The sequence below is a fragment of the Flavobacterium caseinilyticum genome (assembly GCF_004349085.1).
Classification (GTDB): domain Bacteria; phylum Bacteroidota; class Bacteroidia; order Flavobacteriales; family Flavobacteriaceae; genus Flavobacterium; species Flavobacterium caseinilyticum.
The window spans coordinates 287,071-343,061 of record NZ_SMFM01000002.1 but is presented as its reverse complement, the minus strand read 5'-3'; the positions used below and the strand labels follow the sequence as shown (position 1 = coordinate 343,061).

70 protein-coding genes and 1 tRNA gene (1 of these 71 running past the window's edge) are annotated in these 55,991 nt (G+C 35.2%); 38 read left to right on the top strand and 33 right to left on the bottom strand.

Going from position 1 to position 55,991, the window contains the following annotated elements; genetic code table 11:
• From E0F89_RS06085 to E0F89_RS06070, 4 genes are all read left to right on the top strand, one after another.
• Positions 1-582: the end of a recombinase family protein gene (locus E0F89_RS06085; protein WP_131908963.1), read on the top strand. The gene continues 918 nt to the left of window position 1, outside the view; only the last 582 of its 1,500 coding nucleotides appear in the window; its start codon lies off the left edge, out of view; it ends in the stop codon at positions 580-582.
• Between the two features lie 160 nt (positions 583-742).
• Positions 743-2,038, top strand: a complete 1,296-nt coding sequence (locus E0F89_RS06080; RefSeq protein WP_165929993.1) for a phage integrase SAM-like domain-containing protein — start codon at positions 743-745, stop codon at positions 2,036-2,038.
• A 1-nt stretch (position 2,039) separates the two neighbouring features.
• The gene (locus E0F89_RS06075) at positions 2,040-2,357 is read left to right on the top strand and encodes a hypothetical protein (RefSeq protein WP_131908961.1); all 318 of its coding nucleotides are present in this window, start codon (positions 2,040-2,042) and stop codon (positions 2,355-2,357) included.
• Between the two features lie 39 nt (positions 2,358-2,396).
• Complete coding sequence (locus E0F89_RS06070) at positions 2,397-2,795, top strand: hypothetical protein (RefSeq protein ID WP_131908960.1); 399 nt, start codon at positions 2,397-2,399, stop codon at positions 2,793-2,795.
• 32 nt (positions 2,796-2,827) lie between these two features.
• Here E0F89_RS06070 and E0F89_RS06065 read toward each other — a convergent pair whose 3' ends face one another.
• From E0F89_RS06065 to E0F89_RS06030, 11 genes are all read right to left on the bottom strand, one after another.
• Complete coding sequence (locus E0F89_RS06065) at positions 2,828-3,121, bottom strand: hypothetical protein (protein WP_131908959.1); 294 nt, start codon at positions 3,119-3,121, stop codon at positions 2,828-2,830.
• Between the two features lie 28 nt (positions 3,122-3,149).
• Positions 3,150-3,362 (bottom strand): helix-turn-helix domain-containing protein, encoded by a 213-nt coding sequence (locus tag E0F89_RS06060; RefSeq protein WP_131908958.1) that lies wholly within the window; start codon positions 3,360-3,362, stop codon positions 3,150-3,152.
• Positions 3,363-3,380: 18 nt separating this feature from the next.
• Positions 3,381-3,563, bottom strand: a complete 183-nt coding sequence (locus tag E0F89_RS06055; protein WP_131908957.1) for a hypothetical protein — start codon at positions 3,561-3,563, stop codon at positions 3,381-3,383.
• Positions 3,564-3,655: 92 nt separating this feature from the next.
• Positions 3,656-3,817, bottom strand: a complete 162-nt coding sequence (locus tag E0F89_RS17105) for a hypothetical protein (RefSeq protein ID WP_165929992.1) — start codon at positions 3,815-3,817, stop codon at positions 3,656-3,658.
• A gap of 320 nt (positions 3,818-4,137) precedes the next feature.
• Positions 4,138-4,368, bottom strand: a complete 231-nt coding sequence (locus E0F89_RS06050; protein WP_131908956.1) for a hypothetical protein — start codon at positions 4,366-4,368, stop codon at positions 4,138-4,140.
• A gap of 12 nt (positions 4,369-4,380) precedes the next feature.
• Complete coding sequence (locus tag E0F89_RS06045; RefSeq protein ID WP_131908955.1) at positions 4,381-4,560, bottom strand: hypothetical protein; 180 nt, start codon at positions 4,558-4,560, stop codon at positions 4,381-4,383.
• Complete coding sequence (locus E0F89_RS17100) at positions 4,557-4,721, bottom strand: hypothetical protein (protein ID WP_165929991.1); 165 nt, start codon at positions 4,719-4,721, stop codon at positions 4,557-4,559. The genes E0F89_RS06045 and E0F89_RS17100 overlap by 4 nt, the downstream gene beginning before the upstream one ends.
• Positions 4,722-4,824: 103 nt before the next feature.
• Positions 4,825-5,379 (bottom strand): DUF1281 family ferredoxin-like fold protein, encoded by a 555-nt coding sequence (locus E0F89_RS06040; RefSeq protein WP_131908954.1) that lies wholly within the window; start codon positions 5,377-5,379, stop codon positions 4,825-4,827.
• Positions 5,380-5,473: 94 nt separating this feature from the next.
• Positions 5,474-6,019, bottom strand: coding sequence for an antirestriction protein ArdA (locus E0F89_RS06035; RefSeq protein WP_131908953.1), 546 nt, complete (start codon positions 6,017-6,019; stop codon positions 5,474-5,476).
• Between the two features lie 51 nt (positions 6,020-6,070).
• Positions 6,071-6,199: a hypothetical protein gene (locus tag E0F89_RS17445; protein WP_262709519.1), complete on the bottom strand. Its 129-nt coding sequence runs from the start codon at positions 6,197-6,199 to the stop codon at positions 6,071-6,073.
• 47 nt (positions 6,200-6,246) lie between these two features.
• Positions 6,247-6,465: a hypothetical protein gene (locus E0F89_RS06030; protein ID WP_131908952.1), complete on the bottom strand. Its 219-nt coding sequence runs from the start codon at positions 6,463-6,465 to the stop codon at positions 6,247-6,249.
• 1,262 nt (positions 6,466-7,727) lie between these two features.
• Between E0F89_RS06030 and E0F89_RS06025 the strand changes: the two genes are divergently transcribed.
• The 11 genes from E0F89_RS06025 to E0F89_RS17090 all read left to right on the top strand — a co-directional run bounded on the left by E0F89_RS06025 (position 7,728) and on the right by E0F89_RS17090 (position 11,924).
• The gene (locus tag E0F89_RS06025) at positions 7,728-8,030 is read left to right on the top strand and encodes a hypothetical protein (protein ID WP_131908951.1); all 303 of its coding nucleotides are present in this window, start codon (positions 7,728-7,730) and stop codon (positions 8,028-8,030) included.
• 210 nt (positions 8,031-8,240) lie between these two features.
• Positions 8,241-8,909 (top strand): hypothetical protein, encoded by a 669-nt coding sequence (locus E0F89_RS06020; RefSeq protein WP_131908950.1) that lies wholly within the window; start codon positions 8,241-8,243, stop codon positions 8,907-8,909.
• A 15-nt stretch (positions 8,910-8,924) separates the two neighbouring features.
• Positions 8,925-9,071 (top strand): hypothetical protein, encoded by a 147-nt coding sequence (locus E0F89_RS17095; RefSeq protein WP_165929990.1) that lies wholly within the window; start codon positions 8,925-8,927, stop codon positions 9,069-9,071.
• A gap of 3 nt (positions 9,072-9,074) precedes the next feature.
• On the top strand, positions 9,075-9,527 hold the full coding sequence (locus tag E0F89_RS06015; RefSeq protein ID WP_131908949.1) for a hypothetical protein: 453 nt from the start codon (positions 9,075-9,077) through the stop codon (positions 9,525-9,527).
• 3 nt (positions 9,528-9,530) lie between these two features.
• The gene (locus tag E0F89_RS17440) at positions 9,531-9,665 is read left to right on the top strand and encodes a hypothetical protein (RefSeq protein WP_262709518.1); all 135 of its coding nucleotides are present in this window, start codon (positions 9,531-9,533) and stop codon (positions 9,663-9,665) included.
• Positions 9,662-9,877: a hypothetical protein gene (locus E0F89_RS06010; RefSeq protein WP_131908948.1), complete on the top strand. Its 216-nt coding sequence runs from the start codon at positions 9,662-9,664 to the stop codon at positions 9,875-9,877. The genes E0F89_RS17440 and E0F89_RS06010 overlap by 4 nt, the downstream gene beginning before the upstream one ends.
• 3 nt (positions 9,878-9,880) lie before the next feature.
• On the top strand, positions 9,881-10,600 hold the full coding sequence (locus tag E0F89_RS06005; protein WP_131908947.1) for a ParB N-terminal domain-containing protein: 720 nt from the start codon (positions 9,881-9,883) through the stop codon (positions 10,598-10,600).
• A gap of 3 nt (positions 10,601-10,603) precedes the next feature.
• A complete protein-coding gene (locus E0F89_RS06000) occupies positions 10,604-10,867 on the top strand; it encodes a co-chaperone GroES (RefSeq protein WP_131908946.1) in 264 nt (87 codons plus the stop codon).
• Positions 10,864-11,115 (top strand): hypothetical protein, encoded by a 252-nt coding sequence (locus E0F89_RS05995; RefSeq protein ID WP_131908945.1) that lies wholly within the window; start codon positions 10,864-10,866, stop codon positions 11,113-11,115. Before E0F89_RS06000 ends, E0F89_RS05995 begins: the two co-directional genes overlap by 4 nt.
• A 10-nt stretch (positions 11,116-11,125) precedes the next feature.
• A complete protein-coding gene (locus E0F89_RS05990) occupies positions 11,126-11,401 on the top strand; it encodes a hypothetical protein (RefSeq protein WP_131908944.1) in 276 nt (91 codons plus the stop codon).
• A complete protein-coding gene (locus E0F89_RS17090) occupies positions 11,334-11,924 on the top strand; it encodes a hypothetical protein (RefSeq protein WP_165929989.1) in 591 nt (196 codons plus the stop codon). Before E0F89_RS05990 ends, E0F89_RS17090 begins: the two co-directional genes overlap by 68 nt.
• On the opposite strand, the gene E0F89_RS05980 is transcribed toward E0F89_RS17090, so the two are convergent.
• On the bottom strand, positions 11,878-12,453 hold the full coding sequence (locus E0F89_RS05980) for a hypothetical protein (RefSeq protein ID WP_131908942.1): 576 nt from the start codon (positions 12,451-12,453) through the stop codon (positions 11,878-11,880). The two genes, E0F89_RS17090 and E0F89_RS05980, sit on opposite strands and share 47 nt — an antisense overlap.
• A 111-nt stretch (positions 12,454-12,564) precedes the next feature.
• Between E0F89_RS05980 and E0F89_RS05975 the strand changes: the two genes are divergently transcribed.
• The 12 genes from E0F89_RS05975 (at position 12,565) to E0F89_RS05920 (ending at position 24,823) form a co-directional block, all read left to right on the top strand.
• On the top strand, positions 12,565-16,422 hold the full coding sequence (locus E0F89_RS05975; protein ID WP_131908941.1) for a collagen-like domain-containing protein: 3,858 nt from the start codon (positions 12,565-12,567) through the stop codon (positions 16,420-16,422).
• Positions 16,423-16,433: 11 nt separating this feature from the next.
• Complete coding sequence (locus E0F89_RS05970) at positions 16,434-16,796, top strand: hypothetical protein (protein WP_131908940.1); 363 nt, start codon at positions 16,434-16,436, stop codon at positions 16,794-16,796.
• Positions 16,797-16,835: 39 nt separating this feature from the next.
• Positions 16,836-17,075, top strand: coding sequence for a hypothetical protein (locus E0F89_RS05965; RefSeq protein ID WP_131908939.1), 240 nt, complete (start codon positions 16,836-16,838; stop codon positions 17,073-17,075).
• 44 nt (positions 17,076-17,119) lie between these two features.
• Positions 17,120-17,488: a hypothetical protein gene (locus tag E0F89_RS05960; protein ID WP_131908938.1), complete on the top strand. Its 369-nt coding sequence runs from the start codon at positions 17,120-17,122 to the stop codon at positions 17,486-17,488.
• The gene (locus tag E0F89_RS05955) at positions 17,485-17,721 is read left to right on the top strand and encodes a hypothetical protein (protein WP_165929988.1); all 237 of its coding nucleotides are present in this window, start codon (positions 17,485-17,487) and stop codon (positions 17,719-17,721) included. The genes E0F89_RS05960 and E0F89_RS05955 overlap by 4 nt, the downstream gene beginning before the upstream one ends.
• Before the next feature lie 10 nt (positions 17,722-17,731).
• The gene (locus E0F89_RS05950; RefSeq protein ID WP_131908936.1) at positions 17,732-18,232 is read left to right on the top strand and encodes a glycoside hydrolase family 108 protein; all 501 of its coding nucleotides are present in this window, start codon (positions 17,732-17,734) and stop codon (positions 18,230-18,232) included.
• A 34-nt stretch (positions 18,233-18,266) separates the two neighbouring features.
• On the top strand, positions 18,267-18,875 hold the full coding sequence (locus tag E0F89_RS05945; protein WP_131908935.1) for a hypothetical protein: 609 nt from the start codon (positions 18,267-18,269) through the stop codon (positions 18,873-18,875).
• A gap of 57 nt (positions 18,876-18,932) precedes the next feature.
• Entirely contained in the window at positions 18,933-19,517 is a 585-nt protein-coding gene (locus tag E0F89_RS05940) for a hypothetical protein (RefSeq protein ID WP_131908934.1), read from the top strand.
• Complete coding sequence (locus E0F89_RS05935; RefSeq protein ID WP_131908933.1) at positions 19,514-19,813, top strand: hypothetical protein; 300 nt, start codon at positions 19,514-19,516, stop codon at positions 19,811-19,813. Before E0F89_RS05940 ends, E0F89_RS05935 begins: the two co-directional genes overlap by 4 nt.
• Positions 19,810-22,014, top strand: coding sequence for a hypothetical protein (locus E0F89_RS05930; protein ID WP_243699484.1), 2,205 nt, complete (start codon positions 19,810-19,812; stop codon positions 22,012-22,014). Before E0F89_RS05935 ends, E0F89_RS05930 begins: the two co-directional genes overlap by 4 nt.
• Before the next feature lie 6 nt (positions 22,015-22,020).
• Positions 22,021-24,429 carry a hypothetical protein gene (locus E0F89_RS05925; RefSeq protein ID WP_131908932.1) on the top strand — a complete coding sequence of 803 codons (2,409 nt, stop codon included), beginning with the start codon at positions 22,021-22,023 and terminating at the stop codon, positions 24,427-24,429.
• A 76-nt stretch (positions 24,430-24,505) separates the two neighbouring features.
• Positions 24,506-24,823 (top strand): hypothetical protein, encoded by a 318-nt coding sequence (locus E0F89_RS05920; RefSeq protein ID WP_131908931.1) that lies wholly within the window; start codon positions 24,506-24,508, stop codon positions 24,821-24,823.
• Between the two features lie 62 nt (positions 24,824-24,885).
• Here the strand turns inward: E0F89_RS05920 and E0F89_RS05915 are convergent, their stop codons facing one another.
• Complete coding sequence (locus E0F89_RS05915; protein ID WP_131908930.1) at positions 24,886-25,629, bottom strand: site-specific DNA-methyltransferase; 744 nt, start codon at positions 25,627-25,629, stop codon at positions 24,886-24,888.
• A 165-nt stretch (positions 25,630-25,794) separates the two neighbouring features.
• On the opposite strand from E0F89_RS05915, the gene E0F89_RS05910 reads away from it, so the two are divergent.
• The 3 genes from E0F89_RS05910 (at position 25,795) to E0F89_RS05900 (ending at position 29,389) form a co-directional block, all read left to right on the top strand.
• Positions 25,795-26,937 carry a hypothetical protein gene (locus E0F89_RS05910; protein ID WP_131908929.1) on the top strand — a complete coding sequence of 381 codons (1,143 nt, stop codon included), beginning with the start codon at positions 25,795-25,797 and terminating at the stop codon, positions 26,935-26,937.
• A 22-nt stretch (positions 26,938-26,959) separates the two neighbouring features.
• Positions 26,960-28,309, top strand: coding sequence for a hypothetical protein (locus tag E0F89_RS05905; RefSeq protein ID WP_131908928.1), 1,350 nt, complete (start codon positions 26,960-26,962; stop codon positions 28,307-28,309).
• Positions 28,310-28,372: 63 nt separating this feature from the next.
• Positions 28,373-29,389, top strand: a complete 1,017-nt coding sequence (locus E0F89_RS05900; RefSeq protein WP_131908927.1) for a hypothetical protein — start codon at positions 28,373-28,375, stop codon at positions 29,387-29,389.
• A 66-nt stretch (positions 29,390-29,455) separates the two neighbouring features.
• On the opposite strand, the gene E0F89_RS05895 is transcribed toward E0F89_RS05900, so the two are convergent.
• The 16 genes from E0F89_RS05895 to E0F89_RS05825 all read right to left on the bottom strand — a co-directional run bounded on the left by E0F89_RS05895 (position 29,456) and on the right by E0F89_RS05825 (position 35,953).
• Positions 29,456-29,827 (bottom strand): hypothetical protein, encoded by a 372-nt coding sequence (locus E0F89_RS05895; RefSeq protein ID WP_131908926.1) that lies wholly within the window; start codon positions 29,825-29,827, stop codon positions 29,456-29,458.
• Entirely contained in the window at positions 29,809-29,991 is a 183-nt protein-coding gene (locus tag E0F89_RS05890) for a hypothetical protein (protein WP_131908925.1), read from the bottom strand. The genes E0F89_RS05895 and E0F89_RS05890 overlap by 19 nt, the downstream gene beginning before the upstream one ends.
• Positions 29,992-30,519, bottom strand: a complete 528-nt coding sequence (locus E0F89_RS05885) for a hypothetical protein (RefSeq protein ID WP_131908924.1) — start codon at positions 30,517-30,519, stop codon at positions 29,992-29,994. It lies immediately after the preceding gene.
• A 9-nt stretch (positions 30,520-30,528) separates the two neighbouring features.
• Positions 30,529-30,753: a hypothetical protein gene (locus E0F89_RS05880; protein ID WP_131908923.1), complete on the bottom strand. Its 225-nt coding sequence runs from the start codon at positions 30,751-30,753 to the stop codon at positions 30,529-30,531.
• 120 nt (positions 30,754-30,873) lie between these two features.
• Complete coding sequence (locus E0F89_RS05875) at positions 30,874-31,122, bottom strand: hypothetical protein (protein ID WP_131908922.1); 249 nt, start codon at positions 31,120-31,122, stop codon at positions 30,874-30,876.
• Between the two features lie 160 nt (positions 31,123-31,282).
• Positions 31,283-31,807 (bottom strand): YopX family protein, encoded by a 525-nt coding sequence (locus E0F89_RS05870; protein ID WP_131908921.1) that lies wholly within the window; start codon positions 31,805-31,807, stop codon positions 31,283-31,285.
• A gap of 62 nt (positions 31,808-31,869) precedes the next feature.
• Positions 31,870-32,310 carry a YopX family protein gene (locus E0F89_RS05865; RefSeq protein WP_131908920.1) on the bottom strand — a complete coding sequence of 147 codons (441 nt, stop codon included), beginning with the start codon at positions 32,308-32,310 and terminating at the stop codon, positions 31,870-31,872.
• Positions 32,307-32,600: a hypothetical protein gene (locus E0F89_RS05860; RefSeq protein ID WP_131908919.1), complete on the bottom strand. Its 294-nt coding sequence runs from the start codon at positions 32,598-32,600 to the stop codon at positions 32,307-32,309. The genes E0F89_RS05865 and E0F89_RS05860 overlap by 4 nt, the downstream gene beginning before the upstream one ends.
• A gap of 166 nt (positions 32,601-32,766) precedes the next feature.
• Positions 32,767-33,171, bottom strand: coding sequence for a hypothetical protein (locus E0F89_RS05855; RefSeq protein WP_131908918.1), 405 nt, complete (start codon positions 33,169-33,171; stop codon positions 32,767-32,769).
• A 184-nt stretch (positions 33,172-33,355) separates the two neighbouring features.
• Positions 33,356-33,574, bottom strand: a complete 219-nt coding sequence (locus tag E0F89_RS05850) for a hypothetical protein (RefSeq protein ID WP_131908917.1) — start codon at positions 33,572-33,574, stop codon at positions 33,356-33,358.
• Between the two features lie 180 nt (positions 33,575-33,754).
• Entirely contained in the window at positions 33,755-33,889 is a 135-nt protein-coding gene (locus E0F89_RS17435; RefSeq protein WP_262709517.1) for a hypothetical protein, read from the bottom strand.
• Positions 33,890-34,091: 202 nt separating this feature from the next.
• The gene (locus E0F89_RS05845) at positions 34,092-34,400 is read right to left on the bottom strand and encodes a hypothetical protein (RefSeq protein WP_131908916.1); all 309 of its coding nucleotides are present in this window, start codon (positions 34,398-34,400) and stop codon (positions 34,092-34,094) included.
• 133 nt (positions 34,401-34,533) lie between these two features.
• On the bottom strand, positions 34,534-34,761 hold the full coding sequence (locus E0F89_RS05840) for a hypothetical protein (RefSeq protein ID WP_131908915.1): 228 nt from the start codon (positions 34,759-34,761) through the stop codon (positions 34,534-34,536).
• Between the two features lie 203 nt (positions 34,762-34,964).
• Complete coding sequence (locus tag E0F89_RS05835; RefSeq protein WP_131908914.1) at positions 34,965-35,366, bottom strand: hypothetical protein; 402 nt, start codon at positions 35,364-35,366, stop codon at positions 34,965-34,967.
• Positions 35,367-35,510: 144 nt separating this feature from the next.
• Complete coding sequence (locus E0F89_RS05830) at positions 35,511-35,750, bottom strand: hypothetical protein (RefSeq protein WP_131908913.1); 240 nt, start codon at positions 35,748-35,750, stop codon at positions 35,511-35,513.
• Positions 35,747-35,953: a hypothetical protein gene (locus E0F89_RS05825; RefSeq protein ID WP_131908912.1), complete on the bottom strand. Its 207-nt coding sequence runs from the start codon at positions 35,951-35,953 to the stop codon at positions 35,747-35,749. The genes E0F89_RS05830 and E0F89_RS05825 overlap by 4 nt, the downstream gene beginning before the upstream one ends.
• Before the next feature lie 228 nt (positions 35,954-36,181).
• Here E0F89_RS05825 and E0F89_RS05820 point away from each other — a divergent pair, with 228 nt between their 5' ends.
• Genes E0F89_RS05820 through E0F89_RS05800 form a run of 5 tightly spaced genes read left to right on the top strand, consistent with a single transcriptional unit; the run spans position 36,182 to position 43,411 of the window.
• Positions 36,182-36,880 (top strand): hypothetical protein, encoded by a 699-nt coding sequence (locus E0F89_RS05820; RefSeq protein ID WP_131908911.1) that lies wholly within the window; start codon positions 36,182-36,184, stop codon positions 36,878-36,880.
• Complete coding sequence (locus E0F89_RS05815; protein WP_131908910.1) at positions 36,880-37,725, top strand: hypothetical protein; 846 nt, start codon at positions 36,880-36,882, stop codon at positions 37,723-37,725. Before E0F89_RS05820 ends, E0F89_RS05815 begins: the two co-directional genes overlap by 1 nt.
• Positions 37,725-42,254: an Ig-like domain-containing protein gene (locus E0F89_RS05810; RefSeq protein ID WP_131908909.1), complete on the top strand. Its 4,530-nt coding sequence runs from the start codon at positions 37,725-37,727 to the stop codon at positions 42,252-42,254. Before E0F89_RS05815 ends, E0F89_RS05810 begins: the two co-directional genes overlap by 1 nt.
• Before the next feature lie 10 nt (positions 42,255-42,264).
• Positions 42,265-43,005: a hypothetical protein gene (locus E0F89_RS05805; RefSeq protein WP_131908908.1), complete on the top strand. Its 741-nt coding sequence runs from the start codon at positions 42,265-42,267 to the stop codon at positions 43,003-43,005.
• Position 43,006: 1 nt separating this feature from the next.
• Entirely contained in the window at positions 43,007-43,411 is a 405-nt protein-coding gene (locus tag E0F89_RS05800) for a hypothetical protein (RefSeq protein ID WP_131908907.1), read from the top strand.
• Positions 43,412-44,477: 1,066 nt separating this feature from the next.
• Here E0F89_RS05800 and E0F89_RS17085 read toward each other — a convergent pair.
• Positions 44,478-44,588 (bottom strand) — tRNA-OTHER (locus E0F89_RS17085).
• A gap of 204 nt (positions 44,589-44,792) precedes the next feature.
• Between E0F89_RS17085 and E0F89_RS05795 the strand changes: the two genes are divergently transcribed.
• Genes E0F89_RS05795 through E0F89_RS05785 form a run of 3 tightly spaced genes read left to right on the top strand, consistent with a single transcriptional unit; the run spans position 44,793 to position 55,144 of the window.
• Positions 44,793-45,428, top strand: coding sequence for a hypothetical protein (locus E0F89_RS05795; RefSeq protein ID WP_131908906.1), 636 nt, complete (start codon positions 44,793-44,795; stop codon positions 45,426-45,428).
• Positions 45,429-45,430: 2 nt separating this feature from the next.
• Entirely contained in the window at positions 45,431-46,615 is a 1,185-nt protein-coding gene (locus tag E0F89_RS05790) for a hypothetical protein (RefSeq protein ID WP_131908905.1), read from the top strand.
• 6 nt (positions 46,616-46,621) lie between these two features.
• The gene (locus E0F89_RS05785) at positions 46,622-55,144 is read left to right on the top strand and encodes a synaptonemal complex protein 1 (protein WP_131908904.1); all 8,523 of its coding nucleotides are present in this window, start codon (positions 46,622-46,624) and stop codon (positions 55,142-55,144) included.
• A gap of 10 nt (positions 55,145-55,154) precedes the next feature.
• Here the strand turns inward: E0F89_RS05785 and E0F89_RS05780 are convergent, their stop codons facing one another.
• From E0F89_RS05780 to E0F89_RS05770, 3 genes are all read right to left on the bottom strand, one after another.
• Positions 55,155-55,370 (bottom strand): hypothetical protein, encoded by a 216-nt coding sequence (locus E0F89_RS05780; protein ID WP_131908903.1) that lies wholly within the window; start codon positions 55,368-55,370, stop codon positions 55,155-55,157.
• Between the two features lie 46 nt (positions 55,371-55,416).
• On the bottom strand, positions 55,417-55,647 hold the full coding sequence (locus E0F89_RS05775; protein ID WP_131908902.1) for a hypothetical protein: 231 nt from the start codon (positions 55,645-55,647) through the stop codon (positions 55,417-55,419).
• Between the two features lie 67 nt (positions 55,648-55,714).
• Positions 55,715-55,966: an HU family DNA-binding protein gene (locus E0F89_RS05770; protein ID WP_131908901.1), complete on the bottom strand. Its 252-nt coding sequence runs from the start codon at positions 55,964-55,966 to the stop codon at positions 55,715-55,717.
• Positions 55,967-55,991: the final 25 nt, after the last annotated feature.

Here is a 55,991-nt window from a genome sequence, read left to right as displayed (position 1 = left end):
TACTATTACTATCATTGTGATAAGCTCTGTAAATGGAGAGTCAACTCCGAAATAGCAAACAAGATATTTATTGAACAGTTAAATAAATTCAAACCTTTAGAACCAGTTAAGAAACTATATACTGCTGTGCTACTTGAAGCTTATAGAGAGCATACAGGGATTATAGCTAATGAAAAGAGAAAGTCGCTGGAACAGATTTCGGAATATGAAAAGAAATTATCAGTTGCAAGGAACTTATTGGTAACTGAAAAAATCGAGGTTGAAGATTACAATCTTATGAAAAAAGAATATAATGGCATCATAAGTAATTTAGAAAAACAGATTGGGAATGCAGATGATGATAAGGGTAATATTGAGCAATTAATGAATACAGGATTGGAAAACCTTTTAAAGCTCGGAGAAGCCTGTGAAAACAGTAGTTTAGCTGATACTAGAGAACTAATTGGTTTAATTTATCCCGAAAATTTCACGTTTCGGGAAAACCAATTCCAAACCACCCGACTCAACGAAATTATTAACTGTATCTATTTGGTAAACAATAGATTAAGTGACCTTGACTGGAAGACGGATTTATACTATTAATACACGTATTAGAATAAAAGTACATATATTTTGTATTTATAGTAAAAATAATTTTATATTTGTAGTATAATATGTTTGTATTGGTTCAAACTGGTCGGGATATTGTCGGGATGGAATGCTTTGGGAAGAGTGTTCTTTTGATCAAATTAAAACGAAAATTATGGCAACACTAAAGTACTACATTGTAGGTAAAAAATCTCCTTCAGAAATCCGTATCCGTTTCATTAGCGGAAGAAGTACTGATACTGGCGCTGGTATTAATGTATTTATTGATCCTAAGTATTGGGACCAGGATAACCAGAAAATACGAAACGTTATAGCGGTCCCGAATAGAGACAAGTTAAATTCTAAATTATCAGAATTAAAGATCCATCTTTTTAATGCAGTCAATGAGGATTTTATGGAAGGTGAAATTTTGAATAAAATTTGGCTTGAAAAAAGCGTAGCCAAATTTTTCAATCGTCCGTCTAATGAACTGAAAAAAGCGCCAGAACTTCATAAACTTTATTTGACTGATTTTGCTACCTGGTGGCTAAAAGAGAAAGCACCAAAATTTAAAGTTTCGGCTGATAAATACATGGAAGAAAGAACACAAAGCCATTATACTATTTTGAATAAATTGATCCAGAAATTTGAAGGAAAAGACAAAATAAAATTTAGTTCAATTGATGATACTTTGCTGGATAATTTTTCTGAATTTCTAACGGCTGAATCTTACGCTGAAAAAACAGCTCGCAGGATGATTGGAAGATTTAAATTCTTTTGCGGTAGAGCAGAAGCAGAAAACATTTTGATTAATCAGAGTTATAAAAATAGAGTTTTTGTTACTAAAGAAAACCACGATTACAAAGAACCTTATTTTGATGAATTGGAAATAAATAAAATTTATAACCATGATTTTTCTGAAAATCCTACGCTAGATAATGTGAGAGACAATTTAATTATTGGATTGTGGACCGGTTTACGTATTTCAGATTTTTTATCGAAACTTAAATTAGATAATTTTCATGATGATTTTATTGAAATTCAAACTGAGAAAACAAAAACTTGGGTTTCTATTCCTGTTCACTGGATGATACACGATATTTTGAAGAAAAGAAACGGAGCGCTGCCAGAAAAAATTTGTGATCCTAAATTCAATAAACATATTAAAACAATAGCGGGAATTTTGAAATTTGATACTCAAATGATGGGCGGGGTTGCAAAAGTTGATCCTAAAACTAAAGTTAAAAGAAAAGTAGTAAGTTTATACCCAAAACACGAACTGATAACAAGCCACATTTGCAGGAGAAGTTTTGCGACTAACATTTACGGAACGGTAAGTAATAGTACTTTGATGGCTATATGTGGATGGAAGAGCGAGGAACAGATGCTAGACTATATTAAGAAAACGAATAGAGAACACGCTGAGAGCTTGAAAAAAGTTTGGGATATAAATTATAAGAAAGTAAATTAAGATGGAAATTAAAGCAAAATTTACAGGAACGAATTCATTAGGATATGAAAACGGAAAGGAATATGAATTAAAATTGTCTGATATAAAATCGCTATCGATAAATAGACTGGACGGTACGGGGAAATGTCCGTATGAATCTTTATCTTCTTTTTTGAAAAACTGGAATATAATTAGTAGTGCAAAATTGTCTGTTATTGAGCAAAATAAAGTGTTACTTTCCTTCTTGGAGTATGTCGATACTATTGACTTGAATGAATACGACGCAATGTCACATGAAGATTTAGTAGATGGATTTCAGAGAATAAATAATACAATTTAATCAAGTAAAAAAATATTAACAACATAAAAATAAACGAAAATGGCAAATAATGAAAACAACAAAAATTTACCTGATTCTGAAATAATGAAAAGGGTTTTAGCAGAATTAAGGTATTCTGCATTAGGATTTTCTAAGGAATTAGGGTACGCTAGTCACTCTTCAATTGATCATATTTTGCATGATCGAAATAAAATTAGTGATAATTTGATTGATAAAATAATTAAGCGCTTCCCGGAGATTAATTACTGGTTCTTGAAAAAAGGCCAGGATCCAATTGCTTTAAACGATAAATTAAAACGAAACCAAGCTAATTTGTTCGGTAAAACTATTGCAATTGAGTCGCCAGATTACAGCGTAGAATCTTTTACTGTTTTGAAAAATATAGAAAGTATTCTGCTTAGAATAGAAAAATCATTAAACAAAAAAAGCGACCACTAAGGGTCGCTTTTTTTATATTTTTTTATACGCTATTACTCACTTTTAAATAAAATTTTATTTTTTATACTAGTGAATATTTCCGTCCAAGTTTTACTTTTTCTTAGATTTAATAATTCAATATTTTGATTTTGTAGAGCTCCTTTTTCTGCTATAAGTTCCATAGTTAAACTGTTGGATATTACTAAAACATCTGTAAGCTGCTTTAATTCTTTATCACTATCCATGGTCATTTTCTCTTTAATTAACAATTCGTCATACCTTTTCAAAGGAATTTCTACTGTTCTCTCTCCATCTGCAGTGTTTTTGATTTCTTTTTCTTTTTCCATTTTTATTTTTATTTTAGTTTAAATAATTTTACAGTTCTTTATAACTAATTTCTGTGTTTAGTGCAGCCAGTATCTTACCCATTACATCAATAGTAATTCCTTTTCTTCTTCCGTTCTCCAGGTCACTAATGTATCTATTTTTTCTATCGTTGAAAACTTCTTCAGATAAATCAGCAATTGATTTTCCTAACGCTGTCCTTTTGTCCTTTACAAATTTTGCAAAGATTTCTATTTCTGTCATTTTTATTTTTGTTTTGAATTAAATTCTAGAGTTAAACCTAGCAAAAGTATCACTTGTTACTTCAATAATTTGCTTGTTTTTATAAACATTTCTTACTGTTACCGTATTAGTAGGTAGTTTAGTAATTTCGATTCGTTGTGTCATTCTAAAAAATCTGTTTAGTCCAGATCTAAGGCTGCTTTTTTTAACTAATTTTTCCATGGCTTTTTTTTTAGTATATACCTGCAGCAGTAATGATGGCAAGTAAAATGATGATTAAAATAATAGATTGCTTCTTGTTCATGAGTTTTTATTTATTCGTGGTATAGTATGATTGCTTTAAAAAATTCGTCAATGTGATCGTAAAAAGTAGAGCTGTGAATTATTACAAAATCAGTATTTAGTTTCTGCAGTTCAGTAATTAATTCCTTTCCTAGCATTTCCGGATCTTTGTGCGTCAAAATAGTTTGTTTCATTTTATAAAGGTTTTTGATTAAAATTTTCTTAGTGCCGTTTCTGTTATCGCTACAAATAAATCTCCATTTTAAAGATTTTAACGGCTTTTTTTTAGTGTTAATATGATGCTAAGTACATGCCGGACGCTGCTAATAAAAAAAGTAGTCCGGCGCCTATATTGTATTTTATTCGTTCTGATAATTCCATAAATTTTTCTTATTAGTAAAAATTATTTGTATTAAAATAGTTAATTTTTTTATACTTGTGAGAATAACATTTTTGTTAATCTGATTATAAAATTCTCGATTTGATCTCTAAAGTTTTTCATTAGATATGATTTTTAGTTTATTTTTAAAGTATTGTTTTTTACTGCGTTTACTCCAAATAAAAAGCATTCCATTTCTTTGAATTTCATAAAATTACTTTTGATGTTTACTTCTCCCGGTTCTCCGAATTCTGCAACTGCAAAACGTTTGCCTGTTATTTGATCCGTAGTAATAAAATACTTTTGATTTTTGTCTGAAACTCTTAAAAATTTAGTAAGAGATTCTTTTTTTTGCGCTTGATTCATGGTTTTATTTTTTTACTCTTGACTTTCGCCAAATATTATAAATTCAATTAGATCTTTGTTTTCTTCTGTCAGTTTTTGATAGGCCCGTTTTTCAATATCAATTATTTTGTTTTGTATGTAATAGCCGTAAATTCCGAGTATTAATAAAACAATTGTTAGGAATGTCCAAATAATAATAATTGCTTTTTTCATGGCTTTTTATTTTTATTCTTTAAATAGTCTTTCAGCTCTTGTTCTGAGAGAATCACGTCGCATAATTCGTGATCTTCAAAAAAATTATCATCACACATTTTTTTTCTGGCTTTTTCTTCGGTCTTTGCTTTCATTACTCGGATGCTATAATATATATTCATAATCGTATTTTTTAAAGTTGAATAATAATTGAAGTAATCAGGAGAAAGAAAACCGATAAAATTATCTTACATCGGTTTTCTGTTGTGTTGGGTTGCTTCTTCATTAGTTTTGCTCGATTAATTTATTTCTAAATTCCTCTAAAAGTTCCGCTTGTTCTTTTGGTTCAAATGCTTTATACATAGAACTATATATAAAATCTTCTTCGCTATCTTCTTCGTAGTAATATTCTATATCTTCAAAAGCAGTTTGAAAAGCGTATTCATAGTCATTTTTTGCTTTTCCTTCCCAATATCCAAAACAATTATCATCGCAATTACCTTCGTTTATTTCTGCAAAACCTGCAAAATCACATCCGCTTTCTTCGTATTCATAATGAATTTCTAATGATGTATATTTGCCGCTTATTTTTGTAAATAATTCAAGACAAGGACACCAGGCACTATCTCCAGATATAACAATAGTATTTTTGTCTTGTTCTACTAATTGAATATCAAACCATCTTCCGTCATTTTCAGATTTCCCAAACTCATTACATAAGTTTTCGTAAATGTCATAACCGTTTGGTTGTTGTTCGTCTATTTTTAAAAGTTGTGAAAACTCTTTAATATCATTATCATTTCCGTTGATAGTGATGTAATTCATACAATTGTTAGCCATGATATAAGTTTTTAGATTAAATAATTAGTTTTAAATTTGTGCCTTCGTCGGTATCGAACCGAAAACCATTTCTTTGCGAAGGCGTTGTAATAGATTATAAATTTTCAATTAACCACTCAATTAGTGCGTTTTCGTCAATTGCGTGAATAGGATTTGACAAGCTTTTTAAGTTCCCGTAACCGTCAAAACTTATATAATCATCTGACCAATTAACATCGCCAAAACTCGCTGCCTTTGCTGCTTCCATTGGTTTACCTTCAAAAAAAATATCAAAAAAATCATCGTCGAAATTATGTATTTCGTCTTCATTCCTTTGCTCCGAACAATACTCATTCCATAAAGAAACTTTTTCGCTGTCGTCTTTATTTTCGTAATCCAGTTCTATATATTTAAATATTTTTTCAAGTTCTGATTCACTCATAGACTCACTATATAATGAATCAGGAAACCCCTCGAAATCGGTGTACATTGGCTCAAAGTCTTGTAATCCTACAACATTATTAAAATGTGTTGTTATGTATGTATTGAATTCTTCAGCATCGTTAAAATCGTTTAACTCAACCCAATAACCAAACTCAAATTGTTTTCCTTCGTTATAACTAGCGTAATCTGTTACGAATAATTTTGCAGTGTTTTCCATGATATAAATTTTTATAAGTTTTTAAATGTTTTATTTGTTGGTTTTATGATTTTATCTGTAACGTAGCGGAGTACTTGAATAAATAAATACTATTATAATTGTTACTACTGTCCAAAAAATTACTTTTCCTAAAATTTCTTTTGTTTTGTCTTCTACTGGCGGAGTGTTGCTTGTGTTCATGGCTTTGTTTTTTTTATGATTTTTAAATATTTGTTTTGTTATTGTTTTTAGTCTTCAATATATGCGGTGTATTCTTCGTCAATTGGCAGGATCTTAAACTCTACCTTTGCAATGTGTTCCGCTGCTTCAATACTCCAACCTTCGCTTTGTAAATCGTTGGCGTATGCTTTCCAGTCGTTCGCTGGCGTTCTATTAATACAACCGTTAAACATGAAGTAAGAAGCTATAAGTATTAATATTATGTAATGTGTTGTTAACTTTTTCATTGGATTAGTTTTTATAATTAGTTAGCGGCTGCCGTTTCGCTCGACCTAGTACAATCATATTGTAAACCGTTATTTTTTATTCGATATTTCAATGAGCTTTTTTGTACTTCTTTAGTACCCTACAAATATAGGACTTTATATCATTAGTATAACAAATTGATACTATTAATTTGATACGAAATATTTATACTAATAAGAAAAACTATTGCTTTTATTTATAGTTGGTTTTAAAGCCTTGTTTTTGCTGCTATCGTATTATATTACTAGATTATTTTATCGTCGCTTATTCCTTTATATTAATATCAATATGTTATACTTATATAATGTTTTACCAGGTGTTAAGTTTTATATTTATTCCTTCATTAGATATTAATGTGATCTATTAATTTATACTTATATCATATTTAATTAGATTGTTTTAATACTGTTTATTTGATTGCTTTTTTGATTGCTTAATTGATTTAATTGTTGAATTTATTATTTAGATGCTATTTTGTTTTATAGGGTGATATTGTAATGGTACTGGATTCGCTTGTAAGTCAGTAGAATCAGCGCTTTTACTGATGTTATGGTTTAATTATACCGTACCAATGCCAATTAATTTTGAAATATCGAAAGCTCAGAGGGTTGAGATTATAATTTATTGATTAATTACATAGATTTTTGTAGTTGTCGTGTCGATTGTCGGGATAATTACAGTATAATATTGCTAGTTCCTTAATTGATAGGTGTTAACGAAGTATTAATGTGACCTAACTAGGATTAAGTATGTAGTAGTACGCAAAAAACCAGTCGTAACAGCAGGAATAAAAAAGTCGAAAAATTGTAGCGATCCGGGGAAAAAACGCACCCCATACCCGAAATAAATCCGGTTTCCTTTTTTTTCGCAACGCCTCCGTACCCCTATACCCTCCCTACAAATCAATCATATATAAAATATAAGAATAATACTAAAATATTAATATTTATAATATACTAACAATCAACACATTAACAATAAACTATTAATTAATAAATGTTAAAATTGATTATTTATTTGTTTATTACAATAATACTAAGTTACTCAAAGTAATTACTATGGAGTTTATTTGGTTGTTTTGACATGTATATTATTATTATTCAATAAGTTATAATTTAATTTGTCATTTGATATTACCACTGGGTGGTAACTATATTACCACTGGTTGGTAATTTGGTAACAAATTATTACACTATTAGTATAAAATAATTATATTTGTAAAAGCTTAAAACGAAAAAAACAAATGGTAGGAATTACAATAGATAGTTTTATTCTATTAATAGAGGCTATTAGGTTACAAATACTTAAAGACAGGAATAACGCTGTCACTTTAGCTGAAATATTTAATTCCGATGGAATGAACCCTTATGATAATAGCATTCTGATAAAAGCTATTATTAGTTTTCTACAAACTCATTTTCCTAAACAAGACGGTTTCTGTATGATAGAACACTATTGTTTTGAAATGAACTTTGGTAAGATCGGAGAGGAATTAATAATCACTGTAGAGGCTTTATGGCACGATTTAAATAAGAATCAAAATTAAGAACAATGGCATGTACTAATAGCTTTATGAAAGGTTGCGCCGGAAAGACGCAGCACAAAACAAAGTTATCAGCAAACTATTTTTTACAGAATGAGCATTCAGATGGAGCTTCTGAAATTTACAAATGTAAAATATGTGGCCGGTTTCACATCGGTAAAAGTAAAAGGAATACAAGGGAAAGTAAAACAGTTAAACCAAAAAAACGAGTAAATGAAGAACAACACAAGCGCAAGCACAAAAGATTTAAGTACTAAAGACGTACTTTCTTTTGTTCCAGAAAAACCAGTGTACACTATTGAAGAAATGTACCAGGGAGTAGTAGGCCACCCAAACGGCAACTATTACAAAATAGCCAAAAAAGATTTAACCTCCGTGTATCTTTCATTGATTGAAGGAAACCAATTAACCACTTGTCCGGCTGCTATGCTTTCTTTTGAAGTAGCTAACGGGACCTGGAAATTCTATGCTGCTGGCGACGATTCCTGGAAAGAAAAAGTATATACAGAAGAAGTGATGGCGTATAAAAACAACGTCTTAAAATCACTTATCTACAACCAACTTGCTGTAGAAGCTAATGACAATCTTATTGAAACGGTAGAGCATGATCCGTACTTAAACAACCTGCTTAAAAAAGCGAACAAAGGTTTAGAGCGTAAAGCCAATAAACATTTGAGTCAGGTTTATGGTGCTGATCCACAAATGTTGACTAATATATTCAATGCAATTGACGGTTTTGTTTCCAGAATGGCTAAATCATTACCGCACGAATTTTTCTACCTCAACTCCATTTATGACGAGTATAATGCGGATCCTACAAAATACATTGGCAGACAAATTATGCTCGATGATGTGAATATCAGAAACGAAGAAGGAAACTAAAAAAAATAACTCATTATGAAAAAATTAGCAATGATTACTAAGACAGTAGTTTTAACACCAGATTATAACGATGGTACAGGCTGTACGAACTTCTCAAAAAAAGAAATTACAATACGATTTCTAGGGATTTCAATTTATAAAGAAACCACAACAGTAAAATAACCCATGAACAGCCTACAAAATTTAGTGATAGGAATTGATCCTGATGTTAGTAAATCAGGAGTCGCCTGCATCGATAAGAAAACGAAAACTTTCGAATTGAAAACATTAACTTTTTTTGAACTATTCGACTACTTAGAACTCCATAAGGAATTCATAAAGGAAGTTCGAATAGAGGCTTCCTGGTTGATCAAAAAAACCAATTGGCATAGCAATAATATGGGAACTGGTGTTGCTTCCAGAATTGGCTCTAAAACCGGAGCCAATCACGAAGTAGGCCGAAAGATTGTAGAAATGTGTATTCATAAAGACATTCCTTTTGTTCAGGTTAAGCCACTAAAAAAACACTGGAAAGGAGCAAACGGCAAAATTACCCACAAGGAAATTGAAATGATCGCTCCCGGTTTCCCTAAAAAATCCAATCAGGAACAGCGCGACGCTTTTCTGTTAATTCTATAAACTATGAAAATATTGTTAGTCGCTATTATCGTAATAGCTTTTTTAGTAGAAACGTGGTTGAAGCCAAGGATTGATAAAGCCGATGGATCTTATGTGATTTGGTACGGTATTAAAAACAGAAACTATATAATCCTATGAAAAGACCAACGCGAAAAGCAGTAAGACAACATTTTGCTACAGCTAAAACCGTAGAATGTATCACAAACAAAATGAATATCGACGTTACCGGAATCACTTCTTTTGAATATGATAAAGAAGCTAGGATCTGGACTTCTGTAGGCGGTGCTATTACGTTCTGGAAAAAAGGAGTGTTTGCCACAATTGTAAATTCAGTTAATAATAAAAGTTAAAAAATGGAAATCCAGCAAACAACAAATTACGAATTATTTGAAAATATAACAGGGAATAGATTGTTGAGTAAATCTAAGATTGAAAAAATCATAAACGATGTTACCCAAGGATTTAATATGCTTCCTTTTTGTCCAATAATTGTTTCAGAAAAGGACGGATTGTATTGTATCATAGACGGCCAGCACCGATATGAAATAAGTAAACAAACAGGAAACCCAGTATATTTTGTTGTTTGCAATACGTTAACGCTAAAACAAATCGCTCAATTGAATAGCCGTGGCGAAAAATGGAAACCGAATGACTTCTTAAATTGCTATATAAAATTAGGCATTACGGATTACGAGAAAATCATTGAGATAATGAATAAGCATAAAATCGCAATTAAATTATCAATTGATTTATTAATGTATAATAATCCAAAGGTAAAATCAACTGAAACGTTTCAAAGTGGTGGATTCGAATGTAAGTATTTTGAAGAGACGGACGCTTTACTAACATTATCAGATGAATTATTTGGACAGTATCGTTTTTCTAAAGATAGAAACCTTATTGGCGCGGTCCAGGAACTGCAAAAGAAAGGACTTTGCAGTTTTGAAAAATTAAAAAGTAAAATTTCCCAGGCACCCATGTTGATGGATCGTCAAGCTAGCGTCAAATTGTATATGTATAACATTGAGAAAGTGTATAATCATAAAAATCAAACTAGGGAAGTAATAATGTAAGCAATGAAAATAAAACAATTAATCCGCAGCAAAGTTTTGGTAGAAATTTCGGAAGCTGTCACACAAACTGCTTCCGGAATATTTTTGCCGGGCGAAGCGATCAAGAAACCGCTGGAAGGGAAAGTAATCATGGTAGGTCCAGATGTGCAATCTGTACAAGTTGGCGATACCGTTCGCTACTATGATCATTGCGGAATTACAATAGAATACGAAGGTAAAAACTGCATTTTTCTTAAAGAAAAAACTGAACTAGAACTGATATTATGATAGAATTAGATTTAGAAGTTCTTTGGCTTCCAGAGGAATTAATACCGCAGCAGGAAGCAGGAATGGAAGTGCCAATTAAAGATTGTACCACTAGGATACATACATTTTATTTAATAGCCGCTATACGACCTCATGACGAAAAAGGATATTGTGACGTATTTTCTAATGGAGAAACTTATACAGTAAAAGAATCCTACGAATCGGTAAAGCAAAAAATAAGAAATCAAATGAATTTCAAATGGAATTAATTATGTAATTATGAATAAAGAAATTTTTCTATGTGAAGTAAAAAAAGATTTAGAAAACAAATTAGGTAAAGAACTACCTGAAGACATTGTTTTTGAATTAGTAAAACATAATTCATCAATGCGTTTAAGTTTTTTTAATAAAGAAACTCCAAGTAAAAACTCAGTAACTTTAATTCCAACTTTTTTAAAAGAAGACGAAGAATATAGTGAATGGTTAAATGATATTATCAGAGTACTTAAATATCATCATTTTAATAAACCAACAGATAAATGGAATTTTAAATAACAATGAAAAAAAAAAAGTAATATCTTATCTTGCCAAAGACGTTTCCCGAAGCTACAATGAACAATTGGAGTTGCTTCGTTTTGCGTCCGTGGCGGTAGAATCTGCTTTTACAAAACGCTATTTCAATTCATTATTGCTATTAATGAAGTTGTCCAAATCAGAACGGATCTTCCTGGATTTTATCACGGAGGAAATGGACGACAATAATTTTATCGCCAATAGCGCTCAGGTGCGTGACAAATTCAATTCGTTACTTACAAAAATAGGACAGGATATTTATTCAGATACTACGATACACCGCTGTTTTGCTAATCTGGCGAAGTCGCATTTAATTTCGAAAACCAAAGGAAGAGGATTATACCAGGTCAGTCCGGTTTTCTTTTTTCGCGGTTCCGAAGAGCAGCGCGCCAAAGTATTGCGTAACATTCTCGAAGCAATCAACAAAGAACCCATTAATAAACTACGACGAAAACTACTTACCGGTATAAAGCCTTCTTCTTTTCAGGTGCCGGAGCCTGATTGATTTTCAAAATCAGATCCATTTTCTTTTTGTCAAATGCCGTTCTGGTTTTCTTACGCGCCAATGGATTGTTGTAGTCTTCCAGAAATTTCTTTTCGCCAGACAACACTTCGTAAAATTCTTTTATAATTATGGTGCCTGGAGTATTGAGTCGGTACACATGTTTTGCCAGATTTTCGCCGTTTTGCACAATCCCCACATATCCCGTATTGAGCAGGTTTTTTATCGAACGGTACTTGAATTGTTTTGGCATTTCGGCATAATCTTTTTGGTTAAAGAATTTCTTCCCATGCAGGAACAACAAAATCTCGAACAATCCCAAATCTATTTTGTATTTCTTCTGGATATAAGGCCGCGCGACAATAAAATTTTCGAGCAAGTCATATCCTTCAAATAATTTTAAGTGCAGCCGCTTTGAATATTTGTTCTTTTTTGCTTCGGCATTATAGTCATATACTAGCTTTACATTACCTTCTTTTAGTGTTTTGTACACTTGTTCAGATACCATTTCTTTTACCGGTTTCTTCTTCATCTTTTAAGTATAAATAAATTACACTACAAATATAATTAGATTGCACTATAATAAATAAAAACTATTATCTTTGTTTTTTTAATAGTTTTTAATTATCAAATTTCAACAGTAATGCCAAAAGCAAATGACACTGACATTTACAATTACGACGAGTATCCTAGCTTAAAGGATTACTTGTTCGGGACTGAATTTGATAACCAAAAAAAAAATAAAAGTTATCGATTGAATTCCATTATTGGACTTATAAATGAAGTCAACGGAATCAATAATTTACAATTTATATTTTCAGACGGCTCTAATCCGCAAATTGATTATTACAGTAGAGGCTATTTCTTTACTGATACCAACGAAACAAATCCTGCAAATTTTACGAAACTGATATTAAACAAACAGTCGTTGCTGCCAAAGGATTTGAATATGCTGTTCAATAGACTAGCGGAAATCGATCATATAGTGATCAAAATTGAAAATCCGGCCAACGCAAATAACTTTTTTAGCTTCAGAATAGTATCCATTACCAACGAAACCGATTTTTATGTTTTTAACATAGAAGTTTTTCAAGACTTTTTCTCTGGGGAATTAGTGGACAATACCATTTACAGTTTTCGTTTTGACATTAAAAAAGACGGAGTTGTAGGCGAGGACGGAGCGCAAGGAATCCAAGGAGAAACCGGACCGCAAGGTATTCAGGGAATAAAAGGAGATCAGGGACTGAAAGGAATAAAAGGCGATACTGGAATTCAAGGTTTACAGGGAATTCAGGGCATACCGGGAGTAAAAGGAGATCAAGGATTACAAGGTATATCTGGTCCGAGAGGTATTCAGGGATTGCAAGGTATTCAGGGAATCCAGGGAGATCAGGGCGCCAAAGGATCAAAAGGAGATACCGGACTTCAAGGTATTCAAGGAATCCAAGGCGAGCAAGGAATCCAGGGAGAAACAGGACTTCAAGGGGAAACCGGTAATCAGGGAGAAACCGGAGCGCAAGGTATTCAAGGTTTTAATGGAACTGATGGTGGGCAAGGGTTACAAGGAGAGCAAGGGATACAAGGAATTCAAGGGGTGCCTGGAGCAGATGGAGAATCTGTTGATTTAGCTTTGATCACTGAAATACAAACTGACATTGAAGTACTTCAAGGCCTGCAAAACCTACGAACAAATTTTACAGGCAAAGCGTATGCAATATGGAGTGGTGTAGGTTTAGTGTATGATGTTTTTTACCCAGATTATTATATTGATTATATTTTATATCCGGGCAATCAAGAACAAATAACACTTGATGATTCTGATTTAGTTAATCCAAGAATAGATGCTATTGCGGTTGATGCTACGGGAGCCATAAAAATTACGGGTGATGCTACCGCAGATCCGGTTGCGGCTACTGTAAATACCGATACTCAAATATTAATCACTACAGTTTATCTAAATACGGGTGCTGTAACGCCAACTAATGTAAGTGAGCTTGCTGTCTATAAAGAGAACGTAGAATTTACAGGAGTCTCCAATAACGGAACCGTTAACTTTAATGCCGGAGCAGGTTCGTTTCAAGGAGCAAAACATATTGATTGCGGTGCTTTTAGCAATGGACAATACTTAAAGTTTACTGATATAACAACCAGACAAGTTGCTGACTTCGCGCTAATAAAATTTTATGTAAATCTAAAAGCTGCTTTTGCAAGTACAGCAAAATTCTCTATTCGCTTTTACAATAACAATACGCTGATCAGTTCTGCAGTCAATGTGGATTCGGGTAAATATAATTTTGTTAGAACTACCATTAATGCATATCAAACTATTGTTATTCCATTAAGCGACTTTACGTTTAGCGGTTCAGCATTCAATAGAATCGATATTGTTCTTGCCGGAGCAAATGCTTCTGGATTTAAAATGGATAACATTGTTTTATCTGTAGGAGCAGGAATAAGTTCGCCCGAACAAATAGCTTTAAAAACCATTATCACTGATAACGGAAATGTTAATGCTACAGTCAAAGACGATACGTTTCAGTTTAGAGGTTTAGGTGGATTGATTGTTAGTGCTGTTGGTAAAATGATAACGTTCACCCAAGCAGTACAAGACTTAGCAAACTACTACACTAAATCTGAAATAGATTCTAAAATTTCAAGTGTCTATGTATGGAAAGGAAGCGTAGCTAATTTTGGTGCTTTACCGCCAGCAGAAACAGTAGGACTTGAAATAGGCCATGTGTATAATTTGAATGACACAGGAGCTAATTATGGATGGACTGGAACAGTTTGGGATAAACTTGGAGACACTGTTGATATATCAGGAAAAGAAGATACCTCTAATAAATCACAAGATATTGAAACTGACAAAGCATCGATAACTAAATACGGAAGTGTCAAAGCAATTTATGATTGGTGTGTAGGTAGATTTCAACCTAAGTTCACACAAGGGGCAGGGATCACTATTGACAATACAAATCCACTCGCTCCTGTAATTAGTTCTACAGCTACCGGTGGTGGCGATATGGTTCTTGCTGATGTTCAAACAGTTTCAGGACTAAAAATATTTCTACATGATAAATTAGGATTAAGAAATGCTGCAAATACATTCACATCATTTTTTAGAAATGCAAATACTGCTGCAAGGTATTATACTTTACAAAATAGGGATGGAACACTCTTAGATAATACGGATTTAAGCACAATCAATACTGCATTGGCAACTAAACAGTCTGTATTTACAGGAACAACTAACTACATTACAAAGTCATTAAATGCAACTAATTTAATAATAAGTAGGCTTTTTGATGATGGGGTATTTTTTGGAATTGGTACATTTTATGCACCTACTAAGGATTTTACTTTAGGAAACCAAGCTAATAGAGAAATAGGTGTTGAACAAAGTCCTAATATCAACAAGGGTAGGGATTTAGTTATATCAGCAGGAAGAACAATTAATTTTCAACCTAATACTAATTTTAACGTTTTAGATGAAACAGCTAGAGTATGGCATGGAATGGCTTCTGCAAATGGTAATGTGTATGCTTGTGTTAATTCTGGAGATATTTATATGCAAACTGGTGGTATCGGAACTTTTGTTGCACTTGGGCAAGCACAAAGACCGTGGAATGGTATGTGTTCTTTAGGTTCTGATGTTTATGCTTGTGTTGGAAGCCAGTTTGGTACTGTTGGAGACATTTACAAACAAACAGGAGGTGTGGGTAACTTTGTAGCTTTAGGTCAAACTCAAAGAAATTATAGAGGTATGACTAGCGCAAATGGAAACATATATGTTTCAGCAGTATTAGGTGATATATATATGCAAACAGGGGGTGTAGGAAACTTTGTAGGACTTGGGCAATCTGTATTAGGATGGAATGCTATGACCTCTTTAGGTTCAGATGTTTATGCGGCTGTAGGTAATCAAAATTTTGGAACACTTACAGGTGATATATACAAACAAACAGGAGGTGTAGGGAATTTTGTAGCACTAGGACAAACACTTAGAGGATGGGGTGCTATGACTACTGCGAATGGTAACGTATATGCTTGCGCAGGATCTCAAAGTAACGCAGGAGATATTTATATTCAGATAGGAGGCTTAGGTAACTTTTTAGCTTTAGGTCAAGTAGCTAGAACTTGGTATGCAATGACCTCTTTAGGAACAGATGTTTATGCTGCTTTAAAAGCAGGTGGTATTTACAAACAATCAAATGATGCTTTAGGTACATATAATTTAGATGGAGGTACTATAGTACATAAAGCTGGAACGGGAAAAGGAACAGGAAAATCTCGTTGGCAAGTTTGGACAGGACAAAAAACTACATCAGGAACAGATATGCAGATTGAAACTTTAAGAGAATATATTGATGAAAATGGTTATCATGTATATATCTCAATACCTTCTTATGCTAATGATGCTGCAGCAGATGCAGACATTGATTTACCATCAGGAGCAGCATATAAACTAACAGGAAATAGAACAATTTTCCACAAACCTTAAAACTCAAAAATATGATACGCACTACTGAAGAAGTTTATTACGAGGACAGAGGCCCTAAAAAATCAATTATAGAAACAGAAATTTTTTCGTATTCAGTAACTCACGAGGGAATCAATTTACTGATTCATGACTACGTTTTTGTTGATGGAGTAAAAACTATTCACAAAGCTACTGAAGATTTCTACTCTACATTAGAAATGGACACACTGGATGCTTATTTGTTTTCTGATCATGACTTCTCAGGAATGACCAAATCAGAAATTGATTGGAAGAAACTCAAAGAAGCATTGATGTTTGACACGCAGTATGTCTTGTTCCCTGATGGTTTAACTCTTTACAGAACAAATCCTAATATTTGGGAATTTACAGAATAAAAATAAATCAATAATTATTAACAATTAAATTAAATTAAAATGAAAAAATGGTATCAGAGTAAAACAATTTGGGTAAACCTTATCGCAATCATCTTAGGAATATTGCCATTGGTAGATGAAACATTACTAACTGCAGTAGGCGTTGTGAACACTCAGGCTTATCTGTATGTAATCGGTTTTGTTACCGGAATCCTGAATCTAATCCTTAGAATGACAGGAGGTGAACAGACTAAAGAAATTGAAGGTTTTGAGAGTAAAGAGCCTGAAAGTTTGGAATAGAAATCAGCGCCTACGGAATACTTTACCTTTTAAAACAAAAATTAATGGACATTTCTCTTTTTTTAACAAAGCTCGCCAAGCCATTTATTTCTTTTATCAAAGAACTTGGTGTAATATTTCTAAAATGCGAGAAATGGTGGATCTCCAAAAGCGAAAGTACTAAACAAAACGGCAGATGGACTTTAATACTACTTGTAGTGATAGGAGTTTTCAGTCTGAAAATAATGGAATACGAAAATGATGAAACTGCTTATATTCTTAGAAGTGATCGGAATGTTATTATGGCTGAAAAAAAAGTCAACTTTTGGCAGTTCAGGTACCTTCTCATGGTCGAAAAACAAATCAAGGACCTTCAGGCAGTGGAACAGGTTACGGATAAAAATAAGGAACAAATTAAAGAGATAAACGAATGAAAAATTTTGGAGTACTTCTGATATGCACCATGATTATTACAGTCGGTGATTACTTTAGGAAAACACCTGAAGCACAACCGTACACTGAACCAAAAATCATGAATCTTCACATCATAAAACGAGAGCATGTTCGCGACAGCATTTTTGAGATTGTCAAGGCAAACGCTGAAGAAAATTCAATTGAAATAGAAGAGATCAAAAAAAGATTAGCCACGCAAAAAAGTAAAGAATAAAAAAAACAAAATGGAAAAATTTAATAAAGCATTTGAAATAATAATAGGAATTGAAGGCGGTTTAGCGGACCACAAAAATGATCGCGGCGGCTTAACCAACTATGGCATTTCTCAAAAATCATTTCCTGATCTCGACATTAGAAACTTGACAATTGACGCTGCCAAAAAAATATACTATTCCAATTATTGGAAAACAGCCCAAATGAATTTGGATTTAATTGACGAAAAAAACGCTATTGAATTATTTGATATAGCCGTGAATATGGGAGTTGGTACAGCGTCCAGAATGTTTCAAAACGGGTTGAATTTAATGAATCGCAACCAAAAAGATTTTCCGGATTTAAAGGTTGATGGTTTAGCAGGAAAAGACACAATTGGTGCGTACAACAAAGTAAACAAAGATATTTTGTTTAAGGTACTGAACGGTCTTCAGTTTTCACGTTACGTATCTATTTGCGAAAAAGATAAGACTCAGGAAATCTTCTTTAACGGCTGGATGCATCGAGTTTAATTAAAAAGTAATTCATTTCTAAAAACGAAAAATAATGACAAATCTAAAATCTATTGCCGCAATTGTAATTTTTGCCCTGATCGTGATATGTGCCGGAGGATGGTATGTTTCGAATAATGTCAACAAACGTCTTGACAAAATGAATCAGGACCAGATAGCGAACCAAAAACAATCCATTGAAGAAGCGAAATTTTTTAAATTCACTTTTGACCAAATGAAACAGTACATAGCTGAGAGCGAAGACTTGGCCGAAATTATTAGAAACAATAAAATCAAAGTGGACCGTATTCAGAACATACAGCAACAGCGATTGACGTACACTGATACTATTCCGTTCCGAGCTGATTTACAACCGGTGCTTGCCGCTATCAATGCCAACAATGATATTACAATGCCGTTCAGGGATTCGTCAGCATGTAATCCGGTAGAGGGAACAATAAAGTATATCAATAAGCAATTGTCTTTTGACATTACCAAAAAAGAATTCAAAGATACCACGACAGCAATCGCTTATCTCGAAAGAAAAAAATGGAAGTTCCTTTGGTTTCAAACCAGATTATTTGGCAAACTGGAAGGCAAGGCGTATTTATCGAGTACATGCGGAGTCAGTGAAACAATAAATATAACAAGAGTAGAAGATTAAACATAGGTTTATTTTGTCTATTTTAGTACAAATAAAGTATACTAATAATACAAAAAAATGAAGGGAATAAGTCATTTTATTATTGAAGTAAAAAATCCTTTTAAGGATACTATTTCAGTTGGAGCAGTTGAACTATTTGTAGATAAAAAAATATCAAGGGACCGCGCTTCCAATCGTTTTGGGACGATAGTTAGTTTACCGGCATTTGGTGATGAAACAATCCTTAAAGAAGGATACGAAATCATTTTTGACGCAACCATTTTGTACCAACAAATCTATAAGGAAGGCGTACAGGAAAGTATCCATTTGGTAAACGCAGCAAAGTCCTGGTATAAAACAGAATCGGATATGATTATTCTGTACCGTGAAAACGAAAATTCAGAATGGAAAGGTTACAACAATAATTTGATGGTTTCTTTTATCAAAGAGGAAGCGCAAGTTGTTTCTGGGATCATTACCGGTCCGGCCACAGAAAAAAACGTAAAAGGCAAAGCAATTGTAAAATACAACAATGATTTTCTAGCAGAACAGGGAGTCGTTAACGGACAAGAAATATTTATAAACCCATCGTGCGGAATACCTTTTTTCTTTAAAAACGAAACAATGTATTGGATACGATCTAAAGATGTATTAGCGGTATGAGTGAAGTAAAAAAAGAAAGTTACTATAAACAGAACCTTCCGAATCTTATTGAAAGGTTAAAAAATTCGATCAGTAAAATAGAAACGATAATCGACAGTGATATTGAAGACGATATTACTGATGATAAACTTTTTAATGTTTTGAAAGCTAAAAGACAAGCCTCAGAAGATGTGATCTGGACCTTAAAAAGAATCGATGATTTAGAAAATGAATTTAACGGCGTGGAAGAAGAGCAAGAAACCAAATCACTTTCAGCTAATCCAGCCAAAAGATACGCGCAACAAGCTAACAAATGATATTTTACTTAGGAGATAAAGTCGATAACGTAACGGACCATAAAGTTCGTCTAGCTAAAAACAAGGCCAAGTCTTGGGAATACGGCTATGACGCTTCTATTGATACCGTTATAATATCTAAGGTCGGAACTCTTGGGGAAATTTACAGCGTAAGTGGAATCAATATTGGTTTTCCGGAAGTTCCCAATAAGCAGAACATCTTAAATCACGATAAAACCGCAGCCAATCAAAAATTCAAACGTGAGGAAATTCCAGTTGGATTGACGGAAGCTACGATGCACAATCCTAAATATTCTGATTATATAGATCGTGAATACGAGCGCAGGGAAAAAGGAGTTTGGGCCTATGTAAAAGGAATTCCTATCTATATTACCGGGACTTATTATTACGGCATACAATGGATCCGGGAGGAAAAAGAGTTTCCGGACTTCAGGGTAATTCAAAACGAATTGATGATTTTCTGGGAAGCCTGTAAAGCAGACAACAGATGCTATGGAATGCAGTACGTGAAAAACAGACGTATTGGAGCTTCGTACCTGGCCGTGGTGGAATTACTGGAATCAGGAACCATTAACGAAGATAAATTGTTAGGCATTGTTTCTAAAAAAGGAGACGATTCCAAGAAAATTTTCAATCGATTAATCAAAGGATTTAAACGTTTGCCTTGTTTCTTTCAACCGTTATGGGACGGTACCAATACGCCTAAAAAGGAATTGGTCCTTGATGTTCCTACCAAAAGAAGAGCCAAAAACGAGGTCGTTAATGAAGACGGTCTTGGATCTGTAATCTCTTGGCACAACACCGAAATAAATGCGATGGATGGGGACGCTATCTTTCGTTCGCTGCTGGATGAATCCGGTAAATACCCTAAAGATGTTCCATTCGATAAGTACTGGTATATCGTAAAAACGTCTCATACCAAAGGAGTGAATATTACAGGAAAATCCATGGTGGTTTCTACGGTAAATGCGAAAAGCAAAGGTGGTGCGGAGTATGAGAAAATCTGGAAAGACAGCGATGTAAACGAACGAAATGCCAATGGACAAACTAAATCAGGATTGTATCGCATTTTTATTGCTGCTAAATATTGCTTAGAAGGAAAGTTTGATGAATACGGTTTCACCATAGTCGAAGACCAGGAGTTTGAAGTCATGACTGATATTGGAGTAAAAACAAAAGTTGGATCTGTAACGCATTTGAAAAATGTAGAGGAAGCGTTGAAAAACGATCCTGAAGAACTCAATGAACAAAAACGCCAGTTCCCGGATACCGTTCGCGACGCGTTCCGTGATGAAGCGACGGACTGTTCGTTTAACCTGATAAAAATCACGGAGCAAATAGATCACAACGAATTCGATATGCTTCCGGACGAAATAGAAAGAGGGAATTTCTCTTGGGAAAACGGCATACCGGATACAGCGGTACAATGGAATCCAGATCCTAACGGTAGGTTTTGGATCGCCAGAGGTTGCCATCCAGCTCCGGAATTTCGCAACAAAAAAGAAATGAAGTTTATCAACGGCGTTTCCGCGTGGGCGCCAACAGCATTAAATATTGGTTGTTTTGGAGTCGATCCGTACAATACCACAAAATCAGCAGACGGCAGAGGTTCGCGCGGCGCGGTGCATTTGAGTACAAAACTCAATACCAGCAACCTTCCCAACAACGCTTTTATATTAGAATACCTGGACCGAGCGCCAAAAATAGAAATGTTCTTTGAAGATGTTTTAATGGCCATGGTATATTTTTCTATGCCAATGCTTTGCGAATTATCGAACTACCAGTTTCTGACGATGATCAGAGATCGCAGGTACCGTCATTTCAGCATGAACAATCCGTTTAAAAACTTTGTTGATTTAGGTCCAAACGAAAAGGAGTTTGGAGGTTGTCCGGCGCAAAATGTAAAAATTGGCGACGCTCAGTTTTACGCCATTCAAAGTTATATCGAAGATCATGTGGGCGTTGCCAGAGAAGAAATAAACAGAGCAAAAGAAACGATAGCATTTATGCCTTTTACCAGGACTTTAATGCAGTGGAAAGAGGTAGATCCTAACCAAAGAACAAAGTTTGATGCCTATATCAGCTCTTCCTTATCGCTTTTAGGAAACCAAAAAATAGAAGTCGAAGCACCCAAAACCAGACGAAGAGGGAATCCTTTTCAGAAATACAACAACGTCGGAAATTTATCAACAGCAAAATAGTAAACCATGTCAAAAAACACACACAAAATCCCAGATCCTTTAGCTCCTGACACTGTAAAAGCAGATCCTACTTACGGTTTACAGATGGCCCACTTTATTGAAAGTGAATGGTTCAATGGCGGCATTGAATCCAAAGGCAGCCAATTCATGACGCGTGGTAAATGGATCGAAGAAAAACGATTATTTGTTCGTGCGGAATCCGACTCCGGTGACGACAAGAATTTGTTATCCAGAAATACCGGTGATTTAGATTATATCAATCTGGACTGGTCGCAATTGAATATTTCACAAAAATTCTGCAGGATCGTTTCCAATGGAATTCAGGACAAATATTACAATCTGGATATTAGAGCTTTTGACGCTATTTCTGTAAAATTAAAACAGGACCGCATTAATTTGTTCAAGACGGCTATGTATGCTAAACCGATGCTTGAAAAAGCCAAAAAGGTTTTGGGTATTGATTTGGTTCCAAAAGGTTTTGTACCGGAAGACGAAGACGAATTGAATTTGTACATGGAAATCAAAGACCGTCCACGAATTGAGATTGCTGAAGAAATCATGATTGATTACGTCAAAAAAACAAATGAATGGAATACAATCGAAAGAGAAAAGAATAAAGATTTAGTTGAAATAGGAATCGCCGTAGCGCGTGTTTATACCGATAAAAATGACGGCGTAAAAGTTCAGATTATAGATGCGGAAACTTACGGACACAGTTATGTAAATAAAAATAATTTCGACGATGCTTTTTATCATTTCTATGTGGATACTATCAGCATTAATGATATTAAAAGAGAAAGCGGTTTTGATGATATTGTATTGAGACGTATCGCTAAGAAACAAGCTGCAGCAAACAACATGCTTTTCAATGAAAATTTTGAAGAGTGTAACATGGAAAGCTTACTGGACATGAGAATTCACGTGATGCGCTTTACATTCAAATCAGCCAAAAGAATTACGTTTAAAAAGACCATTAATAAAAAAGGGCAAGTTACCAAAGTAAGCCAAAGAGACGATAGTTTTGATCCACCAATGACGGAATTAAAATCATCAAAAGTTTTGGACACTTGGTACGAAGGAAATTATGTGGTAGGATCCAATGAGATTTACGGGTACCAAGAATGTGAGAATTTAGTTCGTGACGACATGAATAAAGCCAAATCTCCGTTTGTGGTTATTGCTACCAACATTTATAAAAACAGGCTGCATTCGTTCTTAGGCGATATTCAACCGATGTGTAAACAATTGCAGCGCGAACATTTAAAAATTCAACAATTAGTTGCCGAGTTGAAACCGGATTTAACGCAAATTGACTTGGATAGCCTTGCTGATTTAAGTGGTGAAGGAGAAGAAGGAGGCGACAAAAAAGAGAATTGGCAAATGGCGTTAAACCTTTTGAATACCAAAGGTGTTGTGATTACCCAGCGAACGGATATGGGCGAACTAGGAATGAAAGAAGGCGCAGGAGCAAGACCTATTTCAAGTCAGCAAGGAAGCGCATTAGCTCCGTTGTTGAATACTTGGGCGCATTATTACAATTTAATTCGTGATGTTACCGGTGTAAATCCGGCCCGTGACGGATCACTTCCTGCAGATGCATTGTTAGGCGTAAACGAAATGGCACAATTAGCCAGTAATACCGCTACGCAGCATATTGTAGATGCCGCCACTGATTTTAATAAAAGAGTCGCTGAACTGATCTCTTCCAGAATACATTCTATTTTCAAACATGATAAATCAGGGTATTTAAAAAGAATCTACGAAAATGCCGTAGGAAAACACAATCTCGAAGCATTAGAAGCATTGTCAGATCGCAGCTTGCATGAATTTGGTTTTTCTGTAGAAATGGTACCGGCGCAAAAAGAAATGCAGGAATTCGCAGAAGATTTAGGCATTGCGATGAAAGAAGGGACCATTGACGTGGAAGACAAAATTGAAGCGCAACGGATCGCCAGAACCAATATTAAATTGGCGCATGAATACCTGAAATACCGCAGAAGAAAACGCATCAAGCAACGCATGGAAGAGCAGTCTATTATGGCACAAGAAAAAAGCCAAAACGATATGGCTTCCGCGCAAGCAGCAGTGCAGGCAAAAACGCAGTCTTATGGTATGCAGAAACAAATCGACATTGATACCGAAGCTAAACTTTCCAGTATTCGTTTAATGGAATACCAAAAGAAAAAAGAAATTGACGCTCCCGGAGAACAAATTAAGTTTGAGCAAGAAGTATATCTGGAGCAAATGAAAGTTTCTACTACGATGAACCTGAACAAATACAAGGAAGATGCCAAAGACAAAAGGCAAGATGTGGCCGCTTCGCAAAACTCTGAAATGATTACGCAAAGAAAAGACGGATCCGCGCCAATAGACTTCAAGGAAGAGTTTGATATTTCTAAATTATTTTCTAATTAGTACAAATTTATTATACTATCAATGTAAATTTTTATTATGTTTGTATTCACTAAATGTTTAACCAAATATTAAAACAATGAAAAAATTATTTTTAATGACGTTTTTAGTCTGTTTTGTTTTTTCTTCTTTTGCGACCTTAGCGGTCCCCAAGGTGTATCCAGAAAAGCATAAAACAGAAAAGATTGCCTTTGAAGCTACGGCTCCTGTAGAGGTAAAAAAAGTATCGTTTGTACCTCATAGTGTTGTTGCTTTTCAGGAACATCGAAAGAAGGAAGTAGCAATCGCAACTGTAGTTCCTGATCTCAAAGTTACCAAGCGATTTACTTATAATTATAGTTATCCCTGGTGCCGAAATCAGAAAGATGTGGTTTGGCTTATCGATATTTATAAATAAAACATACCAAGAAACACAATATACAAAAGAGCTGGACTTAAAATCCGGCTCTTTTTTTTTGTTTATAAGAATAATGATTGTTGATTAATATGAATTTTAAAACGTGATTCTTGTAAATCGAAATATTCTTTATCTATTTCATTTGCAACAAATTCACTAGCGTAGTTGTAAAGAGCAATCCTATCACTTCCTGAACCATTGTGACCACAATATACTTTCTTTCCTTCTAATTCAAAATCAATAGCTATTTTTTTATATAAAAGAATAGGTTTATGACAAGGGTGTATTCTTTTTTCATTTAATTTTTTATTTCCTTGCTGGCGCATTGGATTTTTTAAATTCTCCGCTTGCTGCATTCCTGCCCATAACAAATCTATTTCATGAGTATGATTAATGCTAGAACAATAAGCCATTTCATTATCTTTAAAACTCATTCCTTCTGGAACTCCTTTATTCCATTTTATCCTGCCACTTCCTAAACCATTCCAACTTACATATTCAACTCCAAAGATTATTTGATGTTTAGAGATCCTTCTCATTTCATCAAAATATTCTTGACCAGGAGCTGAATTATCCCAATCTTTTAAAGTATAAACTTTTTTATTTTTATTAGCACTTAATCGACTCCCGTTTTTCTGTTTTGTTGTATTCTTAGTTTCATTTAAAAACGCCATTTTGCCAACGTTAATTCCATAAGGAACATCATCAACTACGTAATCAAAATATCCGTCAGGAATATGTTTTGTTGTTTCCTGCCAAGGCTTATTGAAAACAATACTATTATGTTCGTTCTTGAAAATTATCATTTTTCAAAAGTATAAATTATTTACACTAATAATACAACTTCAAAACACTTTTTATCGATTGGTATAGTAATTTCAATAGTCAAAAACTATTTTTAGTATAAATAATTTGTATTTGATAAATATTATTTATTACATTTGCTACAATCATAACGAAAAACTATTATTATGGCATTTGGTATTAACAAAGAAATGGAATCAGCGTTAGAAAACACTGCTACTGCAGAAGCTACAGCAACTCAAACAGCTGCTGCTGAACCAACGGCTACAACTACTGAGGAATCCGTGGAAACCACTGCCGAGGCTACGAATGCTGCTGAAGCATCAAATGATATTATAGCCAATCACCCTACAAGCACAGATGAAGTAGCATTAAATGACGATCAAGTTCGTTCTTATTTTAAATCCAAAGGAAGAGAAGTAGAGAATCTTGATGATTTATTCCAGGAAAAAGTAAAAGAAGTCAATCCGTACGAAGGGATTAACCCGGAGCTTAAAGCTATTTTGGATTACAATAAAGAAACCGGAAGAGGCTTATCCGATTACCAAAAATTACAGCAAAACATAGATGAAATTCCAGTTCTGGATTTAGCAGTAGCCAAGGCCAAAGAAGAAACCGGAATGGATTTATCTGCTGAGGATGCACAAGCCTACATCGAAGACGTTTTGGGAATTGATTTATCTGATCTAAAGGATTTGAGTTCAGTGGATAAAATAAAACTGAACAAGTTTGTAAAAGAATACAAAGCGGAACTTAAAATTTCGCAAGAAAAATACAAAACGCCATTAGCTACAGAGAATGTTTCCGGAAAGGAAATGGTAACGCTGGCCGATGGACAACAAGTTGAAAAAACAATCTTTGACGAACATCAAAGAACAAGACAAGCTTATATTGAAGAAATGAAAGTAGCGGTGGACAGTGTCGCCAAAACCTCTTTAAGTATGGAGTTTGATAATAACGGTAAGAAAGAAGTTTCTACCTATGAATACGAGCATGATAAAGAAGACAAGAAAAACATGTTTGCTTTAACAGAAGACGTAGATCAGACCGTAGCTAAATTATTTCGCACCGAAAAAGGATTTGACCACCAGGGCCTAGCAAAAGGTATTTGGCGTTTGGATCCTAAAAACTGGGAAAAGGAAGTTTCCGCAATTGTGAATAAGGCTGTTGCCGAAAACACAGAGCGCTTGCTTCAAAATGAAAACAATATCAACTACAGCAGGAATCGTATTGCCAGTAATGGGAATGCTTCCGGAAGTAAAGATATTTTTGAAAAACCAAGGGGATTTGGAGTACAATTTGGTATTTAATCACACTCTAAATTAAAAAATAATGGCCTTCGAATTAACCGACAACAATTTATTGGGCGCAGCTGTTATTGACAGACCTGCTAACGCAATTAAATCCGCTGCTACTTTCATTGATCCTTACGATTACGCAATGGTGTACCAACCAGAATTAGTTTCCAAGTTTCACATGAGACACGGAAAAGGTTCTATACTTGGTTTCACTCGTATGACTGGCTCTGAGGGTACTTATGCATCTGATCAAATCCAACACGGAGAACAAAACAGATTGCATACAATTTCTAAAAATGTTGCCGTAGCCGGTAATGTTTTCACATCACCAACTGATCACCAATTGCGTGTAGATGATGTAATCCGTATTTCTGATGGTACCAATGAAGATCAAGCAATCGTTACTGCTGTTGCCTCTTCTAAAGTATTCACGGCGTTGAGTGATACTGTTGCTGCTTTTGCTTTTGCAGGAAATGTAACTTTGTTTAGCTCTTCTAACCGTTTTGCTAAAGGTACTGAGAACTTCTCACAAGGTTTCCACTGGGATCCAAGTATCTACAAAAACTACAGTCATATCCTAAAAGGATTCTACGACATTAATGACTCTGATAGAGCGCATGATACGTGGTTAGAAACTCCGGACGGTCCAATGTGGTTTAACTACGAGCTTTCGAATAACTCTCGTTATTTTGACAACTTGGCTGAGTTGACACACTTGTTCCACAATAGAGCTGCTGACAATGCTGCCTCTACTACTGCAGGTAAAACGCGTGGTATGAAAGGTATTATCCAGCAAATTGAGGAAAGAGGAAATGTAGCTAATGAGTACATCGAGAACATCGAAGACTTGGCTGACATTGCTTATAGAATCAAGCAGCAAGGTGGTTGTACTAGTTACACAATCTACGCAGATCACACACAAATGTTCAAGTTCAACACTATGTTGGCTGGCGTGAATGCAGGATTTGTAAACGGTGCTAACTACGGTATTTTCAATAACAGTAAAGAAATGGCGCTTGCGTTAGACTTCCAAAGTGTTTCTATCTTAGGAATTACTTTCTTTATTACTGGTTTGAGAGTATTGGACGATCCACAGTTCTTAGGAGCTGAACATTTCAAAACTACTGCTCCAGCGTTTATCATGGTACCAGCAGGATTTAAATCAGTCACTGAAGACGGAGCAACAATAGACAAGGCTTACCTTTCTATTCGTTACAGAAAATCTCAGTTTACTGACAGAAAGAAACAAGTAAAACTTTTTGGTCCTGGATTTACAGAACACAAGAAAGATACTATGGAAGCTCACTTTACACAAGAGCAATTGAACCAAGTAATTGGAGCAAATGAATACATTGTAGGAAGACGTAACATCGCCTATACATAGTAATAAATAACAGCAGTGTTGTAATGACACTGCTGTATTTTTTTTAACTTAATTTCAAAAATTATGAATGTTTACAAATTAAAAAACGGGAAAACTTCTGGATCATATCAACTGCCAATCAGAACAGAAATGGTTGCAAAGATGGTTGATGGAGAGAAAAGATTAAAAAAGATCCATTATATTCCAGGTTCGGACAGTATTTTTGTCGAGGACTACAAAGGGGATGAAGCTTCAAAAGCCGTATGGTTTGAAGACGGAGAGATCAGAGTTGCTGATGAAAACTGGGTGCTAAACGAATTATTAAAAAAACACTCTTGGTTTGGCAAACATTATGTTTTGGTAAACGAAGAAGCAACTGCAGAAGCTGAGGTAAATGAATTTGAAATTCTTACCAGAGCATCAAACTCTATCATCACGGAGAAAGACGAATTCAAATTGCAGGCAATGGCTATGATCGTAGTTTCATTAGAAGCGGCTGACTGGGGTGCATTCAAATGCAAAACAGAGTTGTTGAAATACGCCAAGAATCACAGCAAAGTATTGCTAGCTGAAATGGCGAAACCAGATTACGAAAGTCGTCTTATTGCAGCATTAGCATTCACTAAAAAAATCGTAAAATACAACGCGCACAGAACGGCTGTTGTATGGAACGACGGTAAAGAAGGAATTATTGTAAGAGTTGCTGAAGGAGAAACTGGAATTGATAAATTAGGAGAATTTTTATCAAAAGAAAATGAGACTTCAACTGGCGTATTGCAAAGAATAGGAGAGAAAACCGAAGTTGCGAATGTAGTTGTTAATGACGTTGAAGTTGTTGCTACTAAATCAGAAGCAGAACTTCGCGCAGAGATCAGAGCTGAAATGGAGCTGGAATACGCACCAAAAAACGAAGCGGCCACTGATGTAGTAAAACAAGAAGTTCCTGCTGTAGAAGCTAAAAAAGAAGCAGCTGCCGAAACATCTGACTTAGAAAAACTAAGAGAAGAATATGTTGCAGTACTTGGAAAGGACTTGTCTCCAAGATTCATGAATGATGCGGATTGGATCACAAAAAAAATAGCAGAGCATAAAGCTCTATAAAATACCATTTTCGTTTGGTTTGACTTTTCCCAGTCATGAAGAAGCCTGCTATTGAGCAGGCTTTTTCTATTGTACAGTAACCGTGACTTTCACAGAACTTTTAATATAGTCCGGATTTATGTGTCTGTTTTTTGAAGTATGAAATTGTTCGTTGAAACGGAAGCAATGAATCTCTTCTGCTTTGCCGTTATGAAAACAGCTTACCATGTATTGATTTAATGGATTGTATCTGGCGAAGAAATACCTGCAATCTTCATTTTCTAAATCTAATTTTGGTTTTAGAAACTCGAACATTTTCAAGCGTTCATCGTCTGACATTTTGTGATAATGAACATCACTCATGCTTTCCCAAAACATCGCCCTAGCAATGGGCCGTGGTGGTACACAAACTTCTGCTAGAAATAATAATTCAAAGAAATCTATTGTGAAATTTGACATAATTTATAATTGGTTTTATCAGTTAGATTAAAAATATTTTTGCGTATTGATTTTAATATAGCTACTGCTGCTTCGTAGGTCGCTGCAGGTATGGTCGTTTCGTCGAAGTCTTTTTCGTTTGCGCCTTGGTAATAAAACCAGTATTGTATCGTGAATTGCTGCATTTATTGTAACTGTTTTAAAAACGTACCTTTCTTAATTTTGTCAGCCATGTCGCGCACCCTGATTAATTGATTGTACTCTTCCCTGGAAAGTTCCGGAGCTTCTTTACCGGACAGGTCCACTTCTAGATCATTGGCGTGAATAAATGCCGAGCTAAACAAGTCCAATTCATCCTTGAACAAACGTTGATAAAAATCATTTTTAGCTTCAATTTCAATGTAGTTTGAAACCGAGCAAGAAACCATATAGTTTCCTTTTAGATACATTTCTTTTTGCATCTTAATAGGGAACGGACCAAAGACTTTTATATCATTGTTTACTTTTTTCACGATCTGGTACCATAATTTAAAATCCTCTTTTGAAACAATAAAAAAATAGTCTTGTTCTTTTTCTCCTTCTATTTCTTCAATAGTCAAATTATGTTTTTTCAGTAAATCAGTAAGCATTTTTTCAGCATTGATTTTCTCGCCGCCAATTCCTTTGTCAGCAAGCGCTTTTAATTTTTTAGCTAGTTCAATAGTTTTACTCATGGTTTTGGTTTAGTCATTGTCTATCACGAATTTAACATTAAAAATAATCCGTATAGTTCTGTGGTTTTTTACTCCGTTGTAGGAGCGTTTGTTTTCTTTGGCGTAATCCGGAATTGTTTTTAAATTCAGATAGGAGCCGAGGTGTTCTATTATTTGTACCATGTCGTCATTGTTCAATTCTCCATTTTCAATTCTTTCACTTAAATGCTCTTTTATCTTTTCTGATAATTTCATGGTGCAATTTTTTGAAGTTGATATGTAGTATAAATTTATGAATTTATATTTTTATTTGTCTGCTAACCTCAATGATTGCTGGGTGGTGCAATATTATGAATCACGCCTATAAACAAGTTATCACTCAGCTTGGTTGGAAGCTTGTAATTCTGCATATTCTTTAGCAAAACTTTCAGCATATTCCATTAAATTTAAAAGCAATTGATTATCTACTATCTGATAGTTAGCAAATACTTTTAAATCTTTAATATACATTTCGCCACCAATACATAAATTTTCCTCAATAAGTCTTTTATGTATTTCAAATTTCTTTTTGTTTTCCATAGCTTTTGCGATAAATTGCTCTTTTTTCAATTCTTTTGAGTTCATATTTAGTGGAATAAAAAGCCGAAGTGATAACATACGCTAACCGCTATTCAGGCTTTAGGTTAAATTTAATTATTGTTTTGTGTCTGTAAGATTTGTAATAATCCGAAGTTCAGTCCTTACTTTTCCTGAACATCGGTTAGCTTTTCCGTTAGCAAACAGCTTACTCAAAATTACGGTTAAAAAGATGCTGATTTTCAAAAACAGTTCCTATAATGTGATTATAACAAATTACCATTGATATTGCGCTTGAACTGTCTATTTTTCTCCAATAAACACCGTTTTCATCTTCATCTAATTTATATTGAATACATCTGTAGCCATCGTTAGAACTTGACCACTTTACAACATAAAAATACTGTATATTTTCACCTAATTTTTCAATTTCTACTTTTGATAATATATCGCCTTCACAAATTGTTTCTGCATTTTTATCAATTGAGCTTGTAAATTGACCAATAGAATTTATTTCAACTAATTCATTTATAGTTACAAAATCATCAACTCCATCGCTGCTAATATCTGTATAATTTATAATTCTTGTTTGTTTTTCGGGAGTGTGAATTAAGTCGCCATAAATCCAATTATTATGCTTTTTAGAATAACCTCTAAAAAGCCGATTTGCTAACAACGGTTTTGACTTATTGCCAGATTGGTCTTGAACTGAATTATTGTTTTGTGATTCCATAATTTGTCTTTAATTTAAAGTTGGTCTTGTGTTTTTTGGCAACAAGACAAAGCCACAATCCGTTACAGGACAGCGGTAGGAACGGCTAATAGTTCTGGATTTTCGTAAATATTTCCAATGACCTCATAAGAATGTTTCCAGTATTTTTTTAGATACATTGTTTTAACCTCCGCAGATGTATCAATGTTTTTAATATCAAAACCACCTTCACCATAAACAACAATCCAATTTCCTTTTATGCCTCCTTCAAGTTCTATTTTTTTATGTAAAATATCACCCTCATAAATATCTAAACCGTTTTTATCTTGTAGCCCTGTGAATTGACTAATAGTACTAGATTGTACAACTTCATTAAATGAATTGTAATCTAAGTCTAATGGTAATTCTCCTTTTAGTTCAAACCATAACATTCTATGCTCTCCATTAGGACAAACAATTAAATCTCCAAAAACCATTACATTGTTAGCTTTTGTCATTCCCCTAAACTTAATTTCTCTACTCATAATTTATGTTTGTCATTATAAATTTCATTTGCTTTTATTATAGCTGCCTTTGCTGCTTCGGTTCGTGTGTTAAAAATATCATAATAATATTTTAAATCTACAGAATAAGAGAATCCGTATTTATTTATTGGGAATACAGGGGTTATGCATAAATAAACCCCATACGAATCAAAGAACTCAATAATATACGTGCATTTAAAATTATCACTATAAAATAAAAATTCCTTATATGGATAATTATCATAAAACCATTTATCAAAATCTTCTTTGCATTTCCCTGTTAATTTCATAATTTTATTTGCTTTAAAAATTAGTGCCGTCCTGTAACAATATATTGTACTTATAGCTATATCAGGCTTGATTTAATTATTTGTAAATTCTGCGAGATTTGTCTTGAATCTCGATGTTTTGCTTACTTGTTCGATACAAGTACAATAATGAACGTTACTGGCTATGTTACCCAACAGATACGCCCAACATTTCATTGAACAATTTCATTACTTCGCCCTCGCCAGTAATTTCAAATATTTTGTGTTGTAAGTGTTCAATTTGCGTTTGAGTAAAAATCATTTCTCTTCGGTAAGGTTCAGGTTCTTTTATGGTTTCTACTTCTTTTTCAACAAGCATTGGAGCAAATGTGCTTTTGGCAATCATTTCTTCATAAACAAAAACTTTCGCTTCTAATGAACCTAATTTTTCATCACGATTATCCAATAAATGTTGTCTAATTATTTGCTCTAAAATGGTTTCGCTTCCTCTTTCGATTAAAGATGTTTTAGACATTTTACCGTCATAGCTTCTATAATCAACTTCTTTTTTAATAAGCTCTTTTACTAATTTTTCAATTTGTTGTCCGTTCATCACGTTTGATTTTAAAAACACAGCCAGTAACATATGCTACACAATAGCTGGGTTTCGGGTTAAATTTAAAGTCTGTTTTGCACCTTTTTAATCTGTCATTATCCGAAGTCTGGGTGTGTGCTTTTCCCAGCCATCGTGTAGCATCCGCCGTTATATTCCAGCTTGAGCAACTTTGTAACCAAAGCTACTCTCGCTGAAATTTTAAATCTTCAAGCATACCTATAATTGCTTCATAAGCATAATGAGCTAAAGTTTCACCTTCTATTTTTTGTATTAGTTTATCTATTTTTTCATTTACATAGTTTTCTGTTACTTTAACTATTTTATCAGAATCCATATAAAAATCTTCGTAACCTGTTTGGATTAAATCTACTTCTTCAATTTGTTCTTTTAGTGTTTTCATTTTGTTTATATTTAATTTGTTAATGTAAAAAAGCCGAGAATATAACAGCTACTATAAGCTATTGCCGTATCAGGCTTTGGTTGTTATTGTTTTGTGTTTTCAGTTGTCAAGTAATCCTTGACAACTGGTTTTGTCCTTTTCGTCAACATCTAATAGTAGCGGGACGTTAGTGGCAACCGCCTATTCTGGGTAATTATTGTTGTCAGAAGGTATTGGGTGATTTGTTTCTCTGTCACACTTTTCACAGTAACACCACAATTCGATGTAGCTAAATCCTTTTTCATTTCCTCCGCCTGTATCAATTTCTTCTGACATATTACAATGTTTTCCACAATCTTGGCATATAGGTTCTGGATATTCCATAATTTATAAGTTTTACGTGGTATGCCACTAACAATCGCTACATTTCAGCTTTTGCATTTGGCATTGGGTTAATATTGTTTTTTATTTGTAATTATTGTTTTTCATCCGAAACACCTCGCTTGTTTACGCCAAGCCGAAAGTGTAGCGATGGACGTTAGTGGCAATAGAACAGAAACCCTGTCTGTACATCATCACTATTTTCAAAACCAATAATTCCTTCATCGTCATATATTGGTTGTGCTTGTCCTTTTCTAATAATTGGTTCGCTTTTTACTTCGATACCTTTTGCTTTTAGTCGTTCAGTAATATCTTTCGGGTCTTTACAACCTACAACCCCAACTTTACCTCCTTTTTGTAGCTCGGTAATCATCCCTAAAATCATCACGTTTGTTTTTCCAATCAATCTACTGCCACTAACAGCCGCTTGATTTTCAGCTTTTTTATCTGTGATTTCTGTTTTCATTGTCTTGTACTTTTTAATATTTGTGATTAGGTAAATATGGTTTTATGTCTTTTCAAGCCGAAAAACAAGCGGCAAGCGTTATATTCCAGCTTCGAGCAACTTTCTGGCGAAAGTAACTCTGGCTGTCATTTTGTTATAGTTCATCGATAATTTTTTGTATACTATTTTTTGCTTTATTTACAGCTTCAAAAATCTCACTGTACATATCTTGATTAATTCTTTCTAAATTAAATGTTATTGTTGGGCTTCCTGTTCCGCAACCATATTTTTGCCTTTTAAAAGTAGAGTTTTTACTTTCTATCTCTAATTCTTCTAAGTGCTTTTTGCAATATTCGTATATTTCTACTTGTTCTTTTGTCATTTTATTTTTATTTATTGATTAATATTTAGTAAAAAAAGCCGAGAATATAACAATATATTGTACTTATAGCTTTACTCGGCTTAATTTGATGATTTGTAATTCTTGTTTTTATTAGTCTTTAATCCGATAAATTGTCTTGTGTCAGTTCGCTACAAGTACAATAATGAACGTTATCAGCAACCGAAGCTACACGTTGTCGATAATTAGTTACTCAAAAACGAAACTTCTGATTTTTTAAATTCCTCAAAGCAATTATGCCCGTAACCATTCATCGCATTAGTTACTTTCCACAAATCAGAATCATCTTCTTTTTTTATCTGTATCAAATATTGTCCGTTAAAATCAATATCTAATAAACCTGAATTTAAATCAGTTTTTGGAATCCTGACTACAAGTAAATCAATTACAATTCGTGTCGTTTCCATATCAAAAGACGGGTCAATACTTTTATAATAATCCTTTTGCATTTGCTTATTATATTCGTTTTGACGATTACTTTGTTCTATTTCTCTGCAACAAATATCACAAGGATATTCTTGATGCACGTGAGGATGAACTTCGCAATATCCTCTTCTTAAATCATTTCCGTAAATATCGTAAGCCATAATTTATATTTTTAAAATTAGTGTTAAGTGGTATGCTGATAACAAATGATTGTGGCTATTTGCACAATCATTTTATTCCTATTCAACTTCTGTAGTGGCAAACAGCCACAATCATCGGCCGTTATCAGGAATACTACGATTCCGTTATTTATGAAATTTAGATTTTGGTTTGTCGAATATTTGCTCCTGAATTGGTTCGGGTTCATTAAAGCATTTTAATTTCAATGCTTCATTTTTGAAATAATAATTTTCTTTTATTTCGTTTGCCTCTTCTGGATTTACAATAGTAATTCCTCTTTCTTTTTCCAGAACTCTATCAATTGCACTTTGCAAACAAGTTCTTCCGTGATCTACGTGACCTATAACAGCTATAATTTTTTTCATTTCCTCTTAAATATCATTTTACCATTAATGCCCTGTTTCATAACAAAATACTTCTGATCATATAGCACCCGAAGTACCGGATACAATTCTTCGTACGGTATTCCTGTACTGATTGCCAGATCCGGAATTAAAGTGCCGCAACTTCCATTAGAACTTTTGTGTTTTATGTCAATAGCTTCTTTTACAGTCTTGGTATGATCCATGTCAAAAAAGGAATTCCGATTAGTATTATCAATCCAATTACCAGGCAAAACCTTATAAAAAGTTGTAGCATCATATTAGCTCGCTCGTCGTCGTAATTCATAACATATTTATTTTTACCAAAAATATAAATAATTTGTATTAAAACTGTCTGTTAATGATACTTAAAATTTATTACATTTGTATTAAGTATAAGTTTTTGTTATTATTAGTGTAAAATCTGTTTTATTATGATCGATAGAGTATATCAAACTGTTAAGATGCTTGCCAATAGTGATGTTCGTGGAAACATGAAACCATCTGATTTTGACAAAGCGCTTTATAATGTAATGACGGAGAAATTTGAAGAGTATCCTTTTGATCTTACCAAATATCTGAACAGACAAAACAGAGGATTAGTAGGGAACGGTGTAGAAAACCTTCCTGATATTATCCGAGCTAAGATGGAACACTTCTTAACGTCCGGCCTCCTGACTTATACTGAAGGTAAATTCACTATTCCGGCAAACGTGGGGTATATGGAATCGATTCTATATAACGGATTAAGCGAAATCAGTATTTGTAAAAACATGTCAGAATTCAACCAACTACGACGATTTAAACATACGCAACCCAGTATTGATTATCCTATAGGTTTAAAAATCAATAATGTAATCGAGGTACTTCCTGCTGCAATCACTGACAAAGTAACCGCTTATTACCTTCGCAAGCCATTGGTGCCTAAATGGACCTTTGTGGTGATTAGTGATGTTGAAGTTTTTAATCCTGATGCGTTGGATTTTCAAGACATTGACATGCATGCTTCTGAAGAAGACGATATTGTGTCCAGGTTATGTGTCAAGTTTGGAATCAATCTTAAAGAGCAAGATTTACAAATGGCCGGGAACAACGACGAAATGCAAGAAGACAACAAAAAAACCGCTAATTAATGGAGACTCCTGAACAATATCACGGCAACAAAGACTCACACGGCAGCTATCAATTTTCTACCTTAAAAGAAATCATTGACGGAATGCTAATGGGCAGATTAGAATCGGACAACTATATAAAGAATACGAACCGCAGCATTTTAATTTACCATGGTAAAATGGGAATTAAAGAACTGACTAAATCTATTTCCGGAGCTACTTTGGCTATTGAAATGACCGTTGGCGAGGACTCTTGTATTGTTTTGCCGCAGGATTTTGTTAGTTGCGTAAGCGTATCCGCTGTGGTTGACAGTGAGGGGACCAGAAAATTATGCCCTTTAGACCGAAACCAAAATATCAATACGGTCACCGGTATTTTGCAAGACGATAATGCTAAAATCTTATTTGACGACAATGGTTTTATACTAACTGCAGATGCTTCCAATGCGTATAACATGCCGTTTAAGTCTTATGAGTTTATCAGTGGGTATAATGGAGGCAACTCTTTTACAGACGGATCTAATTTCAGCGTAAACGGGGAGTACAAGGTAGATGAAGAAAACGGAAAGTTAGTACTGGACGCGCGGTTGATTGACAAAGAAATTGTATTGCAATATAAATCCGATGGACTGCAATGGGAATCATTTAATGAAGGCGAAATAAAAGTACATAAGTACCTGGAGCAAGCGTTGAAGGACTGGATCTACTATTATTGTATTGAGCAAAGAATGACGGTGCCGGACCGGGAAAAAAGAAGAGCGTTGGACAGGTACAAAACAACCAGTTTTAAAGCTAAGAAAGACAGATCCGGACTAAACCTAAAACAAATTGCACGAGAAATGCGATCTAAATCTAAATTTTTATAATGGCAAATATCAGAAGAACATTCCTTTCCGGACGCATGAATAAAGATTTGGACGAGCGAGTTTTAAAAGATGGCGATTACCGTCATGCCGAAAATATATTAGTTTTAGATTCTGAAGGATCTGATGTAGGCGCTATTCAGAATTCATTGTCCAACAGGAAGCTGACCAGTATCGATTTTGGCACGAATCCGGCTTGCTTAGGCGGTTTTTCAGATGAAGCTACCCAGAAACTATATTGGATTATAAAATCAGATGCAGGATGCTACGTTTTAGAATATGATGTAAAAAACGAAGTGGTTTCAAAAGTACTGGAAGATACGCGTGTAGGAACCAATAGAGTTTTGGATTTAAAAGAAACGCATTTAATAACAGCAATCAATAAAATCATAAGCGAAGATCCTGAAAAGGATTTGATATTGCTGAATGACGATAACTTGCAACCGTTGTGTTTTAATATCGAACGTGCCAAAAAATATGGAGCAAACGGTTTTGATAAAGAGGATATTCTTCTGATCAAAAAACCACCTAGATTTGCACCAACTACTACTTTGGTTTTTGCTGATGGAGCCAGCAACAACATCGAAGAAAAGTTCTTGTCTTTCAGTTACCGATACAAATATTTAGATGGAGAATATTCCGCTTTGTCTTCCTATTCGAATTATAATTTTCACCCAAATCCATTCCAATTGGATTATGAGGTTTTGGATAATATAGGAATGATCAACGCCTATAATGCCGTACGATTATCAATCAATACAGGAGACAAACGCGTTACCGACATACAATGCATCGTAAAAGGAAGCACTTCAGAAAATTTATATATTATTGAAACTTTCAATAAAGAAAATGAAGGCTGGGGAAACAACGAAACCAGAAGCTTTGTTTTTTCGAACAATAAAATATACACGATACTTCCAGAAAAAGAACTGTACCGGTCCTCAGACGGCATTCCATTAAAAGCCAAATCACAAACTGTTATTGGTAACAGAATTGTAATGGGAAACTTTGTGCAAGGGTATGATTTAATTGATAAAAACAACAATAAAGTAAAACCAAATTATAATTTATCAATTGTTTCAGAAAGTTTAGAAGGTGTTACTGTTCCAATTTCGATTACTTCACAAGTACCTATTGCTAACAATAAGCTGAGAATCGATCTAACAGGAATGAACTTAAAATCAGGAAGCAAAATCAATCTGTTTTTTAGTTTAGACAACAACCAGACGGAACAAAAAAAATACAATGATAATTTTTCGTTTCTACTTACTAAGAATTATGAGGATGCTGCCGCTTTAGCACAGGATCCTGATTTTATATTTTTCATTACTAATTACATCACTAATTTATTTTTGAGCAATTATACCATTGCGGATATTCCTGGTTATGAATTTATATCGAATACTACTTTTGTAATCGAGAGTTATACTGCTAATGCCATAATACTAAAATCAGTTGCATTAATTTACGAGTTAAATAATGTGCAGGAAACAATCAACTGGGGTTTCAACAGTGCTACTAGCGTACTTTTTTATGAAATTGGTTCTGTTTCTACATTAAAAACCAACAGAAGTTATGAAGCAGGATTGATTTATATGGACGAATTCAATAGACAAACTACGGTTTTGACGCAGCTGAATAACACTATTTTTATACCGCAAAATTTAGCGCTATCAAAAAACAAAATAAAAGTCAGTTTATTAAGTAATCCACCGGCATACGCTGATAGATATAAGATTGTGGTAAAACAGCAAACGCTACAGTTTCAAACTATTTACGCCACTACTTTTTACGTTGAAGGATTGTTTCGCTGGATCAAATTAGAGAACGACAACAAAGACAAAGTAAAAGTTGGCGACATTCTTATTTTTAAATCAGATACAAATGGTTTTGTTCCTACATTGACAAAGGTAAAAGTATTGGAAATCGCCACAAAAGAAAAAGAATTCCTTGAAGGGAATGTAGATTTTAACAACACTGAAATCAAAGAATTACCGGGACTTTATATGAAAATAAAGATCCCTGCAGGAATTTCTATGGATTATATTCCAGATGGATTTTTAGAAAAAACTGGACAAGCAGCAAGCAGAGGCGATAGTTTTGATATGTATGTTGGTCCGTTTTCAGACAAAGATCCAGTGACCGGATTATATACGGATAAACCTATTGTACAAGGATCCAGGATTGACATTGAATTAACTAACGTTAAATACGGCAGCGCAGGTGGAGATAAAAAATTCACGAAAACGTTTTACGCCAGTGCGGATTATGCTAATTTTAAGTTATGGTACGATGCTGAGGTAAGCGACAATACCTTTCCTTTTGTATATCCTACAAACGGCGTAGTTCGTGGAGTTACTGAGGTAGGTTTATTTAGCCGTTTTGTAGAAAGTGAAACCGGAGCTTTATATTTAAGAATCCATAATGAATTAAACGGAAACGGAGAAGACTTGGGTATATTTGGAAGTACAGGCCACCAATCGTATATGAATGGCTCTATAAAAATAACAGCTGCTAATGGATTGATAGTTCTGGAAACCGAAGAGAAAAAATCGATTGATGCTGAGATTTATTATGAAACGGCACAAACATTCGAAATAAAAAACGGATTGCATCAAGGTAATTTACAAAACCAAACAACGGTACTCCCTGCTGAAATTGATTTGGATTTTTACAATTGCTTTTGCCAAGGAAACGGCGCCGAGAGTTATGTTATAAAAGACGCGTTCAATAAACCATACCTGAATATTGATTTACGTCCGTCGGTGGTTTCTATTGAAAAATATAAAGCCGTACGACGTTATGCAGACTTGATCTACAGCGAATCATACGTGGAAAGCAGTAATATTAATGGATTGAATGTGTTCAATGTAGCTACAGGAAATTCAAAAGAGCTAGACAAGCAGTACGGAAGTATCCAGAAATTACACAGTCGCGACAATGATATTTTAGTATTGAAAGAATCGAAGGCTTCTAAAGTAATGTTCGAAAAAGGATTGATTTACAACAGCGACGGAAGTTCTAACGTAAGCGCAACGAATCAAATACTAGGACCGGAGCTGACGTACTTGGGAGATAATGGAATTGGTAAAAACCCAGAGAGTTTTGCCGAAAACGATTACCAGATTTACTACGCCAATACCAAACAAGGAAATATTGTAAGATTGTCTATTGACGGCGTAACTGCTATTGTAGATGGAATGGTGGACTGGTTCCGTGATATTTTCAGATTGCAGCCGAACGCTAAAAAGCTAGGTGGTTTTGATCCGTACACCAAGCAATATGTGGTTTCAATAGCCGATGAACCTGTAAAGTTATTGCAGCTAAGTTGTGGTAATCAGATTATCAAAGAAAAACAAAGCGGAACGTTCACGTACCAATTTAAGTTAAATGATCTTGCTGGAGATATTATATTGAATTATAATATTGTTTCTGGGAACGCTACCATTGAAGCGTTATTTGACGGTGCAACAGAAGTTGTTTCTAATGTGACCGGCTTAGGGAACATCACGTTTAACAGAAGTAGTTTGGTAAAAAACATTGTTACCGTAACTGTAACTGCAGTCAGCGCTTCAATAAGTTACGAAATAGCTAATGTTTGTCCTATTGGCGCTGAACTAAAAATAGCCAGCATCATTGTAAACGATGCAGCAGATATTGGTAAAAACATTACCAACAGATTCAAATGGGGAGCGTCATTGTTGTACGCGACAGATGATTTATTTGATACTGCTCCGGTAAGTAAATTTCTAATTGAGACAGGTATTGAAGGAGTTGGTAAATTCCCGTTAAATAATTCTGTTTTCACGATACAGTCTTTTAAAGATAATTTGGCCTCCGGTAAGTTTTCGCTGGAAAATTTCAACCGCATTGGTTATTTAGTTTCCGATACCGTTTATACCGAAGCAGATATAAACATAATTTTGGCACAAGCTACTTTTTTGACGGTTACTAAAATTATGGAACCTGGATTTTTCGAAACCAATACGGCCAGTTTTCTTTTCAACAGAACAGAACCTGATGAAATTTTATATTTGATTTGGGATTACACCGAAAGAAAACCCGTTTTAGTCAACGACAATGTAACATTGAATAATGCGGCCAGTACTACTGTAAATGTTTTATTTAACGATCAGATTACAGGCACGCCAGTAGTGACCATTGCAGCACCTCCGGTAAACGGATTAGCAGTAGTAAATCTGGACAACACAATTACTTATACACATGACGGCACAGCAACGCTTACAGACAGCATCGTTTACCAAGTAAGTAACGGAATTGCCTCTAGTACAGCAACAATTAATATTACCGTAAATGCCGCTGGAACATTGCCTCAGCCAACATCTTCTTTTTGGTACATTGCAATACACCCTTCAATTCATCCGGCGAATGATCATGTTGTTTATATTGACGAATTCGGATCAGAACAGATACATATCTTAACCAGAACAGAGACAGGCGACAATCCATGTGAAGAGATAATAGCGCAGTCAATAGTAAGTAGCGCAGGCGCGGCTATTTGTAATCCTTAAACAAAACACCATGGCCCAACACACATTATCGCATTCTGAAAAATCACATGGCTGGACTTCTTTCTGGAGTTACATTCCGGACCTGATGCTCAAACTGAACAATCGGTTTTATTCGATAAAAAACGGACAACTGTACCTGCATAACGAAGACACGGGAGTTCAGAACAATTTTTATGGCGTTCAGTATTCGTCCAAGATCAAAATGATAATCAATGAATCCAGCGCCGAAGACAAGATTTTTAAAACAATCGTTTTAGAAGGAAACAATCCGTGGGAAGTCGCGCTAAAAACAAACTACACCGAAAGCACAATCAAAAGCACTGAATTCAATAAACGAGAAAGCAGGCAGTTTGCGTATATCCGTAAAAACGAAAACGCAAATGATTTTCACGGGAATACGGTACAGGGAATTGGAGTCATTCAAACTATTGCAGGACTCAATATTACTTTCAAAGCTGTTTCAAACTTTGTCAGTATTGGCGATGTATTGTACCAGTTGAATGGAAGCGCAAATGAGCCTATAGGAACGATTGCAGATGTATTCGAGAACACAATTACACTTGCTGCAATTATCACAGCACCAGTGGCCGGATATTACAGTTTCTCTAAGAAGAATGCCAGAATAGAAGGTGGAGAAATACGAGGATATTACCTGGAAGTGGATCTTGAAAATACCGATACCGAGAAAGTAGAATTATTTGCCGTAAATACCAATGCCGTAAAATCATCGATCACTTTAACCGAAAGATAAAATGGAATTCTCCGTACGATTTTTAAACGAAACTGATTACGATGTTTTGTGCCAGTGGTGGAAAGCCTTTCGATGGACCGCACCGCCAAGGGATTTTTTGCCGGAGAACGGCACCGGAGGAATGATGGTGCATAAGGACGGCGTGAATATTGTGGCCGGTTTTATTTATTTTACCAATAGCGCTATTGCTTGGAGTGAGTTTATCATATCCAATTTTGATTATAAAGACAAGGACCGCAAAGAAGCGATTAAGATCCTGATCTATGAACTGAATGAGCTAGCCAAAAGAAAAGGAAGCAAATACATTTATACCGTCGTAAAAAACCAAAATTTGAAAAAGATCTACCAGGAAATGGGATACGCTAACGGCAGCGTTAAGGTAGATGAAATGGTTTTAGTTTTGTAAAAAAAAGGGAGATTGACGCTCTCCCAAGTTTCGTAACTACGCTACTGCTCTAAGCGGTGCATTGTTAAGGCTAATTAATTTGCCGGTTAAAAAATAAAAAAGTTCTCTTTACTACTCGTGCATTGCTGTCAAAACCAGTCGCCCCCTTTTCTAATGGGTTTTATTTTTAAACCATTTTCAGGAAGTAAAAACCACATTCGCATTTCATAAACTTAGGTCAACGATTTCTCGGTGACTCCACCACTTTATTTTTAAAGAATAAAGAAACTTACATCGTGGCGAGCGATTCGTGGAGGCGCGGAGAATCGAACTCCGGTCCATACAAAAACTTGTAATACGTCAACGAACAATTTTGCGGGCGAGGGCGGAATCGAACCGCCGTCTATACCTTTTCGGGTATATGCTTTACCGTCTAAGCTACAGTCCCAATATTGTGTAATGTATTATAACTACACTCTCCTGTGCCAGGATTCCTACGGATTAAAGCGAGGGACATTACCTCACAGCATAGCATTGTTATTAGTCTTCCCTAATCTCCCGTAGAGCTATCCGCATTATTTCGCAAAGAAGACAGAATTCGAATCTGCATTTCCTAAGTCTATGAATTTCACATATTCGCTTTCACGATCCGGATATACGGCACTTCTTTAACCGTAGTCTTTCCTACTGTCAAAAGTTCTTTTCCTTTTTCGCCATCGGTTCTATTATGTGAGTACCGAAAACTACCGATCCGTCTATTCCGGCTGTCAAAGCTTCTATGTTTTTGTAAAAGTCGTCAAACAAGCATTAAGCACCTCGACTTTGTTGGGAAGCTGGGACTCGAACCCAAACGTTAAGTGATTCTCTTAACTCGATGAATTTAAATCGACTCAATTCTCTATCCATATCTAGCGTCTACCATTCCGCCACATCCCTGTTTTTGCTTGTCTTTCCAAGCTGTCAATACCTAATGACTTACGATTGTATTTACCGGTTGAACTATCATTTTCGCGTGTAGCATTGGTAAGAATCCTATTACTACCCCCATCTGTGAATACATTGTCAGTACTTTCTTAACAGATCCTCGTGGAGAAGAACGGACTCGAACCGCTGACCTACTGTCGAATTAACTATCTACATTTTAAAAAATGATAATCGATAGTTTTGCAATCGCTCTAGCCTACTGAGCTACTTCCCCAAAACCGAACTAACTAAAAACCATTTTATTTCTCTTTATCTCCTTCACAAGAAAGGCGGTGAAGTACGTTAGTTCGACTTTTCAAAAGTATAAAATAATTATACTAAAAATACAATAAAACGATACTAAATATTTATTACATTTGTATTTGATATAAATAATTTCTATTATTAGTGTAATTTTAGAGATTTAAATGAATTTACTATGGCAGCAGTTACAACCTCGGTTTTAGGATTAGGAATGTCAGGATTTCAAGCATGGCAAGGAATTGAAGACAAACGCAAAGGAGAAAAAGCACGTCAGGACTACAACCGTCAGGATCTGGATCAATCTAATGCGTATGAGAATATTGCTATCAGTACTGTTGGCAGTGATATTATGCGTGAAGAGGCGCAAAGAAGTTCCGCAAATACTGTAGATGCATTACGCAATATGGGTTCGAGAGGCGTTGCGATGTTGCCAGGAGTATTGGCAAATGACAACAGAAACAATCAAGAGGGACGAGATTATATCGACAATCAAATCAACAAAAGAAGCTATGCGATTGCTGGTGATCAGACCGCTATTCGTGGCATGAAAGAAGACCGAGAAAATGCTGATTTAGCAGGAATAGGACAACAAATACAATCCGGCCAGCAAAATATGTGGAGTGGGATTCGTGGCGTAGGCAGCTCGCTAATGTATGCCGCCAATAATGTTGATTGGAGTAAAGACGGATCGGGAAGTCAGGCAGATAAAGACATGGCAAATATGGGAGGTGGTGCAATGAATCAAAATCAATTCAATAATAGCTACATGCCTAGATATACCAGCATGCTTAAAGACTTTAATAAATTTTAACCATGGCAAACTCCGGAACGTACACCGCTTACCGTCAATTAAAACCGCTGGAAGGCAGTATTGCTGATGATATGCAGCAACAGCAAGACAACAGTTTTAAAAGACAGCATCTAAAATCACAAGAAGAAAAAACCAAGCAAGACAGAATTGATAAAGCTGAGAAAGAAAAAAGGGAGCTTTGGGAAAAACACGTTAAGCCTTTATCCAATTACGATACTGGATCCAAGTCGCTCAATGAAGCGCAAGGAAGATTGATACTTGAAGCGCAAAAAGAATACGTTCCATTAATGGCTGTAGTGAACAATCCGAATGCGTCCGACGACGAACGGTTAAAAGCTACCATAAAATTGCAAAACATTAATAATCTACCGGAGAATTTGTCTTCTATGACAAAAACACTAACCGAAAGAGATTTAGCAATAAAAAAAGGAATTGCAGCAGGCACTATGTTTGCGGATCCGGTTTATGATAAAAATTACCAGGAAGGATTTCAAAACAAATTATTGGCGCTGGATGATAACGGAATGCCAATGGTTGCTTTTAAAGATCTTGACGGCGATGGAAAAGACGATTTAGAAACCTACGACCAGATCCAGAATGTAGTTCCTAAGTACGAAATACAACAACGTTTTGACAGAAATGCAGATTTGATCGCCACTTCAAAAAACCTGCAACCCAATGCAAACGATAAGGATTTATTAACTGCTTACACCAACAGTCAATTGTATGAACTGGACGGGGTAACACCTACAGCGCGTTTAAAATCGTATGCCAGGGACGCAGGAATTACTGATTATACCAATACTGCAGCGTTAAAAGTAATTGCTACTAATTACACCAATGATGTTTTGTTACGCGTAAAACCGGATACGGCCCAGCAAGCCTTAGAACAGAAGATTTTGAATGACGCGGAAAACAACAGAATTGCCAGAGAGCGATTAAGGATAACAGAATCGGAAGGAGCTAAAAACCGTAAATCAGCAGCAGAAGCCAGAACAGAAAGATTAGAGCAAGAGGCTGCAGGTAAAACGACAGTCGCAACCGCTACAATGGATAATGAAGGGAATACCGTTACCACTACAAAAAGTCAAGGTAATGGCAAAACTAAATCGAACACGAACACAACTACTAAAAAGAAAGTGTACGCCGGCATCGATCCAAAAACAGGAAAAGCAATCTACAAATAAAAAACTATGTTACAGCCAAAATACGCAAAACAATTAGATTCTAATATTAAAGAATTAATCGCCAATGGAGGAAGTAATGAAGATGTTGATAAAATGGCTTCGGACTACACGGCAATGTTTTCTAATGATGCATTAAAAAAAAAAGAAAAATCTACTGGTACTGTTCCAGAAAAGAAATTGGCGTCGGAGGCAACCACTGGTTCTTCGGCTGGTGCAAGTTCTAAAGGATTTCCTAAGATCGATACCAACAGTGTAGCTCCGGGAATGGGAGCGCAACCACAAACAGAAAGTTCTGCAAACAAAGAAAAACGTTTACGTCAAAAATTAGCCAATGTAAAAGTGACTCCTGAAAATATGGATGCGGTTATGGCTGAAACGGATGCATTGTCTTCCTCTATCAAGACTAACGAAAAAGCCAAAGCACAAGCTAAAAGCCAGCGTGTAAAAGAACTGGAAACATCATTTTATTCTGCTACACAAGACAATGACGACGATGCTGTAGCGGAGCAACGATTGAATGACGCGGTAAATACAAATGGCGTTTGGAATAACGTAAAATCAATTGCTAAAAAAGCAGTAAATACAGTTATTGACGGGGCGGTTATCGCTTCTAAAAACGTTGGATTACTTGAATTTAAAATCAATGAAGATCCATTGTCCGGAGAAAAAGAGACGGTAAAAAAAGCAGCATTAAAAAACAAAGAGCAATTGTCAGAGGCTGAGGTTAATCAACGTGCCAAAGAATTGTTTAAAGAAAAAGAGAAAGAAAACTTATTTTTGGATCGTGCCAATTCCTTCCTGGACAATATGGATACGGAGGATAAGAATTTGCTGAAACAAGATCGATACGATAAAAGCATTCACCTTCAGGAAGATAATGTAAAAAGGCTGAAATACAATGCCGCATTACAAACCGTAGCTGAAGATAAAATTGAAGACTACAAAGCGGTAGAATCCCAATTGCAGCAACTTAAAGAAAGCGGCCAGTCATTCCCGGAGGAACTGTATAACAAATACACTTCGCTAGGAGCAGAGATCAAGCAATTAGGCGCTACTTTAAGCAAAAACGAGCAATACGTACTCAACAACAAAAAAGATTTAGGAACGGCACAACAAGAATTTGATTTATTCAAAAGAGAATCTGGCGATTTTAATAATTTTGCCGGAAATATTGCTGTTACTACAGGCGAGATAGCAACCGGTATTTTGGGAAGTATCAATTACTTCGCCGGCATGAGTGGGAATCCAATGGACCGTATAGGCGCCATGCAAGGACAAGAAGTAGCGTCCCAATTTGCAGCTGATCTAAAAGGCGCACGTGAAAATTTACGTAAACCCGTTGAAAGTATAGAAAGCGCGGAAGGTTTTTTGAACTACACTTCAGATTTATTAGCCAATCAAATTCCGATTTTGGTAGCAACCTCTACCGGTACCGGAGGACTGGCAGCTGTTGGTATGTCTTCAACCGGACAGAAATACACCGAAATGAATGAAGAAGTACGCCAAGGGAAAGCCAGTTATACTCCTTTGCAAATGGCAGTTTCTCCATTTTTGTACGGTGGTGCTGAAGTAATATCTGAAATACCTACATTATCAATCCTGAAAAAAGGAGGTAGAGTGATTGAATCTATCGCCAGAAATGAAGCGGAATTGATTACCAGAACTGCTACGCAAAAAGCAATTGACTGGTCTAAGGATTACGGGATCGATATGGGTAAAGAAATGTCAGGAGAGCAGTTTACAAATTTCACGCAAAACTTTAACGACAAGTTTATTTTAGGCAAAAAAGATGTAGGACTATTGGACAATACCGGTAAAGTTTTCAAAGATACTTTTACACTTACTTCTATTTTGAAAGTAGCTCCGCACGTTTTTGGAGTTATTGCAAAACCATTTCAATCCAAAACTGATTTAGGAACGCTGGATGAAAATTCACGTAAAATCATTGAGTATTCCAGCCAATTAAATACCGACGGATTAACTGATGTTGAAAAAACTGTTATTCAAAAACAGATTGATAAAGTTACAGCCGAAAGTTCAAAAATCGTGGCCAATACGATTGGTAAAATAACGGATATGCCTGGTGTATTGTACGACGAAGCGATTTCATTAAACTCCAAAGCCGGAGAAATAAAATCACAAGCCAGAGCAATAAACGACGGGAATTTACCCAACAAAGAAGCCTTGCTAAAAGGACTTAGTGACGACTACAAAGCGCTGCAGGAAAAAAGAAACGGTATCATAGACGGCAAAACTACTGTTGTTGATGTATTACCATTAAAAGAGCAGGAAACGCTTAAAATGCAAGCGATGGAAGACTTGGTTAATGAACTGAATCCGGACGGATCAAAAGACATTACCATTACAAACGAACAAGTTGTGGAACGTGCCAATAAAATCTATGCGGAATCCAAAGCTAATGAGAATCCTGCTGTAAATGAGAATCCGTTACCAACCGTTCCTGCAGATTACAATATCGTGGATCCACCAACGCAAAATGCACCACAAGCAGAAGCGCCAGCGCCAGAAGCTGAAGCAAAACTAGCAGAAATTCAAAACCCACCCGTAGTTGAGCAAACTACGACTGACACGAAAGAACCGGCTGCGGAAGCTAGTCCGGTTCCTAGTGTTTCTGAACTATCAGATAACCAAAAAGAAACGTTAAAAAACTTAGAGGAAGAAAGAAATAGTAAATTGCTATTAGAGCCACAAGGACTTGAAGAAAGTGAACTTGTTAAAACGCCGTCTTATATTAATAATAGAAAAATAGAGGCAGAATATAATGCCAAAATAAATCAGATTATTAATGAAGCAGCGACGTCAACAAATGAAGTTGCTCCGGTTGTTGCAAACACAAAAGAGGTTAAGAAAACTTTTTACACTCCAGAAGAGATAAATACTCATAATGACTCCTACGACAAAAAACATGACGAGATTTCTGAAAGATTAGAGAAAGAGTATTTAGCGCAAGGCATTCCTAAGTCGGAGATTTTTGAAAAAATAAATTCAAATTCGGAAATACGACAAAATGCAAAAGACCGATCTACATTAGAAAACCATAACAACACTGTTTTTAAGGACATTTTAAATGATATAATAAATAACAAACTAAATATTCCTAAGTATTTTAAAAATAAAGAAAAGCAGTATCAATTAGAAACTGCAATAAAAGAAAGCCTTACTAAGAGATTTTCAACAAAGGATTCAGGCTATGACTCCGTTAGAAACAACCAAGACGTATTAACGGAAGTTGAATTGACTAAAATCGCAAAGGAATTAGCAAAAGCTTTTTTACCTCCAGGTATGACTTTTAATAGTTTAACATCTGATCAGAAGACCAATGCGCTTGAAAAAATAGCTCCGACAGTAAATTCTTTTAAAGAATTGTTGTCCAGTGAAATAATAAATAAACAAGGAACAAATGAAGCAGCACCGCCAACAAATACTCCTGCTGATGGAAACCTTCGAATTGGAGCTGACAATGTGGGAGAAAACGGAAATGCCAAGCCGGAAGGTCCTGCAAAAGAAAGTGTACCGGGTGCCGCTGACGCCGGAGAAAATAAAGGAATCGATCCGTTAAAAGATGTGGAAAGCACTGCTAAGGCGCTTGAAACCGTAATCCCTAAAGAGCAAGCTTTTGCTTTTGCAATTAATGCATTACCATTAGAAGGCACAATAAATTACAAAGATATAAAACAGAGTGATTTCGCATTACCTTTTGATCGGTATGTAAATAGTCCTGAAAAGATAGATAAAGAAGTAGGAAGTGCGTATAAAATATATGAGTTTTTAAAAAACGGAGGAAAGTTGCCTAATAATGTAATTTTACTAGATAAAAATGGTAAAATATTAGACGGTAACAATAGAGTAAAAGCTCAATTAGCGTCAGGTGTAACCGACTTTAAATACGCTGTAGCTGATGATAAAATATTTTCACAACCTTATTCTAAAACTATTGCAGAAGGATACCACAAAGCTAAATTAGATGGATCTAATCCAGAATTAGTTACAGCGGTAGAAAAGCTGTTAGGACCACCTGCAGCGAAAAGCGACGTTGTAAAGAAAACCGTAAAATATAAAAGTTGGGGTAAGGAAACTGAATTTACCGTTGAAACTGACAGCAAAGGCGAAGTAAAGATTTTCAAAAAAGACGGTACCGAGGTTCCAAAATACACGCAACGGAAGCTAAAAAAACTGGTTGACAATAAACCTGTCTACAAACCTGTTAAAAACGCCAATTATTACAAAATATTAGCTATTGCAGAAGGCGGTTTATCGGACAATGAAATAAATATTGAAAATAAAAAGCAAATTCAAGATAGTATTGATAACTTTATACCTACTACCGAGTATGAATATGCGTTATTAGAAATTGCCAGAGGCGTAAAGTTCTCTAAAGAAAGTATTCAGACCGAAGTAGGAAACATGGACAGCAAGTGGGCCACCGATCCGTTTTCCACAAAGAAATTACCTAGCATTGAAAATGTAGCGGAAGGGATTGTTTCCGGAGCTGATTTTGTTGAATTGGATGAAAAGGCAGTAAGAGATCATTTGATTGATATTATCGCTGGTTTTGGCAGTGTCAATGATGTAAAGGAAAGTGTGCATGAAATGTATAAAAGATCAATTGATCCGTTCTACGGCATGAACGAAGCAGACGCTATTGAAGCGAATAAAGAATTTATAACTGAAGCAGAACAAACCTTATTTGACGCGGTACAAGCCGAAGACAATTTGAACGAAAGTGAAAAACTAAAATACTATCAAAATGAATACGAAAAATCCATTGAATCCCTTACAGGAGAACAGCAAAGAGAACTCTACGACCAACACGAATCAGACCGACAAGGATTACCTGATCCGAATGAAGGCGATGCGATTAGCGATAGCGAAGAAGTACGCGGAGGACAAGAAAAAGGCAAAGAAATAAATGCTGAATCCCCGGAATTAAAAGAAGTAAATGCTAAACTGGCGCAAGCGAATGAAAACCTTAGAATTGCTAAGGAAGCATTGGACCGCAAAGCAAAACTCTTAGATAAAGAATTGCTAAAAGACAATGAAGATATTTTTGGAGAGCGACCAAACCAGAATGAAAACAAGCTTTTTGATGAAAGAGTAGATGTTGACGCCAGAAACAAAGCAACGGCCAAAGAGCGCCAGGCGATTAAAGATGCTCAGGCAGAGATCAAACAATTAACCGATTTAAAAGCAAAAATTGAAAATGGAGAAGTGGTTTCTACTAAAGAAATCAATTTTGAAATAGACGACAAATCGACTCCGGATCAAATCCTGGAATGGTTAGAAAATGCTGAAAAGGAGCTTAATGATTTTGGTAGAGACAACCTATCAGTGGGAATTCCTATTGTTGTGGCTAAAGCTGCTATTCAGGCAATGAAAATAGCGGTAAAAGCTGGTAAATTAGCTGCAGAAATTATTCAGGCAGGACTTGACGCTGTAAAACAAAGTGACTGGTTCAAAAACCTAACACAAACAGAGCAAGCTGATATTGAAAATGATTTTCAGACTAATTTTTTGAATAAAATAAGCGCTATTGATCCGGCCAACGAACGCCAAGCTGAGAATTTATTAAATCGTGCTGCTTCCGAGAATATTTCAGAAGAGGATGCTTACAATGAAGTGAAGGCCACATTTGCAAAAGCACGTGCCGAATTAAAAAACAAAAAACTTCCTTCAGAATATATAAGAGACGCCTACCGTAATTTTGTAAAGAAGTTCACGGACCGCCAATATTTAGCTAAAAGCTTGTTGAATAAATCCGGAATGAAAGTGATCCAGAATTTAATTGTCAATGCACAAGGCGCTTCTGGTAGAGCTAAAATACAATTTGAAGAAGCTTACAATAAAATTTACAAAGGACTGACTACAGCAGAACGCGCTATTCTTGATGAAATCATTCAGGCCAAACGTTTTATTGCAATAGATACGAATCGTGAAGCTAGAGGACTGGATCCGGTTTCGCACCCTAATTTTATAGATAAAAACAAATCGGAGAAATTCTTATCTCAATTAGAAAAGGAATTGGGTACCGAAAAATTTAATGAGCTGGTAGAACGTTCCGAAGCTTATTTTGACACGTATAAAGGAATACTAAAAGATATGCTGGATAACGGATTGCTATCACAAGAGTCATTTGATTCTATGAGCGATGTAGATTACCAGCCGCGTGTATTTTTGCAGTTTGTCACTGATTTTAATGGCGATATTGAAACCGCCAAGCGAACCAATAATGTAGATAGCGGTGGTTTAAGTTCAGATCAGATTAAATCTATGTCAGAAGGAGACGCTAACAGTTTGGTTTTGAATTCCGAATGGCTGCTTACTAATTCGTTATCGTCCAGGTCCAAAGCAATGGCGATGAATAATATCAATAAGCGATTCATGACGGGCGAATTTCAAAAAGCAAAAGCACGTTTTGACAAATTAAATCCTAAAAATTTGAAAGGTGACGACGTTCGTTTTTATAAATATTTCAAGGAATTGTCTTCAAAAGTCATTGACAATCCTTTTAATAGTACAACCAACAAATACCTTTACGACAAAACTCCTGCGAACTTTTCGAAAGCGTATTATTACGTGAACGGCCAGCGACAGGAATTCTTTTTAGAAGACGAATTACATGAATCCTGGAATAATAATGTAGCCGGATTTTTAAGCAGTAATGCTAAGGAATTCATATCGTATGCTTCGGGAGCTGCATTAGTCAAAGCCATTGCAACGGGTAATAATCCTGCATTTCCGATTGTTAATACGCCGCGTGACTTTTTGTTTACGCTTACTTTCTCCGATCAGTACAGCAATATTGTACCCAAAGCGATGTTTCAGGTAGCAAAAGATGTGGCAAAAGCAATCAAAGAAATACGCAAGCCGCAAAGTGATGTATTAAAAAAATACATTGAATACGGTGGTGCCATGGATTTTTTGAGTTCACAAGGAAAGTTGAAAAAAGAGTCGGTAATGGGACAAGTCTTAGAAAAAGCAGTTTCAGCCAATACCAGGGATATTGCCAAATCAATTTTCAATAAAGTTACTTTACATAAAATATCTCAGTACAGCGAAATGATGTTTCGTTTGGGTATTTTTCAGCGTACGATTCAAAACCAGTTGAAAGATCTAAGATTCAGCGATATTTCAGAAGTTACCGACAAGCAACAAATTGACGATATTTACAGTCAAGCAGTTGCCAGTGCCAGAGGAATTCTGGATTTCAACCAAGGTGGATCCATCACTAAAGATATGGAAGCTTTTATTCCTTATATCAATGTGGCCTTCCAGGGAGGTAGAGTAGCTGCAACGGCCTTTGAAAAAGATCCTGTAGGCACTACAGCCAAAGTTTTGCAAGTCGCTACATTAGCTAGTACGGTGCCAATAGGAATTTCATTAGCTTTAATATCCGCTATGAAAAGCGATGATGATGAAGACAAAACGACCTATGAAATTTATCTGGATGCTGTTGCAGGAATCAGTAGTTATCAGAAAGAGAAATACATGAATATTCCAACTCCTTTTAAAAATGAAGACGGACAATATATGGTGATAAAAATAGCTAAAGCACAAGAGCTTGCTCCGGTTATGTCATTGACCGATAATATTTTTAATAACCTGATCCGAAGTCTGGCCGGACAAGAAAAGAAAAGCGCCGGAAAAATAACAGCAGAAGGTTTATCTGCTTTTAATCATATTATGCCAGTTGACGTGACAAGTCCTGCAGGTTTTTTTACCAGAAGTCCTGCTATCAAGGCGACTATGACGTATGCAACCGGATACGATTTCTTTAAGGACGAACCGTTATCATTTGATATTGGAAAAGTTCCATTAGCAGTGGAAGGGATTACGTTATCGAGTACTGAGGATTTTTACAAGAAAATTGGTGAGAATTTTGGTTTATCTCCCGTTAGGACCAAAGGATTTGTAGAAAGTTTGATTACTTCACCGGGAACCAATCCATTTGTAGGCATGCTTTATGGTGGTGCCGATGCTGCAGGTTCTGACAAAGGAATGAAACAAATAGGGAGTGAATTAGCGAAGACAACTTTAAAATCGTTCACGAAAAGAACGCATAGTTATACTTCTGATTTTAACCGACAATTAGCAGGTAAGAAAGAAATGCAGGAGAAACTGGACGCTATCAACATAGAGAAGCACCGCACCAAAGCCGAATTTAATACGCTGACGAAACAATTTGTAAACAAAGAAATTTCGAAAGCTGATTTAGATTCTAAAATGGGAGAGCTGGAACCGATTGAAAAGAAACGTATTTATAACAAAATCAAGGACAAAATCCGATTGAAAGATGTTGACGGAACAATTCTGGATATAAAATACGAGCAAGGAAATGAGGCCAAGGCATTAATGATCATGCATTATTACGGAGATATTTTTGACGGATCCAAAGATAGCCGAGCTGTAATGATACAAATGAAAAAAGCTAAAGGGATATTGACTCCTGCCACGATGCAGGCCTACAACAAACTAAAAAAAGAATTAGCAACAAAAAAACGCCCGGAATAGGGCGTTTTAATTATTTGTATCCTTCAAAGCACATTCCGCTTCGTCCCCGGTAAAAATCAGTGGTAGCCTTATTGGTAATAATAGGATCGCTTCTATCGAGTTCGATTGTATATTTCCAACCGGTACTGGTTTGTACAGCTTCTAATCCTGTTACTATCTGACAATCATCGTCCTTAGAGCAAGACAACAATACTATAGCTATTGCTATTAAAGATAAATTTTTCATGGTTTACTATTTTCGTTAACCAAATATAATAAAAAAAACCTTACTGTTATGCGTCAGCTTCGTTGGAATCTTCAGAAAAATAACCCAAAGGAATTAATCCAGTTAATCTGTCATAATCATAACCGCATTTTGAAGTGTAATATAAATCAAAATCTTCTAAATCATCAAAAACTTGATTTCCATCAAATTCTAATAATTTATTAGTGACTGTATTGTAAAATGCAAAGCTTTTTTTATCATCAAGATAAATTCCTGTAATTTTTAAAAATCTAATCATAATTTTATATCTTAATTAATAGTTAGTGTTGAAAAAAACCTTACTGTTATAGTAAGGTTTTTTGGTTTTAGAAAAATGGTTTAAATTTTACCACTGTTTTTTCAGGAAGGTACAGAATCTCTCCCGTTGAAGGATTACGTCCGGATCTGGCTTTTCGGATCACGTTTTTGAAAACTCCAAAACCTAAAACTCTTGTTTGACCTTCACTTGATAATCCAGTTTTGATAGCTGTTAAAACTGCTTCTACTGATGCGTTTGCTTCCGCAAGCGTTTGCCCTGTTGCCGAAGCAACTTCTTTTACTAATTGTGCTTTATTCATAATATAGATTAGCTTTTACCTATAC

Bases quoted from the DNA above. Each gene is read 5' to 3' on its own strand.
- E0F89_RS05865 (WP_131908920.1), bottom strand. From the start codon at position 32,310: ATGAGTAGAGAAATTAAGTTTAGGGGAATGACAAAAGCTAACAATGTA.
- E0F89_RS05980 (WP_131908942.1), bottom strand. From the start codon at position 12,453: ATGAAGAAGAAACCGGTAAAAGAAATGGTATCTGAACAAGTGTACAAA.
- E0F89_RS05835 (WP_131908914.1), bottom strand. From the start codon at position 35,366: ATGGCTTACGATATTTACGGAAATGATTTAAGAAGAGGATATTGCGAA.
- E0F89_RS05855 (WP_131908918.1), bottom strand. From the start codon at position 33,171: ATGAACGGACAACAAATTGAAAAATTAGTAAAAGAGCTTATTAAAAAA.
- E0F89_RS05910 (WP_131908929.1), top strand. From the start codon at position 25,795: ATGGCATTTGGTATTAACAAAGAAATGGAATCAGCGTTAGAAAACACT.
- E0F89_RS05825 (WP_131908912.1), bottom strand. From the start codon at position 35,953: ATGGATCATACCAAGACTGTAAAAGAAGCTATTGACATAAAACACAAA.
- E0F89_RS06065 (WP_131908959.1), bottom strand. From the start codon at position 3,121: ATGGAAAAAGAAAAAGAAATCAAAAACACTGCAGATGGAGAGAGAACA.
- E0F89_RS17435 (WP_262709517.1), bottom strand. From the start codon at position 33,889: ATGTCAGAAGAAATTGATACAGGCGGAGGAAATGAAAAAGGATTTAGC.
- E0F89_RS17095 (WP_165929990.1), top strand. From the start codon at position 8,925: ATGAAAAAATTAGCAATGATTACTAAGACAGTAGTTTTAACACCAGAT.
- E0F89_RS05945 (WP_131908935.1), top strand. From the start codon at position 18,267: ATGACAAATCTAAAATCTATTGCCGCAATTGTAATTTTTGCCCTGATC.
- E0F89_RS05965 (WP_131908939.1), top strand. From the start codon at position 16,836: ATGAAAAAATGGTATCAGAGTAAAACAATTTGGGTAAACCTTATCGCA.
- E0F89_RS05935 (WP_131908933.1), top strand. From the start codon at position 19,514: ATGAGTGAAGTAAAAAAAGAAAGTTACTATAAACAGAACCTTCCGAAT.
- E0F89_RS05890 (WP_131908925.1), bottom strand. From the start codon at position 29,991: ATGCAGCAATTCACGATACAATACTGGTTTTATTACCAAGGCGCAAAC.
- E0F89_RS05970 (WP_131908940.1), top strand. From the start codon at position 16,434: ATGATACGCACTACTGAAGAAGTTTATTACGAGGACAGAGGCCCTAAA.
- E0F89_RS05820 (WP_131908911.1), top strand. From the start codon at position 36,182: ATGATCGATAGAGTATATCAAACTGTTAAGATGCTTGCCAATAGTGAT.
- E0F89_RS05930 (WP_243699484.1), top strand. From the start codon at position 19,810: ATGATATTTTACTTAGGAGATAAAGTCGATAACGTAACGGACCATAAA.
- E0F89_RS06055 (WP_131908957.1), bottom strand. From the start codon at position 3,563: ATGGAAAAATTAGTTAAAAAAAGCAGCCTTAGATCTGGACTAAACAGA.
- E0F89_RS05900 (WP_131908927.1), top strand. From the start codon at position 28,373: ATGAATGTTTACAAATTAAAAAACGGGAAAACTTCTGGATCATATCAA.
- E0F89_RS06005 (WP_131908947.1), top strand. From the start codon at position 9,881: ATGGAAATCCAGCAAACAACAAATTACGAATTATTTGAAAATATAACA.
- E0F89_RS05915 (WP_131908930.1), bottom strand. From the start codon at position 25,629: ATGATAATTTTCAAGAACGAACATAATAGTATTGTTTTCAATAAGCCT.
- E0F89_RS06060 (WP_131908958.1), bottom strand. From the start codon at position 3,362: ATGACAGAAATAGAAATCTTTGCAAAATTTGTAAAGGACAAAAGGACA.
- E0F89_RS06070 (WP_131908960.1), top strand. From the start codon at position 2,397: ATGGCAAATAATGAAAACAACAAAAATTTACCTGATTCTGAAATAATG.
- E0F89_RS05850 (WP_131908917.1), bottom strand. From the start codon at position 33,574: ATGAAAACACTAAAAGAACAAATTGAAGAAGTAGATTTAATCCAAACA.
- E0F89_RS05885 (WP_131908924.1), bottom strand. From the start codon at position 30,519: ATGAGTAAAACTATTGAACTAGCTAAAAAATTAAAAGCGCTTGCTGAC.
- E0F89_RS05840 (WP_131908915.1), bottom strand. From the start codon at position 34,761: ATGACAAAAGAACAAGTAGAAATATACGAATATTGCAAAAAGCACTTA.
- E0F89_RS05925 (WP_131908932.1), top strand. From the start codon at position 22,021: ATGTCAAAAAACACACACAAAATCCCAGATCCTTTAGCTCCTGACACT.
- E0F89_RS05860 (WP_131908919.1), bottom strand. From the start codon at position 32,600: ATGAAATTAACAGGGAAATGCAAAGAAGATTTTGATAAATGGTTTTAT.
- E0F89_RS05990 (WP_131908944.1), top strand. From the start codon at position 11,126: ATGAATAAAGAAATTTTTCTATGTGAAGTAAAAAAAGATTTAGAAAAC.
- E0F89_RS05810 (WP_131908909.1), top strand. From the start codon at position 37,725: ATGGCAAATATCAGAAGAACATTCCTTTCCGGACGCATGAATAAAGAT.
- E0F89_RS05815 (WP_131908910.1), top strand. From the start codon at position 36,880: ATGGAGACTCCTGAACAATATCACGGCAACAAAGACTCACACGGCAGC.
- E0F89_RS05770 (WP_131908901.1), bottom strand. From the start codon at position 55,966: ATGAATAAAGCACAATTAGTAAAAGAAGTTGCTTCGGCAACAGGGCAA.
- E0F89_RS05785 (WP_131908904.1), top strand. From the start codon at position 46,622: ATGTTACAGCCAAAATACGCAAAACAATTAGATTCTAATATTAAAGAA.
- E0F89_RS05905 (WP_131908928.1), top strand. From the start codon at position 26,960: ATGGCCTTCGAATTAACCGACAACAATTTATTGGGCGCAGCTGTTATT.
- E0F89_RS06035 (WP_131908953.1), bottom strand. From the start codon at position 6,019: ATGGAAAACACTGCAAAATTATTCGTAACAGATTACGCTAGTTATAAC.
- E0F89_RS17105 (WP_165929992.1), bottom strand. From the start codon at position 3,817: ATGAAACAAACTATTTTGACGCACAAAGATCCGGAAATGCTAGGAAAG.
- E0F89_RS05875 (WP_131908922.1), bottom strand. From the start codon at position 31,122: ATGAACTCAAAAGAATTGAAAAAAGAGCAATTTATCGCAAAAGCTATG.
- E0F89_RS05775 (WP_131908902.1), bottom strand. From the start codon at position 55,647: ATGATTAGATTTTTAAAAATTACAGGAATTTATCTTGATGATAAAAAA.
- E0F89_RS06075 (WP_131908961.1), top strand. From the start codon at position 2,040: ATGGAAATTAAAGCAAAATTTACAGGAACGAATTCATTAGGATATGAA.
- E0F89_RS06020 (WP_131908950.1), top strand. From the start codon at position 8,241: ATGAAGAACAACACAAGCGCAAGCACAAAAGATTTAAGTACTAAAGAC.
- E0F89_RS05975 (WP_131908941.1), top strand. From the start codon at position 12,565: ATGCCAAAAGCAAATGACACTGACATTTACAATTACGACGAGTATCCT.
- E0F89_RS05790 (WP_131908905.1), top strand. From the start codon at position 45,431: ATGGCAAACTCCGGAACGTACACCGCTTACCGTCAATTAAAACCGCTG.
- E0F89_RS06050 (WP_131908956.1), bottom strand. From the start codon at position 4,368: ATGAATCAAGCGCAAAAAAAAGAATCTCTTACTAAATTTTTAAGAGTT.
- E0F89_RS05955 (WP_165929988.1), top strand. From the start codon at position 17,485: ATGAAAAATTTTGGAGTACTTCTGATATGCACCATGATTATTACAGTC.
- E0F89_RS17445 (WP_262709519.1), bottom strand. From the start codon at position 6,199: ATGAACACAAGCAACACTCCGCCAGTAGAAGACAAAACAAAAGAAATT.
- E0F89_RS05960 (WP_131908938.1), top strand. From the start codon at position 17,120: ATGGACATTTCTCTTTTTTTAACAAAGCTCGCCAAGCCATTTATTTCT.
- E0F89_RS05995 (WP_131908945.1), top strand. From the start codon at position 10,864: ATGATAGAATTAGATTTAGAAGTTCTTTGGCTTCCAGAGGAATTAATA.
- E0F89_RS06080 (WP_165929993.1), top strand. From the start codon at position 743: ATGGCAACACTAAAGTACTACATTGTAGGTAAAAAATCTCCTTCAGAA.
- E0F89_RS17090 (WP_165929989.1), top strand. From the start codon at position 11,334: ATGATATTATCAGAGTACTTAAATATCATCATTTTAATAAACCAACAG.
- E0F89_RS06040 (WP_131908954.1), bottom strand. From the start codon at position 5,379: ATGGCTAACAATTGTATGAATTACATCACTATCAACGGAAATGATAAT.
- E0F89_RS06000 (WP_131908946.1), top strand. From the start codon at position 10,604: ATGAAAATAAAACAATTAATCCGCAGCAAAGTTTTGGTAGAAATTTCG.
- E0F89_RS05845 (WP_131908916.1), bottom strand. From the start codon at position 34,400: ATGAAAACAGAAATCACAGATAAAAAAGCTGAAAATCAAGCGGCTGTT.
- E0F89_RS05800 (WP_131908907.1), top strand. From the start codon at position 43,007: ATGGAATTCTCCGTACGATTTTTAAACGAAACTGATTACGATGTTTTG.
- E0F89_RS05780 (WP_131908903.1), bottom strand. From the start codon at position 55,370: ATGAAAAATTTATCTTTAATAGCAATAGCTATAGTATTGTTGTCTTGC.
- E0F89_RS17440 (WP_262709518.1), top strand. From the start codon at position 9,531: ATGAAAATATTGTTAGTCGCTATTATCGTAATAGCTTTTTTAGTAGAA.
- E0F89_RS06025 (WP_131908951.1), top strand. From the start codon at position 7,728: ATGGTAGGAATTACAATAGATAGTTTTATTCTATTAATAGAGGCTATT.
- E0F89_RS06045 (WP_131908955.1), bottom strand. From the start codon at position 4,560: ATGAAAAAAGCAATTATTATTATTTGGACATTCCTAACAATTGTTTTA.
- E0F89_RS05880 (WP_131908923.1), bottom strand. From the start codon at position 30,753: ATGAAATTATCAGAAAAGATAAAAGAGCATTTAAGTGAAAGAATTGAA.
- E0F89_RS05920 (WP_131908931.1), top strand. From the start codon at position 24,506: ATGAAAAAATTATTTTTAATGACGTTTTTAGTCTGTTTTGTTTTTTCT.
- E0F89_RS06010 (WP_131908948.1), top strand. From the start codon at position 9,662: ATGAAAAGACCAACGCGAAAAGCAGTAAGACAACATTTTGCTACAGCT.
- E0F89_RS05950 (WP_131908936.1), top strand. From the start codon at position 17,732: ATGGAAAAATTTAATAAAGCATTTGAAATAATAATAGGAATTGAAGGC.
- E0F89_RS05895 (WP_131908926.1), bottom strand. From the start codon at position 29,827: ATGTCAAATTTCACAATAGATTTCTTTGAATTATTATTTCTAGCAGAA.
- E0F89_RS05870 (WP_131908921.1), bottom strand. From the start codon at position 31,807: ATGGAATCACAAAACAATAATTCAGTTCAAGACCAATCTGGCAATAAG.
- E0F89_RS17100 (WP_165929991.1), bottom strand. From the start codon at position 4,721: ATGAATATATATTATAGCATCCGAGTAATGAAAGCAAAGACCGAAGAA.
- E0F89_RS05795 (WP_131908906.1), top strand. From the start codon at position 44,793: ATGGCAGCAGTTACAACCTCGGTTTTAGGATTAGGAATGTCAGGATTT.
- E0F89_RS06015 (WP_131908949.1), top strand. From the start codon at position 9,075: ATGAACAGCCTACAAAATTTAGTGATAGGAATTGATCCTGATGTTAGT.
- E0F89_RS05940 (WP_131908934.1), top strand. From the start codon at position 18,933: ATGAAGGGAATAAGTCATTTTATTATTGAAGTAAAAAATCCTTTTAAG.
- E0F89_RS05805 (WP_131908908.1), top strand. From the start codon at position 42,265: ATGGCCCAACACACATTATCGCATTCTGAAAAATCACATGGCTGGACT.
- E0F89_RS06030 (WP_131908952.1), bottom strand. From the start codon at position 6,465: ATGAAAAAGTTAACAACACATTACATAATATTAATACTTATAGCTTCT.
- E0F89_RS05830 (WP_131908913.1), bottom strand. From the start codon at position 35,750: ATGAAAAAAATTATAGCTGTTATAGGTCACGTAGATCACGGAAGAACT.